This is a genomic window from Companilactobacillus zhongbaensis (assembly GCF_003946515.1).
Lineage (GTDB): Bacteria > Bacillota > Bacilli > Lactobacillales > Lactobacillaceae > Companilactobacillus > Companilactobacillus zhongbaensis.
On record NZ_RHOM01000001.1, the window covers coordinates 115,344 to 172,520 of the forward strand.

At 40.5% G+C, this 57,177-nt stretch carries 61 protein-coding genes, 1 other RNA gene, 1 pseudogene, 1 riboswitch and 1 other annotated feature (2 of these 65 running past the window's edge); of the genes and pseudogenes, 53 read left to right on the forward strand and 10 right to left on the reverse strand.

Going from position 1 to position 57,177, the window contains the following annotated elements; translation table 11 throughout:
• The 5 genes and pseudogenes from EKM69_RS00595 to EKM69_RS00615 all read left to right on the forward strand — a co-directional run.
• A protein-coding gene (locus EKM69_RS00595; protein WP_125707051.1) for an ABC transporter permease subunit crosses the window boundary here: on the forward strand, nt 1-210 show its final stretch. 594 nt of this gene lie to the left of the window's left edge; the window shows 210 of its 804 coding nt (coding positions 595-804); the start codon falls outside the window, past its left edge; its stop codon occupies nt 208-210.
• A complete protein-coding gene (locus tag EKM69_RS00600; RefSeq protein WP_125707052.1) occupies nt 207-1,070 on the forward strand; it encodes a PhnE/PtxC family ABC transporter permease in 864 nt (287 codons plus the stop codon). Before EKM69_RS00595 ends, EKM69_RS00600 begins: the two co-directional genes overlap by 4 nt.
• A gap of 11 nt (nt 1,071-1,081) precedes the next feature.
• Nucleotides 1,082-1,870, forward strand: coding sequence for a phosphonoacetaldehyde hydrolase (gene phnX / locus EKM69_RS00605; RefSeq protein ID WP_125707053.1), 789 nt, complete (start codon nt 1,082-1,084; stop codon nt 1,868-1,870).
• Between the two features lie 4 nt (nt 1,871-1,874).
• A pseudogene (gene phnW / locus EKM69_RS00610) lies at nt 1,875-2,972 on the forward strand (2-aminoethylphosphonate--pyruvate transaminase).
• Nucleotides 2,973-3,290: 318 nt separating this feature from the next.
• Nucleotides 3,291-3,539, forward strand: coding sequence for a hypothetical protein (locus EKM69_RS00615; RefSeq protein WP_125707055.1), 249 nt, complete (start codon nt 3,291-3,293; stop codon nt 3,537-3,539).
• Nucleotides 3,540-3,593: 54 nt separating this feature from the next.
• Here EKM69_RS00615 and EKM69_RS00620 read toward each other — a convergent pair whose 3' ends face one another.
• Complete coding sequence (locus EKM69_RS00620) at nt 3,594-4,469, reverse strand: DegV family protein (RefSeq protein ID WP_125707058.1); 876 nt, start codon at nt 4,467-4,469, stop codon at nt 3,594-3,596.
• 200 nt (nt 4,470-4,669) lie between these two features.
• On the opposite strand from EKM69_RS00620, the gene EKM69_RS00625 reads away from it, so the two are divergent.
• The gene (locus EKM69_RS00625) at nt 4,670-4,912 is read left to right on the forward strand and encodes a hypothetical protein (protein WP_125707060.1); all 243 of its coding nucleotides are present in this window, start codon (nt 4,670-4,672) and stop codon (nt 4,910-4,912) included.
• A gap of 522 nt (nt 4,913-5,434) precedes the next feature.
• Here EKM69_RS00625 and EKM69_RS00630 read toward each other — a convergent pair.
• A complete protein-coding gene (locus EKM69_RS00630) occupies nt 5,435-6,847 on the reverse strand; it encodes an amino acid permease (protein WP_125707062.1) in 1,413 nt (470 codons plus the stop codon).
• 476 nt (nt 6,848-7,323) lie between these two features.
• Here EKM69_RS00630 and EKM69_RS00635 point away from each other — a divergent pair, with 476 nt between their 5' ends.
• The 3 genes from EKM69_RS00635 (at nt 7,324) to EKM69_RS00645 (ending at nt 11,370) form a co-directional block, all read left to right on the forward strand.
• Nucleotides 7,324-7,638, forward strand: a complete 315-nt coding sequence (locus EKM69_RS00635; protein ID WP_125707064.1) for a hypothetical protein — start codon at nt 7,324-7,326, stop codon at nt 7,636-7,638.
• Nucleotides 7,639-8,559: 921 nt separating this feature from the next.
• Nucleotides 8,560-9,024 carry a MarR family winged helix-turn-helix transcriptional regulator gene (locus EKM69_RS00640; RefSeq protein ID WP_125707066.1) on the forward strand — a complete coding sequence of 155 codons (465 nt, stop codon included), beginning with the start codon at nt 8,560-8,562 and terminating at the stop codon, nt 9,022-9,024.
• Nucleotides 9,025-9,147: 123 nt separating this feature from the next.
• On the forward strand, nt 9,148-11,370 hold the full coding sequence (locus tag EKM69_RS00645) for a M13 family metallopeptidase (protein ID WP_164505802.1): 2,223 nt from the start codon (nt 9,148-9,150) through the stop codon (nt 11,368-11,370).
• A gap of 239 nt (nt 11,371-11,609) precedes the next feature.
• On the opposite strand, the gene EKM69_RS00650 is transcribed toward EKM69_RS00645, so the two are convergent.
• Nucleotides 11,610-12,314, reverse strand: a complete 705-nt coding sequence (locus EKM69_RS00650; RefSeq protein ID WP_125707071.1) for a DUF5067 domain-containing protein — start codon at nt 12,312-12,314, stop codon at nt 11,610-11,612.
• A gap of 218 nt (nt 12,315-12,532) precedes the next feature.
• Between EKM69_RS00650 and EKM69_RS00655 the strand changes: the two genes are divergently transcribed.
• From EKM69_RS00655 to EKM69_RS00670, 4 genes are all read left to right on the forward strand, one after another.
• Nucleotides 12,533-12,739: a hypothetical protein gene (locus tag EKM69_RS00655; RefSeq protein ID WP_125707073.1), complete on the forward strand. Its 207-nt coding sequence runs from the start codon at nt 12,533-12,535 to the stop codon at nt 12,737-12,739.
• Between the two features lie 379 nt (nt 12,740-13,118).
• Nucleotides 13,119-13,997, forward strand: coding sequence for a cation diffusion facilitator family transporter (locus EKM69_RS00660; protein ID WP_125707075.1), 879 nt, complete (start codon nt 13,119-13,121; stop codon nt 13,995-13,997).
• A 15-nt stretch (nt 13,998-14,012) separates the two neighbouring features.
• The gene (locus tag EKM69_RS00665) at nt 14,013-14,369 is read left to right on the forward strand and encodes a carboxymuconolactone decarboxylase family protein (protein WP_125707077.1); all 357 of its coding nucleotides are present in this window, start codon (nt 14,013-14,015) and stop codon (nt 14,367-14,369) included.
• 74 nt (nt 14,370-14,443) lie between these two features.
• Nucleotides 14,444-15,112 carry a 2,3-bisphosphoglycerate-dependent phosphoglycerate mutase gene (locus tag EKM69_RS00670; protein WP_125707079.1) on the forward strand — a complete coding sequence of 223 codons (669 nt, stop codon included), beginning with the start codon at nt 14,444-14,446 and terminating at the stop codon, nt 15,110-15,112.
• 37 nt (nt 15,113-15,149) lie between these two features.
• On the opposite strand, the gene EKM69_RS00675 is transcribed toward EKM69_RS00670, so the two are convergent.
• Nucleotides 15,150-15,584, reverse strand: a complete 435-nt coding sequence (locus EKM69_RS00675) for an Lrp/AsnC family transcriptional regulator (RefSeq protein WP_125707081.1) — start codon at nt 15,582-15,584, stop codon at nt 15,150-15,152.
• Between the two features lie 155 nt (nt 15,585-15,739).
• On the opposite strand from EKM69_RS00675, the gene EKM69_RS00680 reads away from it, so the two are divergent.
• Nucleotides 15,740-17,101 carry an aspartate ammonia-lyase gene (locus EKM69_RS00680; RefSeq protein ID WP_125707083.1) on the forward strand — a complete coding sequence of 454 codons (1,362 nt, stop codon included), beginning with the start codon at nt 15,740-15,742 and terminating at the stop codon, nt 17,099-17,101.
• Between the two features lie 299 nt (nt 17,102-17,400).
• Here the strand turns inward: EKM69_RS00680 and EKM69_RS00685 are convergent, their stop codons facing one another.
• The 5 genes from EKM69_RS00685 to EKM69_RS00705 all read right to left on the reverse strand — a co-directional run bounded on the left by EKM69_RS00685 (nt 17,401) and on the right by EKM69_RS00705 (nt 24,555).
• Nucleotides 17,401-19,488, reverse strand: coding sequence for a KUP/HAK/KT family potassium transporter (locus tag EKM69_RS00685; protein WP_125707086.1), 2,088 nt, complete (start codon nt 19,486-19,488; stop codon nt 17,401-17,403).
• Between the two features lie 128 nt (nt 19,489-19,616).
• Nucleotides 19,617-22,052 carry a Xaa-Pro dipeptidyl-peptidase gene (locus EKM69_RS00690; protein WP_125707088.1) on the reverse strand — a complete coding sequence of 812 codons (2,436 nt, stop codon included), beginning with the start codon at nt 22,050-22,052 and terminating at the stop codon, nt 19,617-19,619.
• A 133-nt stretch (nt 22,053-22,185) separates the two neighbouring features.
• On the reverse strand, nt 22,186-23,529 hold the full coding sequence (locus EKM69_RS00695) for a C1 family peptidase (protein WP_125707090.1): 1,344 nt from the start codon (nt 23,527-23,529) through the stop codon (nt 22,186-22,188).
• A gap of 19 nt (nt 23,530-23,548) precedes the next feature.
• Complete coding sequence (gene rpiA / locus EKM69_RS00700; protein ID WP_125707092.1) at nt 23,549-24,238, reverse strand: ribose-5-phosphate isomerase RpiA; 690 nt, start codon at nt 24,236-24,238, stop codon at nt 23,549-23,551.
• Nucleotides 24,238-24,555, reverse strand: a complete 318-nt coding sequence (locus tag EKM69_RS00705) for a GNAT family N-acetyltransferase (protein ID WP_125707094.1) — start codon at nt 24,553-24,555, stop codon at nt 24,238-24,240. The genes rpiA and EKM69_RS00705 overlap by 1 nt, the downstream gene beginning before the upstream one ends.
• 126 nt (nt 24,556-24,681) lie before the next feature.
• On the opposite strand from EKM69_RS00705, the gene EKM69_RS00710 reads away from it, so the two are divergent.
• From EKM69_RS00710 to tsaD, 33 genes are all read left to right on the forward strand, one after another.
• Entirely contained in the window at nt 24,682-25,227 is a 546-nt protein-coding gene (locus EKM69_RS00710; protein WP_125707096.1) for a dCTP deaminase/dUTPase family protein, read from the forward strand.
• A 19-nt stretch (nt 25,228-25,246) separates the two neighbouring features.
• The gene (gene radA / locus EKM69_RS00715) at nt 25,247-26,614 is read left to right on the forward strand and encodes a DNA repair protein RadA (protein WP_125707098.1); all 1,368 of its coding nucleotides are present in this window, start codon (nt 25,247-25,249) and stop codon (nt 26,612-26,614) included.
• Nucleotides 26,615-26,629: 15 nt separating this feature from the next.
• Complete coding sequence (locus EKM69_RS00720) at nt 26,630-27,826, forward strand: PIN/TRAM domain-containing protein (RefSeq protein WP_125707100.1); 1,197 nt, start codon at nt 26,630-26,632, stop codon at nt 27,824-27,826.
• A complete protein-coding gene (gene gltX, locus EKM69_RS00725; protein ID WP_125707102.1) occupies nt 27,807-29,303 on the forward strand; it encodes a glutamate--tRNA ligase in 1,497 nt (498 codons plus the stop codon). Before EKM69_RS00720 ends, gltX begins: the two co-directional genes overlap by 20 nt.
• A gap of 76 nt (nt 29,304-29,379) precedes the next feature.
• On the forward strand, nt 29,380-30,786 hold the full coding sequence (cysS, locus tag EKM69_RS00730; RefSeq protein WP_125707104.1) for a cysteine--tRNA ligase: 1,407 nt from the start codon (nt 29,380-29,382) through the stop codon (nt 30,784-30,786).
• Nucleotides 30,779-31,183 (forward strand): Mini-ribonuclease 3, encoded by a 405-nt coding sequence (locus EKM69_RS00735; RefSeq protein WP_125707106.1) that lies wholly within the window; start codon nt 30,779-30,781, stop codon nt 31,181-31,183. The genes cysS and EKM69_RS00735 overlap by 8 nt, the downstream gene beginning before the upstream one ends.
• A complete protein-coding gene (rlmB, locus tag EKM69_RS00740; RefSeq protein ID WP_125707108.1) occupies nt 31,173-31,943 on the forward strand; it encodes a 23S rRNA (guanosine(2251)-2'-O)-methyltransferase RlmB in 771 nt (256 codons plus the stop codon). The genes EKM69_RS00735 and rlmB overlap by 11 nt, the downstream gene beginning before the upstream one ends.
• Before the next feature lie 123 nt (nt 31,944-32,066).
• Nucleotides 32,067-32,693 (forward strand): sigma-70 family RNA polymerase sigma factor, encoded by a 627-nt coding sequence (locus EKM69_RS00745; protein WP_125707110.1) that lies wholly within the window; start codon nt 32,067-32,069, stop codon nt 32,691-32,693.
• A gap of 91 nt (nt 32,694-32,784) precedes the next feature.
• On the forward strand, nt 32,785-32,934 hold the full coding sequence (rpmG, locus tag EKM69_RS00750) for a 50S ribosomal protein L33 (RefSeq protein WP_076613567.1): 150 nt from the start codon (nt 32,785-32,787) through the stop codon (nt 32,932-32,934).
• A gap of 14 nt (nt 32,935-32,948) precedes the next feature.
• Nucleotides 32,949-33,134: a preprotein translocase subunit SecE gene (secE, locus tag EKM69_RS00755; RefSeq protein ID WP_125707112.1), complete on the forward strand. Its 186-nt coding sequence runs from the start codon at nt 32,949-32,951 to the stop codon at nt 33,132-33,134.
• Between the two features lie 96 nt (nt 33,135-33,230).
• Nucleotides 33,231-33,776 carry a transcription termination/antitermination protein NusG gene (gene nusG, locus EKM69_RS00760; protein WP_125707114.1) on the forward strand — a complete coding sequence of 182 codons (546 nt, stop codon included), beginning with the start codon at nt 33,231-33,233 and terminating at the stop codon, nt 33,774-33,776.
• A gap of 120 nt (nt 33,777-33,896) precedes the next feature.
• Nucleotides 33,897-34,322 (forward strand): 50S ribosomal protein L11, encoded by a 426-nt coding sequence (rplK, locus tag EKM69_RS00765; RefSeq protein WP_125707116.1) that lies wholly within the window; start codon nt 33,897-33,899, stop codon nt 34,320-34,322.
• A gap of 102 nt (nt 34,323-34,424) precedes the next feature.
• Nucleotides 34,425-35,105 (forward strand): 50S ribosomal protein L1, encoded by a 681-nt coding sequence (rplA, locus tag EKM69_RS00770; protein ID WP_125707118.1) that lies wholly within the window; start codon nt 34,425-34,427, stop codon nt 35,103-35,105.
• 33 nt (nt 35,106-35,138) lie between these two features.
• Nucleotides 35,139-35,257: a sequence feature (ribosomal protein L10 leader region), on the forward strand.
• 46 nt (nt 35,258-35,303) lie between these two features.
• On the forward strand, nt 35,304-35,810 hold the full coding sequence (gene rplJ / locus EKM69_RS00775) for a 50S ribosomal protein L10 (protein ID WP_125707120.1): 507 nt from the start codon (nt 35,304-35,306) through the stop codon (nt 35,808-35,810).
• 48 nt (nt 35,811-35,858) lie between these two features.
• On the forward strand, nt 35,859-36,227 hold the full coding sequence (rplL, locus tag EKM69_RS00780; RefSeq protein WP_125707122.1) for a 50S ribosomal protein L7/L12: 369 nt from the start codon (nt 35,859-35,861) through the stop codon (nt 36,225-36,227).
• A gap of 68 nt (nt 36,228-36,295) precedes the next feature.
• Nucleotides 36,296-36,898 (forward strand): class I SAM-dependent methyltransferase, encoded by a 603-nt coding sequence (locus EKM69_RS00785; RefSeq protein WP_125707124.1) that lies wholly within the window; start codon nt 36,296-36,298, stop codon nt 36,896-36,898.
• Between the two features lie 14 nt (nt 36,899-36,912).
• Nucleotides 36,913-37,215, forward strand: a complete 303-nt coding sequence (locus EKM69_RS00790; RefSeq protein ID WP_125707126.1) for a hypothetical protein — start codon at nt 36,913-36,915, stop codon at nt 37,213-37,215.
• A 2-nt stretch (nt 37,216-37,217) separates the two neighbouring features.
• Nucleotides 37,218-37,694 (forward strand): nucleoside deaminase, encoded by a 477-nt coding sequence (locus EKM69_RS00795; protein WP_125707128.1) that lies wholly within the window; start codon nt 37,218-37,220, stop codon nt 37,692-37,694.
• A 43-nt stretch (nt 37,695-37,737) separates the two neighbouring features.
• Nucleotides 37,738-37,820, forward strand: an RNA gene (ffs, locus tag EKM69_RS00800) — signal recognition particle sRNA small type.
• Nucleotides 37,821-37,904: 84 nt separating this feature from the next.
• Nucleotides 37,905-39,614 (forward strand): DNA polymerase III subunit gamma/tau, encoded by a 1,710-nt coding sequence (dnaX, locus tag EKM69_RS00805; protein ID WP_125707130.1) that lies wholly within the window; start codon nt 37,905-37,907, stop codon nt 39,612-39,614.
• 12 nt (nt 39,615-39,626) lie between these two features.
• Complete coding sequence (locus EKM69_RS00810) at nt 39,627-39,971, forward strand: YbaB/EbfC family nucleoid-associated protein (RefSeq protein ID WP_125707132.1); 345 nt, start codon at nt 39,627-39,629, stop codon at nt 39,969-39,971.
• Between the two features lies 1 nt (nt 39,972).
• Complete coding sequence (gene recR, locus EKM69_RS00815; RefSeq protein ID WP_125707134.1) at nt 39,973-40,572, forward strand: recombination mediator RecR; 600 nt, start codon at nt 39,973-39,975, stop codon at nt 40,570-40,572.
• 2 nt (nt 40,573-40,574) lie between these two features.
• Nucleotides 40,575-40,862: a YaaL family protein gene (locus EKM69_RS00820; protein ID WP_125707136.1), complete on the forward strand. Its 288-nt coding sequence runs from the start codon at nt 40,575-40,577 to the stop codon at nt 40,860-40,862.
• 821 nt (nt 40,863-41,683) lie between these two features.
• A complete protein-coding gene (gene tmk, locus EKM69_RS00825; RefSeq protein ID WP_125707138.1) occupies nt 41,684-42,334 on the forward strand; it encodes a dTMP kinase in 651 nt (216 codons plus the stop codon).
• Between the two features lie 2 nt (nt 42,335-42,336).
• A complete protein-coding gene (locus EKM69_RS00830; protein WP_125707140.1) occupies nt 42,337-42,657 on the forward strand; it encodes a cyclic-di-AMP receptor in 321 nt (106 codons plus the stop codon).
• 2 nt (nt 42,658-42,659) lie between these two features.
• Nucleotides 42,660-43,613, forward strand: coding sequence for a DNA polymerase III subunit delta' (locus EKM69_RS00835; RefSeq protein WP_125707142.1), 954 nt, complete (start codon nt 42,660-42,662; stop codon nt 43,611-43,613).
• Nucleotides 43,614-43,624: 11 nt separating this feature from the next.
• Nucleotides 43,625-43,963, forward strand: coding sequence for an initiation-control protein YabA (locus EKM69_RS00840; RefSeq protein ID WP_125707144.1), 339 nt, complete (start codon nt 43,625-43,627; stop codon nt 43,961-43,963).
• Between the two features lie 16 nt (nt 43,964-43,979).
• A complete protein-coding gene (gene rsmI, locus EKM69_RS00845; RefSeq protein ID WP_125707146.1) occupies nt 43,980-44,852 on the forward strand; it encodes a 16S rRNA (cytidine(1402)-2'-O)-methyltransferase in 873 nt (290 codons plus the stop codon).
• 1 nt (nt 44,853) lies between these two features.
• Nucleotides 44,854-45,594: an acyl-[acyl-carrier-protein] thioesterase gene (locus EKM69_RS00850; RefSeq protein ID WP_125707148.1), complete on the forward strand. Its 741-nt coding sequence runs from the start codon at nt 44,854-44,856 to the stop codon at nt 45,592-45,594.
• Nucleotides 45,595-45,657: 63 nt separating this feature from the next.
• A riboswitch (THF riboswitch) is annotated at nt 45,658-45,755 on the forward strand.
• 61 nt (nt 45,756-45,816) lie between these two features.
• Entirely contained in the window at nt 45,817-46,353 is a 537-nt protein-coding gene (locus EKM69_RS00855) for a folate family ECF transporter S component (RefSeq protein WP_125707150.1), read from the forward strand.
• 537 nt (nt 46,354-46,890) lie between these two features.
• Nucleotides 46,891-47,613: a tRNA (adenosine(37)-N6)-threonylcarbamoyltransferase complex dimerization subunit type 1 TsaB gene (gene tsaB, locus EKM69_RS00860; protein ID WP_125707152.1), complete on the forward strand. Its 723-nt coding sequence runs from the start codon at nt 46,891-46,893 to the stop codon at nt 47,611-47,613.
• Nucleotides 47,597-48,133 (forward strand): ribosomal protein S18-alanine N-acetyltransferase, encoded by a 537-nt coding sequence (gene rimI, locus EKM69_RS00865; RefSeq protein WP_125707154.1) that lies wholly within the window; start codon nt 47,597-47,599, stop codon nt 48,131-48,133. Before tsaB ends, rimI begins: the two co-directional genes overlap by 17 nt.
• A 10-nt stretch (nt 48,134-48,143) precedes the next feature.
• Nucleotides 48,144-49,157, forward strand: coding sequence for a tRNA (adenosine(37)-N6)-threonylcarbamoyltransferase complex transferase subunit TsaD (gene tsaD / locus EKM69_RS00870; RefSeq protein ID WP_125707156.1), 1,014 nt, complete (start codon nt 48,144-48,146; stop codon nt 49,155-49,157).
• A gap of 60 nt (nt 49,158-49,217) precedes the next feature.
• Here the strand turns inward: tsaD and EKM69_RS00875 are convergent, their stop codons facing one another.
• Nucleotides 49,218-51,134, reverse strand: a complete 1,917-nt coding sequence (locus EKM69_RS00875) for an ABC-F family ATP-binding cassette domain-containing protein (RefSeq protein ID WP_125707158.1) — start codon at nt 51,132-51,134, stop codon at nt 49,218-49,220.
• Between the two features lie 135 nt (nt 51,135-51,269).
• Between EKM69_RS00875 and EKM69_RS00880 the strand changes: the two genes are divergently transcribed.
• From EKM69_RS00880 to EKM69_RS00905, 6 genes are all read left to right on the forward strand, one after another.
• Nucleotides 51,270-51,917 carry a redox-sensing transcriptional repressor Rex gene (locus tag EKM69_RS00880; protein WP_125707160.1) on the forward strand — a complete coding sequence of 216 codons (648 nt, stop codon included), beginning with the start codon at nt 51,270-51,272 and terminating at the stop codon, nt 51,915-51,917.
• A gap of 23 nt (nt 51,918-51,940) precedes the next feature.
• Complete coding sequence (gene manA, locus EKM69_RS00885) at nt 51,941-52,912, forward strand: mannose-6-phosphate isomerase, class I (RefSeq protein WP_125707163.1); 972 nt, start codon at nt 51,941-51,943, stop codon at nt 52,910-52,912.
• A 1,223-nt stretch (nt 52,913-54,135) separates the two neighbouring features.
• Nucleotides 54,136-55,119 carry a PTS sugar transporter subunit IIB gene (locus EKM69_RS00890; protein ID WP_125707165.1) on the forward strand — a complete coding sequence of 328 codons (984 nt, stop codon included), beginning with the start codon at nt 54,136-54,138 and terminating at the stop codon, nt 55,117-55,119.
• Between the two features lie 98 nt (nt 55,120-55,217).
• Nucleotides 55,218-56,039, forward strand: coding sequence for a PTS mannose/fructose/sorbose transporter subunit IIC (locus EKM69_RS00895; RefSeq protein WP_125707167.1), 822 nt, complete (start codon nt 55,218-55,220; stop codon nt 56,037-56,039).
• A 17-nt stretch (nt 56,040-56,056) separates the two neighbouring features.
• On the forward strand, nt 56,057-56,968 hold the full coding sequence (locus tag EKM69_RS00900; RefSeq protein ID WP_125707169.1) for a PTS system mannose/fructose/sorbose family transporter subunit IID: 912 nt from the start codon (nt 56,057-56,059) through the stop codon (nt 56,966-56,968).
• 92 nt (nt 56,969-57,060) lie between these two features.
• Nucleotides 57,061-57,177 carry the 5' end (the start) of a DUF956 family protein gene (locus EKM69_RS00905; protein WP_125707171.1) on the forward strand. It continues 267 nt past the right edge of the window, so only the first 117 of its 384 coding nucleotides appear in the window; its start codon is at nt 57,061-57,063; the stop codon falls past the right edge of the window.

The following is a 57,177-nucleotide window of genomic DNA, read 5'->3' on the forward strand; positions in this document are numbered from 1 at the left end:
TTGATCAGTTGGATCCTTTACATGATCGAAAACAACGTCCGTGATGCGACCCTGGTCGGAATTTTGACTGGTACCGGAATTGGCTTTATTTTCGACATTTACTATAAGAGTTTCCGTTTCGACGCTGCAGGAATGACTGTTTTATCAATCATCGTTGTAGTTATCGGATTAGAAACACTCTCGAATCAAATTAGAAAGGTGATTTTATGATTTCAAATGAAGGCACTAAGCCGATCGTTTCTAAACCATCATTTCAAAAAGATCCGCAACAAAAGATCAAGCTCCACAAGACTACAGCTTCAACTTGGATGATCCAAGCGGTCACAATCAGTTTGATCTTGATCACGTTTTATACTTTGACTCATTTGAACACTGAAAATGTCAAAATGGCAGATGCATTCAAAGGTCTGATGATGACTTTCAATCAAATGTTTTTACAACCTAATGCCGGTGCTGACGGCTTTTGGGTCTTACTCGAAGCCTTAGGTGTCAGTGTTTTGCTCGGAATTTTAACGACTATTATCGGTGCCGTTCTAGGTTTTTTCTTCGCCGTAATTGCTTCCCGTAATTTAACGAACGCTTATTGGGGCGCCGGTATTCGTGCATTGATGGCCGTTGTTCGAGCTATCCCAACTATCTTGTGGGCTTTGATCTTCTCGATTGCCGTTGGACTTGGTCCGACAGCTGCGATCTTAGGTTTAAGTTTCCACAGTGTTGCTTATTTAACGAAAGCTTATTCAGAAAGTATCGAAGAAATTGATCCTGCGATCATCGATGCTTTGAAAGTAACCGGATGTAAATTTTGGACAATTGTTTTCCAAGCGGTCTGGCCTACGATAATTCCTTCCCTAGTTTCATGGACATTTATTCGTTTGGAGATCAATTTTGCCAATGCCGTTGCCGTTGGCGCGGCCGCTGGTGCCGGTGGTATTGGTTATCAGTTATTCGTTACTAGTGGTTTAAGCTTTGACTTCCATGAAGTAGGCTACATTGTCTACATGGTCATCATCGTTACTTTGATCTTGGAATTCATCGCCGTTAAATTAAGACAACATTACTTAGGTAAATAAAGGAGTTTATTATGATTGAAGCCGTTATTTTCGATTGGGCAGGCACAACAGTTGATTACGGAAGTTTAGCGCCAGTTGATGCCTTCCGTGCTGCCTTTAATACGAAGAAGATCTACCCAACTGATTCAGAGATCAGACAATTCATGGGGATGTCTAAATCAGATCACATTTGGGAAATGCTAGCTTTGCCTAGCATCTCTCAACAATTCGAAGAAGAATATGATCGTACTCCGAATGAAGCAGATCATGACGAATTATACGATTTGTTCGAATCAGCTTTGATGGCTCATTTAGTGAAGAAAACTGAGTTAAAGCCACACTTGTTGGAGACAGTTGATTTCCTTCAACAAGCTAATATCAAAATTGCTACAACTACAGGTTATACTCCAAAGATGATGGATGCCGTTGCAACTGGTGCTGCCTCACTAGGTTATCGACCAGAAATGATCCTAACTTCAGCAGATGTAGACAATAATGGTCGCCCACATCCAGATATGATCAACAAGATCTTGTCAGACTTAGCAATTACTGCGCCGGAAAATGCCATCAAGATCGGCGATACGATCGTTGATATTGAAGAAGGTAAAAATGCCAAAGTTAAGACGATCGGCATTATTGAAGGAAGCAGTTTGATGGGGATGACTGAAGTGGAGTACAACGAACTCACTGAAGAAAATCGCCAAATCGCCTGTGATGCAGTTCGCCAACAATTCACAGACGCTGGAGCTGACTTTGTGATCAACAACTTGTCAGAATTGCCAGAAATCGTTAAGAGTTTAAATCAACTAAAGGAAATGTAGAGTAATGGAAAACGAATACTTATTATTGACACCAGGTCCATTGACCACCAGTAACACAGTGAAAAAAGCTATGGAAAAGGACTATTGTACTTGGGATGACGATTACAAGAATATCACTCAATCTATTCGCCACTCCTTACTAAAAATCGCTCAAGTACATCCTGACGATTACACTGCTGTTCCGATCCAAGGTAGTGGAACTTACGGTGTTGAATCAGTTATTAGTTCGATCATTCCTAATAATGGAACATTATTGATCGCTATGAACGGCGCTTACGGTCAAAGAATTGGCCAAATGGCAGACGTTTATGGAATCAACCACGTTGACTTAGTAGTTGATGAACAACAACCAGTAACGAAAGAATTAGTTCGTGCTGAAATTGAAGCTCATCCTGAGATCACGCATTTTGCTATGATCCACTGCGAAACAACAACTGGTATTTTGAATCCGATCTAAGATATCATTCCTTGGGTCAAAGCTCAAGGAATCATCACGATCGTTGACGCAATGAGCAGTTTTGGTGGTATTCCGATCAGAGTTGCTGATCTTGACATCGACTTCTTGATCAGTAGTACTAACAAATGTATTCAAGGTGTTCCTGGCTTTTCATTTGTCATCGCCAATAAAGTGATGCTCAACGGAAGCCGTGGCAATGCTAGAACACTTTCCTTAGACTTGTATGATCAATATCAAGCCATGGAAAAAGATCACGGTAAGTGGCGTTTTACTTCACCAACTCACGTAGTTCATGCCTTTGCGCAAGCATTGACAGAACTAGAAGTAGAAGGTGGTGTAGAGAAGCGCTACATGCGTTATCGTGACAATCAAGCACAACTATCTGCTGGCATGGATAAATTAGGTTTAAAACAACTGATTGATCCACAATGGCAATCTCCAATCATTACATCTTTCAGATATCCAAGTGATGACTTTGACTTTGCAACATTTTACCAAGAATTGAAACAAGCTGGGTTCGTGATTTATCCTGGTAAGATTTCAATGGTCCCAACTTTTAGAATTGGTAACATCGGTGAAGTTTATCATGAAGACATCGAGAAACTATTAGCAGCGATTGAAAAGATTTCAACTAAGACAGTTTAATTATTTCCTTTCCGAACAAGAAAAGGGCAATGTTTACTTTGTGAACATTGCCTTTTTTTGCGTATTTTTCCTGCAATAGAGATCTAATTATTGACCGATAAACGAAAATTAACTTCTTTAAAAAAATAATAGCGGATGATCAATTCAAATCAAAATATACTAGTAAACTTGTCAGGACTGGATTTAGCTATATAGAAAATATCGAAATTTTTTTACAGCGGTATGAAAGGGTTTTCTCTCACCGTAGTCAGAATGATAGTGATACTGATTCACAAATATGCTAAAATGTTCACAATTGGGTTAAAAGTGGAGGATTTCATGGCTAATAATAATCAATCAACAAGTAAACTTACAAAGACAAAATTTTTAACGGTGTATCCAGAATTTTTACATCGTTTTTCACACATGAGTTTGGATCAACAAGACTACATCATAGCCGATCCGACATTGATCAAGCTCTACAGTGATCGCGAGGAAAAGGGCGAACTGGATCAAGATTTCAATCGTCAAAACGATGAAGCAGTGGAAGACCAAGTGAATGAATTGATCGAAAAATTTAACAACTAAAAAAATCGGGCCTAACTCAGGCTCGATTTTTTGATATGTGTGACAAGATGTCTTTTATTTGTTTTCTAAAACTTCTTCTGACCAACCGAGGACAAAAGCATTAGTCCCAAGGTGAGCGCCAATAACGGGACCGATTTGACCGGTTTCCACAACTAAGTCGGGGTATTTTTCACTCATGTGTTCTTGCCATTTTTCCATGGCATCTAAGTTATTAGTTCCCGTTAGGAAAATACGTAGAGGATAGTCGGTTTTTTGACGGACGGTTTCGAACTCATCTTCAATAAAGTGTAAAGCACGTTTCATCGTCCGAATCTTGTCGGTAGCAACGATCTCATGTTCTTCGTTCATCATCGTCAATACAGGCTTGATCCGCAATAAGCCACCAGTAAAAGCAGCAGCATTAGTCAAACGACCACCGTGAACTAAATTCTTCAAGTCATCAACTACGAAATACTCACCGATCGTCCGTTTTTGACTGTCGACTTTGTCCAAGATCTCATCAGCAGAAGCACCATCGTTAGCCAACTTAGAAGCGTATTTAGTCAAATAAGCCATCGGTTGGATCGACAAGAAGGAGTCGACCACGTGGACATTGGCGTTTTTATATTCTGGCAAAGCGGCTACTAAGTTGTTGCAAAAACCAGTGATACCACTAGTGATATGAATACTAATGATTTCGTCATAACCCTTAGCCACAACCGAGTCGTAAAAATCAAACATCTCTTGGATGGAAGGTGGAGCCGTAGTAGGAAAGTCTTTGGAAGTAGCTAATTCCCGATAAAATTGTTCATCAGAAATGTCGATACCTTCATGATAAAACTTCCCATTCAATTGAACCTCAAAGTGAACCATAAAAGCGTTCCCCATCGCTTTCAGTTCGTCAGCACTCAAACTAGAAGTACTGTCAGTAACAATAGCAATCTTACTCATTGTGTTTCTCCCTAAAATAAATAATCCCAATAAAATTATCAAGCATCAAAAACAATGCTAATTCAATTTGCATAAGTCATAAAAAAATTACCATTGAACACCCAGCATGTCAAATAGGGCAGTAAAATATACATCAAATAGTTCACAAAAAATTAAAATTTCAATGCTATACTTCAATCAAAAAGGAGGGAACAAAACAAATGACATTATTAGCCGCCAGCACCACCAGCAGCCTACCACTATTAATAGGAATACTAGTAGCAGTATTCGTCATCCTGTGGCTACTATTCAAAACAGTAGGCTTCATATTCCGCCACCCCTTCATAGGAATCCTACTAATACTATTCGGAATCCTAGGCCTATGGAACTACGCCATAATAGGAATCGGAGCCCTAGTAGGAGGAATAGTCTTCCTAATAATCTCGTATTTTTTCAATCAATAATAACGCATATTAAATAGCAATGGTGCATTGAGTAACGGACAAATGGTTTAAGGTGGATGAGCGAAGCGGAATCCTGAGGTCCTATTAGCTTGGGAACCAAGCTAATCCGCAAAAAAGCAGGAATACATCAAAAAAAATCCAGAACCTCTAGCCCCTACCCACAAAAGGGGGTGATTGAACTATTTAGACGGAGGGGTCCGGGAATCCAGCCCTCAGTAGCCAAATTCTTGTTAGCGATTTATCGCTTACAAGAAGACTCGTATTTGAAATGCCCGGTGGTTTTCCGGGTAGTTCAAATCGAGTCGGCTACGTTCCAGCGGCTGGATTCCCGGACCCCGGAGTCGGCATTGAACGTACACCCAAACTACTACCTCAACCAAAAATTAACTCCCAACCAAAAGACACCAAAAATCACAAACAACAACAAAGCAAAACGCCTCTAGTCTGCTTTTTTTCCTCTCACATCAAAACAAGTAAACAAAAAACAGCTGGAAAATCATCCAGCTGTTTTAATTTTTAAAACTATTCATCATTCATCTTAGAATGCTTCCGAGCATAACCAAAATAAATGCACAAACCTATTGCCAGCCAAATAACAAATCTCAACCAAGTTTCCCAGTTAAGTCCTGCAATCAGCAACATACAAAACGCAATAGCAATTAAAGGAGTAACAGGAACGCCAGGTGCCTTAAATCCACGATGGATTTCTGGATGACTCCGTCTCATCCACATGACACCAGCTGAAACTAAAATAAAAGCTGTCAAAGTACCGATATTAACTAGTTCTGATAAAATATTCAAGTTAATAAAACCGGCAGCGATGGAAGTAATGATACCGAAGAACCAAGTTCCCTTATAAGGTGTTTGACGACGGAGACTTACGTGTCCGAAAAATTCAGGTAGTAAGCCGTCACGAGACATTGAATAAGTAATTCTTGATTGTCCATAAATTTGAACTAAGATAACGGTCGTCATGCCTAAGATAGCACCAAGACTGACGATCATAGATAACCAACCTTGGCCAGTTGCGTGTAAAACTGCCAAGATAGGAGCATCAAGATATTTTGCAAAGATGGTGTACTTAACAACACCAGTCATGGTCAGAGACATCAGAATATAAAGTACTGTGGCGATACATAGTGAATACATGATCCCTTTTGGTAAAGTCTTACTTGGATTGATAGTTTCCTCAGCACTAGAAGATACGGAATCAAATCCAATGAAGGAGAAGAAACAAATCGAGGCAGCGGGGATAACACCTGCAGCGGTACCGTTATGGAATGAGTACCAACCATAAGGAGTAAATGGACGCCAGTTGCCGACCTTGATGTACCAAACGGTAAAGGCTAAAAATAGCACGATTACAGCTAATTTAATAATAATCATCGTATCGTTAACATGTTTTGTTTGATTAATACCCATGGCAACGACAGTTGTGATCAATAAAATAATTAAAAATCCTGGTAAGTTAAAGTAAGTAGTTACGCCGGCTGTCGTACCAGGAGCAGCAGACAAAACAGTAGGAATGTGGATCCCAAATCCGGATAAAAAGTTAACAAAGTATCCGGACCACCCAGCAGCAACGGTAGCAGCACCGAGTGCGTATTCCAAAATTAGATCCCATCCAATAATAAAAGCAACAATTTCACCAAATGATATATATGAATAAGTATAAGCGGAGCCGGAAACCGGAGCCATTGATGCGAACTCAGCGTAACAAAGACCGGCGAAACCACAACAGACCGCAGCAATGAAGAATGATAATGAAAGTGACGGTCCAGTAGTCAAGGCACCTTTACCAGTTAAAACGAAAATACCAGTACCAATAATGTCCCCAATACCTAAGAAAATTAAGTCCCAAGTGTGGAGAGTTCGTTTAAGAGGAGATTGATGCGCCAACAAAACGCTGATTTCCTTCTTTCGAAACAGATCCATATATAACACCACCTTTCTTTTAAATTGCCTTATTCTAGGCTCATAAAATAAACGAATACCAATATTTTGTTTTTTCTAATGAAGGGTATTAAAAAGGCGGTGTAATAACATTTATAAAAGTGAAAACGTATTTTTTAAAAAATTATTATTGAAAAAAGGAACGAAAGTTAAGTGAGCCTAAAATCAGCTCTTCAGCGTTTTACTAAGAAAACTTGTCGGTTGTCAATTGTCAATTAACATTAATTCGTTCTAATTAAATTAGAAGATTTTAACTATATTTCAAACTAAAGCTAAAAACCGAAAAAACCTTTAAAGTATGCGTTTTCATGGAAGCTATTTATATTGTCTAGTCCAACTAACTATCTTATAATTTAAGTGTAAACAACGAATTATTAAAAAAGTTCTTTACAATTATTGAACAGGTTTACACAAATTTTTATGTGATAATATATAAAAATTGATTAGGAGTGTCTGCTATGATTAATTTACAAGTTAGTGATGAGCGTACATTGCATCAAGCAATTTCCGCCAAAGTGAATAATTTACAAGTTACTGATCAAGCTTTTGATATTTGCAAAGAAGCCATTGACAAGACCAATAGCGCACAACAACGCCCTGGCGATAGTAGACAACGAGCCTTCAACGACCTATACCGGCGCATGAAGTTCGCCATGTCGAGCAAGAACATGAAAAAGCGCAACAAGCTACAAGATCAAATAACGAGTCAGTATACGATCAAGGAAGTACCAAACAATAAGGCTTATGAGCTGATACGAGATACATTAGTTTAAATAAAGAAAAGGGTCGCGGTCAGCGATCCTTTTTTGTGTTTGATGTTTTTTTCGGAAGTATGTTGGGTGGAGGTTTGTTCCCGGTCCTGTGGGGGTTCCGGGAATTGCGCCGTGGAACGCTGCGGGCCAACTTTCGACCTTAGTTGTTCGGTGGCGTAGCCACCACCAAAACCGGTCGCGCAAGTGCGTCAGCACTTACGTTCCATTGGACATCTCAAAGCTTGACCTTTTCGTAAGCACGGCCCATGCCGTGCAAACGAAAATTTCGCGGCTGACGGCGAATTCCCTCCACCCCCACAGGACCTAATTGGGTACAAAATCACTTGTTGGTGGGGGATACGGTACTTAGGTTTATAGTGGTATGTTGTTTGGATTTAACAGAGGGTCCTAATGTTTGAATGTTTCCTAAGATTCTTTGCCTTTTCCTTATCTTGTTGATTTTGTGTCAGAAAATCATCGCTAATATAACAAGAGATCATTAGTGATTAAGGTTTTGCCCTTGATCTTGCTATAAAAATGGTATTTGAGATAAACCAAAATGAATTAGGAGCACAGTTGTAGCCGACTTATGTAGAAAGCAGTGGAGATCAAGAAAAAACAAACAAGATATTGATTATATCAATCTAGGTGGAGGGGCGGGGCGCTATATGGGTTCAGCTGTGAAATTATTCTTAGCGACGAAGGAGCTTTGAATAAGACTCGTATTGGAGATGTCCGGGTGAACTTCCCGGATAGCTTCAATCGACGTCCACAGCGTTCCAACCCTATATAGCGCCCCGCCCCGGAACCGGCAATCAGCGCACACACAAACTACTACCACCATCCAATACAAATAATAAAAAATAACCGCCCTAAAATATAACGACAATATAATTAATATCCGCCACCAAATATGGGAAAATACAGATAGGTGAATACATTATGATGAATGAAATTTTGAATTTGTTAAACTTATATGTTTCAGATAATCAAAGAAATGTTCAACAGATCGGTCAAGTGGCTGATGCTATCGATGACCCAAAACTAAAATCGATCATATCTGAAATGCAGCCTAAGGAATTGCAAGTAATCGGTTTATTTGAGATCAATACGGAAGTGTCTTTGAAAGAGCTCCCTAAACTCCTCGGTGTCTCACAGGCTTCGACCTCACGGATCACAGCTAAGCTGGAAGAAAATGATTTGATCAGTCGGCATAAGACGGAATTGAACAATAAAGAGTGGCTCTTAGATTTAACTAAAACTGGTCAAGAAATTTTGGTTATCAAACAAGAAATCGATCAAAAGCGTCAAGCTCGATTGAATGAGTTGACTAAGAATTATTCACAAGCAGATTTGGAAAAAATAGTCGGCTTTTTGCGTGAATTGGTCAAGGTTGACGGTGAGTAGTTATACCTAGAGATAACTCGAATTTTTAGTCAAAATAAAAAGTAAATTTATTATTATTTTTATTACTGATATATTGCTAATTTGTGAGATAAGGTTGAAAATATGAGTAATGGGGGAAATGCTATGAAAATCCAAAACCAATTACTCAAAGTTACGATGTTTACTGCCGTGTTATTAGGAGCTTCCATCACCAGTCAAACCGTCAAAGCGGACGAGACGACAGATGCTAATGCTACTAAAGATGCCACAGCAAAGTCAGAAAAGACGGCTGTGCCTCTTTATAATGGCTTCAAGTCAACTGACAATGACGTTGCAACTACTGAGCCTGCAGCTTCGCAAACGAATGCTCGTGAAACTACAGAAGACAACGTTTCCTCGAGTGAAGACCAAACTACTTGGATCAATACTAACCAATTTAAGCCACAAAATGATTACTACGATTATCTTAATCACAAGTGGATCAATAAGACTGACGTCCAATCGGATAAAATGGATGCCGGAGCCTCGCTTGATGCCCAAAGAAATATTAATCAACGAGTCCAAAATAAATTTTATGATTATCTCAATGGGACTGAAAATACTAAAAGTCAGAATATGCAAAAAGCAATGGACTTTTACAATCTTTATTTGAGCAAAAATTATTCTAGTACCGAAGATATTTCAAAGGATGCTGCCCAAGGAATCATGAAGGTAGTCAATCAGATCGATAGTTTAGAAGATCTAAGTGATTTTTCAAAAAACATGAATGATCTGCTCAAAGAAGGCGTGACTATGCCGATCGGGGTCAAAGTCGATATCGATCAACGTAATCCTGATTTGCGTGCCTTGTATTTTTACGGTGGAGCACCTGTGTTGCTCAAAGATAATGGAGAGACTAACGAAGATCAAACAAATCAGAATACTATCGGGGGATTTTTAAGTAGCTCTGGATTGTCCCTTTCATCTATCCAAGGTATTGTTGTCAACGCGTCTAAATTTGATAAGATTTTGGTCGACAATCAGTCTGCTGAAGATATTATTACCGATCACTATCAAAACAATTATGGTGCAGAAGGTATCAATCGTCTTGGCGATTACTTAGGTGTGAACTACGTCAACTTTACTAATATGCCAGTATTTATCGACATGGATCATTTTGTTAATGGCGTTACCGGAATGACACCAGGTTACGTCTACGAGATGACACCTAGTTTTTATAACAACATCAATGAGATCATGACGGACGAGAACTTTGCTGAAATGAAAGCCTGGATGATCTGTAATTATGTCTTAAATAGTTCAAATTATATTCATAATTTAATAGCCAACTTTCCTGAAGTAGAAGGAGAAACCAAAGCTGAATTCAATCAACGGATGGCTTATTACTTGACGACGGATGCTTTTGGCGATGCATTCAGCAAATATTTCGGCGAAATTTTCCTAACGAAAGAAGCTAAGGAAACCGTAACTGATATGGCGGAAAATTTAGTTTCTGCATACAAAGATACGATTTCCAATAGTTGGCTCGAAGCATCGAGTAAAAAAGCTGCTTTGGAAAAATTAGACGATATGAAACTAAACATCGGCTACCCAACAGATTCTTATTCGTACTACAACAAAATCGATATTAAAGATGACAGTGATTTTTATCAGACGTATCGTGACATCGTTGATGCCAGAAATTACAACCAATACGCCAAGTATCAAAAACCTGCCGACAGAACCGAATGGGCCGGACTATCAAGCTTAAACGACAACGCCCAATACGTTCCAAGTAAAAACGCCATCTTCATCAACACCGGCTTTTTGCAAGCACCATTTTTTGACGTCAAGGCATCTGACTCCACAAACTACGGAGGAATCGGAACAGTCATCGGACACGAACTAAGCCACGGATTCGATCAAATAGGCTCTCTCTACGACAAAGACGGTCTCTTCAAGAACATGTGGACAGCCAACGATTTGGAGAAGTACAGCGAAAAAACGGCCCAATTGTCAAAAATTTATGATAAAACTAATTTCCAAGGTGCAACAATCAGCGGAGATACAACAGTGAACGAAAACTTAGCCGACAATGCCGGACTAAAAGTAGCCGAAAAGGCCCTAGAAAAAACCAACGCAGCAAACTGGGACCAATTCTACCGCTCATACGCAAAAGCCAACCGCTACAAATACTTCATAGACCCAGATAATGCATCAGTAGCAGCAAAGAGAAGAGAGCAATTAGAAAAAGATGCCCACTCCCCATTCCCAATAAGAGTAAACAAAACCCTCCAAAACAGCGACCAGTTCGACAAAACATACGGAGTAAAACCAGGGGACGGCATGTGGGTAGATCCGGACAAGAGATTTAACTTGTGGTCGTAAAACATTTGAAATGGGAATCATAAAGAATTAAGAACGAACGACTTACTCAATAATTTTGAGAAAAAAGTCTTTGACGTAGTTCACCGTAAATCGGTCAAAAGAGATTTCCCAGCAAGATGTAATCAAATAAACAATAAAAATCAAAACGACTATAAAAACCAAAGCAGTATAAGCAAGAAGGAATAAAACCACAAAAAAACTCCTGACAAAAAACATGTCAGGAGTTTTTAATTTTAAAATTAAGAAAGCTTAAACGGCTGCATAGTATTAAGATCTTGCTTAGTCTCAATATTCTTAAAGTACATATTAACATCAGCATTAGGATCATTAACCTTAACCAACAAAGCACCCTCAAACGACTCACCAGGCTTAACCTCATTCAAGTTCGACTTATTAACAGTCTCAGAGTAATCACCATCGCCACCAGTAGGGGCAAGAACTTGATCACCTTGTTTCAAGATCATATTTTCAGCTTGAACTTTTTGAGGGACTTGGTTGGAATCAGTCTTGTTAGTGTAAGTATATTTAACTAACAATGCAGAATCACCATTAGCATCTTTAACGAGCCGCACATCGTTAGAGATTTTGAACTCAAAGTCGTCAGACTTGTAATCTAGATGGTTGTACGATCCAGGATTATCATAAGTCCGTTTCTTTTCGGTTTTTTGACCGTCAGACTTGTTGTCGTCTTTAGTAACATTTTGACTTTCAGCAGGATCAGTAGAATTATTTTCAGCAGATTTATTTGACTGAACATTTTCTACGTTATCGGAACTTTGCTTTGGCTCATCTTTGTGAGAATTGCTAACACTCCAGAACACGATACCTGCGATAACAGCTAAAATGATGACGATCAGTGTGACGATGAACGGTGTTTTTTTGTAAAACGGTTGATGGGTTTTACGGTACTGACTACGCGTCATATTAGGCTTTTGATTATCCATGATATTCCCCCAATTGGCTATGTGTATATACCCCTTTATGATAACTCTATATTTACAATATTATCATATTTCTTTCTTCAAATTTATTATCTAAAAGTTGACTAATCTTTTTTGTCGAAAAGCCGTCAAAAGTATTGAACAGTTATTTTAAAAGTGGTATAAATATCTGGTTGAAACATCAGGGGTGTTTTTAATCAATTTACGAGGGGGTAACAAAGATGTTGTTTTTTGGTAATCATGGCGACTACGAAGTCACATGTCAATTTTTAGATAAGAAAGGCCAGCGCATTGCTAAGAAGCGCATTTGCCATAACGTGTCCAAGAAAGAAGCACGTGATGGCATGATGAACTATATCACAAATCAATTCTCAGAATCGATTGATATCGCCCATCCAATCAAAGTCGTCGCAAAGCCCACTAAATAAGAGCGTGGAAGGGCACGGTCAGCTGCTGACAGTTTCTAAACCGGAGGCCGCTGTGCCCTGGAACGCGTTTCCACTATAAAGCGGGCAACGTTTGGTTAATAATCAAGGAACGCTTGGTAACAAACCAATCGAAGTTTGGCAATAATCAAGGAACGTTTGGTCACAAACCAATCAAAGTTTGGCAACAAACTAAAAACGTTTGGAAACAAAGATATCAAAACCAAACCAACGACGAACCAAGTCCAAAGGCGAAAACCAGGACAAAGATAAAAAAACAACAAAACCACAGCAGACCAACGCAAGGTCTGCTTTTTTAATACAAAAAAATAACGTACCCGATTCCATCTTTGTTAAGATAGAACCAAAGAGGGCTACCACAATGAAAGAAAAAAACATCTCAGGCAAAAGATTTTTTGCTGTCACAGTTTTAAACATAGTTATTACGATTGCCGAATTCATCGGGGGCGTTATTTCCGGAAGTTTAGGACTTCTCTCCGATGCCGTGCACAATTTAGAAGATTCACTTTCGATTTTTATTTCATACATTTGTAATTTGATCGGTCGAAGAAGAAACGACGTTTCCAAGACTTTTGGCTATAAGCGAGCCGAAATTTTGGCGGCGTTCGTTAATTCTAGTATTTTGATCGTTATTACCATCTTCATGGTGATCGAGTCACTGCGTCGTTTCCATACGCCACAGCACATCGATGGGATGTTGATGATGATCGTGTCCTTGATCGGGTTAGCGGCTAACTTGATCTCGATGGTTGCTTTGTGGTCAGGCTCAAAAGACAATCTCAATATCAAGGCAACTTTTTTGCACATGATGTCTGATACTTTGAGTTCAGTCGGCGTATTTGCTGCATCTATCTTTATTACGCTTTTTCAGTGGTATTGGGTCGATCCTTTGATTACAATTATTATTGCGGTCTGGTTATCTAAAGAAGCTTATAACGTTGTTAAAGAGACGATCAACATCTTGATGGAGGCTAGTCCTGATATTGACCTCAATGAGGTGAAAAAAGCCGTCTTAACGGTCCCAGATGTTGTTGGAATCCATCACATTCATGACTGGATGATCGATGAGAATTACATCATTTTCGATGCCCACATCAACGTCAACAAGGATTGTACGATGGATGAGTTGGAGACCATTTATCGGCAAGTCGAAAAGATCCTCAAGGAGCAATTTCACGTCTCGCACGTTACGCTTCAGGCCGAATGCACTCGCGGTTTGAAAGAACCACTAATTTATTAGGAATGAGGGAGAAACATGGCAGAAACAGATTATAAGGAATTTTTAGCACACGCAAAGGAAAATACTGCACGTCTGCAAAAACAAACTAAGAACGTTGGAATGGACTATTTTAAGATGCATTCCGATGCGATGGAACCTGGTGCCATTTCGAAAAAGCATAAAGAATTGATCTCATTAGCTATCGCCATCTCCAAACAGTGTGACGGCTGCATTACTAGCCATTTAGCTTCAGCAAAAGAAGATGGAGCAACTATTGAAGAAGTCGTTGAAGTTGTTAACGTTGCCATCATGATGAATGGTGGCCCAGCCATAGTTTATGGTGGAAAAGCTTTGGAAGCTGCCGAGCAATATTACGGTGTTGACTTAAAGTAAGCCCCTTAAACTGATACTAAATTAGTGATAACATGGATATCATTAATTTATTTACGAAGAGTAGGAATTATTTGATGGTTAAATTGATTTTAGTTAGACACGGTGAGAGTGTCGCTAATGCAGAAAATGAATATACTGGTTGGAACGATGTCCCTTTGACAGAGAAGGGGATCGAGCAGACCCACCAAACAGCAGATAAGATCAAAGGCATCTCATTAGACCATGTCTGGACATCAGTGTTGAAACGAGCAATTAGTTCAGCGTACATAATTCAAGATGACTTGCATTTAAACTACTTGCCTATCACCAAGGCCTGGCAACTAAATGAACGTCACTACGGAGCTCTCAGGGGGCAAAATAAAGATGTCACTCGTCAAGAGTACGGAGCTAAGCAAGTACAGATCTGGCGGAGAAGTTTTTACGCTTTTCCCCCCAAGCTAGAAGAACCAGACAAACGGGTCGGACCTTATCGTTTAGTCGATCCTAAAGCAATGCCTTACTCAGAAAGCCTATTCAAAGCTTACCAACGGATCATTCCTTACTACGTTGACCATATCGTCCCAGAATTACTCGATGGTAAAAATCAACTAGTTGTAGCTCACGGCAGTACGATCCGAGCTATGATCAAGTATTTAGAAAACATCGGTGATAAAGAGATCGATGGCGTTGAAGTTGCTAATGGGGAACCGTTGATTTATGATTTTGATGATAAATTGAATTTGATTAAAACTAATCGCAAATAAAAAGAACCGGAAAACATTTTGTTTTCTGGTTCTTTTTTTACTTGAGATAAAACCCACGGTTCTCAACCGGAGTAGAAAAGACGATCTGAGTACTAGTCCGGCCAAATTTGTGTAGTTCATTGATCAAGTCATCGAGGTCTTCAGTCGATTTAAAAACTGCCTGCAAGATCATCGAGTATGGGCCGGTGATACAATCACATTCGATCACATTAGGAATGGAATCGACGTACTTATAAAATTCCGGCTTTTGATCGGGACTAACTTCTAGTTGAATAAAAGCTTTGATCTTCAATCCTAATTTTTCAAAGTTTAAATGAGCATTGTAAGACTTGATATATCCGTTTTCTTCCAGTTTCTTCAGTTGTTGCGAAACAGCAGGAGCAGTAATGAAAAGTGCCTCGCTCAATTTTTTAATGGACAATCTGCCGTTCGATTGTAAGTAGTTTAATATCTTTTGGTCTATATCATTCATGGCTTTCCTCTCGGTAGCAAAAATAGTTAAAAGCTTTGTATTATTAAGCAATCCAAAAAACAATTTTTGTTTTACAAAGTATAACAGCAAAGCTATTTATTTGTTAAACAACAGGTGCTATCTTTGTCGTCATAAAGAAAGCAAGGTCGTTTTTTATGACATTAAGGGTTGAAGAAGATTCCATTGGTCTACTTAAAATTGATGATAAGAAGTATTACGGAGTGAATACTAAACGAGCTGAAGAAAACTTCGAGTTAAAAACATCCAAAACCGACTTGGACTTGATTAAACAAATTGCCATGATTAAATTAGCAGCAGCTATTGCCAACGAGAAAGTGGGGCGTTTATCGGCTAAAAAAGCGAAGTACATCATTCAAGCAATTAACGAGTTCTTGGCAGGAAAGTTTGCCGATCAGTTTGTAACGACGGACATTCAAGGAGGTGCAGGAACATCGACTAATATGAACGTCAACGAAGTCATTGCTAACCGTGCTTTGGAATTGATGGGGCATCGTAAAGGCGAATACGAGTACTTGAGCCCCCAAGATGATGTCAATGCCGGTCAATCAACGAACGATGTCTATCCCAGTGCCGGCAAGCTGACGATTTTAAAGAAGTCCCAAAAATTGCATGATGCCTTAACTTTGTTGATCCAAGCCTTCAAGCAAAAAGCCGATGAGTTCCAAGATGTGAAAAAAATCGGTCGAACGCAATTACAGGAAGCAGTCCCAACGACATTAGGAAATAGTTTCCAAGCTTTTGCGGACGGTTTATTACGTTGTCAACGTCAGCTACAAAAAGGCATGAAGTCTTTACTAGAATTAAACTTATCCGGTACCGCTATTGGCACGGAAGTTAATACAAGCCCTGGCTACAAAAAAGAATTGTACCGTCAGTTACAAAAACAGTATCAAATGAACATTCACCCAGCTAACGATTTGATCGATGCCACGCAAAACCTCGACTCATACGTGCAATTTTTAGGCACTTTCAAAGCTTTAGCAGTGACCATGTCTAAGATATCTCACGACCTAAGATTGATGTCTAGTGGACCTAAGAGTGGCTTTCATGAGATCAACTTACCAGCTCGACAGCCAGGTTCATCGCTCATGCCTGGAAAAATCAATCCAGTAATACCCGAAGCCGTTTCCCAAATCGCCTTTGAGGTCATTGGAAATGATACGACCGTGACGATCGCGGCTGAATCTGGTGAGTTTGAGCTGAATGCTTTTGAACCGGTAATTTTTAAGGATCTATTTGAATCGACTGACTTGTTGGAGAATAGGGCAGTGATGCTGACTACTAAGTGTGTTGATGGTATTACTGCTAATAAAAAGCATTGTTTGGATGATCTGGATAATAGTGCTGAAACTGTTACTAAACTTACTCCTATTATTGGTTATGCTACTGCTTCTAAATTTGTTAAGGAGGCTTTGAAGAGTGGGCGTAATGTTTATGATTTGCTTAGGGATGCTGGAGTTTATGATGGTGGTTTGGCGGATGAGATGGTTGATTGATTAATTTAATGGGTATAAAAAACGCAGTCACTTTCGCACCTGATTTTTTGGCAGTGACTGCGTTGTTTTTTTGTTATTTTCTTTTGGTTTTGTTTGGTTGTTGCCAAACATTTATTTGATTGTTGCCAAAGCTCCATTGCTTTGTTACCAAACGTTGCCCGTTTTATAGCGGAAACGAGCTCCGAGGCACAGCGGCCTCCGGTTAACACAGGTGGTCGCGGCGCTGCTTCGCAGCACCTTTGTGCGACCACCCGCGTTAATCCTCAGCAGCTGACCGTGCCTCTCCGCTCTCTTTTTTTCTATTCTTCATCCTCATCATCATCAACAGGATTATCAACGGGGATATCCTTCAAGGCTGATCTGTCTTTTCTGACGAGTCTGATTCGGTTTAGTGATACTTTTCCGAGTACTAGTGGAACTCGTTCTTCAACTACATCACTGTAGGAAAGTCCGAACCAGTTGGCTGGTGAGATGAATTTTTGTAGTAGTAGTCTTAGGTGAATGATTCCTTTTTTGACTCCGCTGATCTTGGTGTCTGGTGAGAGTACTTCTTTGATCAGTACGAATGAGAAGTCACCAACCTGACGGTCAGGGATCGTTGTGTATTTCTGTGGCTGTGTCTTGATTTCACCGTTAGACATCAAGTCGTTAACAATCTGACGCAAGTAGACGTTAACCTTTTGATCGACTCTGAACCCTAAGTAAAGTTGAACGCTGACCATGTAGTCGGTGTCGAAGGTTTCGGCACTGTAAGCTGCAGTGTATGGTTCGTCGGTTACGTTGACGGTTACGAACCAGTAGACTTCGGCTCGTTTTGGTCTTTTATCTAGGATCGAGTACAAGATGTTTTTCTTAATGCGGTATCCGTCGTGGACCTTTGTTAAATAGACTAAATTAGTCGTTGTGAGTGGATAACTTGGATCCTTGCGTAAATCATTTAATTGATGTTTAAAAGCTAGCAGAGAAGCGAAATGGCTTCTGAAGGTGTTGTCATCCATTAGACGGTCGCCGTATCTCCAGATGAACATGATGGCAACTAAGGCACCAGCGATGATCATAGTGATGTAGGCACCTTGGATGAACTTGCTACTGTTAGTGATCAAGAAAATACTCTCGATCACGAAGAAAAAGCCGATGATAACAGTTGTGAAGAAGCGATTCAAGCGTTTCATCAACATCCATTGGTGCAAGAGGATAGTAGTCATCAACATGGTGATAGTAATTTCTAGACCGTAAGCATTTGACATGTTTTCGGAATTTTGGAAGAAAATTACTAAGAAAATACAAATGATCCAAATAATTGAGTTAACAGTTGGGATGTATAGTTGTCCCTTAAAGTTCGTTGGATAAAAAGTCTTCAATCTTGGGAAAATTCTTAACTTAGTAGCTTCAGATACTAAAGTATAAGAACCTGAGATCAAAGCTTGCGAAGCAATGATAGCAGCTAAAGCAGCTAGGAAGATTCCAAAAAGCCGTAATGATGCTGGCATCGATTCGTAAAATGGGTTGAAATTAGCAGGTAAACTGGCAGCAATGTCAGTACCTTTGACACGTAAGATCCAAGCTGCTTGACCTAAATAACTTAGGAGCAAGCAAACTTTAACGAAAGGCCAACTAGTATAAATATTAGGACGGCCCACGTGACCCATGTCAGAGTAAAGTGCTTCAGCACCAGTTGTTGCTAGGAAGATACTACCTAGAATAAAGATCCCCCGGATATTGTAAGGACTTCTTAAAAGCTCGATAGCGTAGTAAGGATTGAAAGCTCTCAAAACAGACCAGTCGAATGACAAGTTGTAAATACCGAGCAATCCTAAAAAGGCGAACCAAACCATCATGATCGGACCGAATGCTTTACCGATCAATTGCGTACCGAATCTTTGGATGAAGAATAGGGTCGACAAAATAATGATGGTGATCACAATAACTTGCGTTTGCGAGTGAATGAAGATGTGGTTATTGATGGCGATGCCTTTCAAACCTTCAATGGCCGCGGTAACAGTAACAGCAGGTGTCATCATACCGTCGGCTAGGAAAGTTGCCCCACCGATCATCGCTGGGATGATCAGCCATTTGGCACGCTTTCTAACCAAAGTGTAAAGGGCAAAGATCCCACCTTCACCACGGTTATCTGCCCGCAATGCGATCAAAACGTATTTAGTCGTTGTAACGATCGTCAAGGTCCAGAAAATAAGTGAGACGGACCCTAAGATGAAATTAGTCGACATCTTATCGAGTCCACCATTTCCGACCATCAAAGAGTGCATAACGTACAGAGGAGACGTACCAATATCTCCATAAACAATACCTAATGCAATTAGAAATCCCGCAAAAGACATTTTAGCGTGGGGATTTTTCCGTAGCATTGCTAAATCTTTTTTATCCATAAATATACTCTCCAAATCGAACAGTTCGAATGCGATTATAACACGGAAAAAAGTCGCTTCAAACTATTTAACTTTTACTATAAACATACATAACTATCCACTAAATCCCTAAATATTACTAGTGCTAATTATTGATGAAAAGGAACTAAAAGTGAAGAATAATCAGTATCGATCCGATACTTGATATCTTGGTTTCCCCGAATGGTCATTCCAAAATCAGTCGCATACACAACCAGCCCTAGTTGGTGACCCTCAGGCAACTTATAAAAAGTAGGCTGGAGGTCGACCGTGATGTCGTAAAATTCATTCTTTTTCAATTCATCGACGCGATAAGGATGATGACGATTTTGCAAGTTAAGGTGACCTTTAGTGATCATCTTATAAGAAGTAGGGGCTGTCGCAGTGGTAAATTCGCGTAAGTCATCTTCACGCCAGTCGAAAGTTTCGGCTAGACCTTTAGCTTTCAAAATTGAAGGTGAAACATTGAAACGTTTGCGTTGACCAAAATCGATCAATTGGAAACTAAGTAGACCGATATTTTGATCACTAGCAACACGTAATTTTACGTGTGGAACACCATCGAGGATCAGCTCATTTTCAAGTTTTTGCGTACTAAAAATAAGTCGGTGATTTTGCATGGTTGTTGAATTAGTTGCAACCAAATCATTTTGCCACTCATCTATATTTTTGCAATAGTTTTGGAAAATATTTTCCGGTAATTTATCAGAAAATTCCAAGGTTTGCGAGTTTGGCAATTTATCCGAACTCAATGAATTTTCTGACAAATAGTAATTCTTTTGATGGTTTTGTGGATCGCTCCAATTGTCGTAAGTATTCCAAGTTTCTGGAGTCAAATTATCTTGGATGATGACATTAGGGATGATTTTTTCGGCACCGTTATCGACATCGAGCAATTCGTGGGTCAACCAGAGGTTAGCGATGTCGGTGAAGTCGATCGAGCGAAAGGCATTGATGTAAATATGTTGCCCTTGATGCAAGATTATTTTTTTATTGATGTGGTTATTTTGAATGCCATTCCACAACTTCTCAACATTTCTAGGCTTAACGTTCCAGTCATTCAGTCCATGAACCAGCAATAAGTCCGCCTTGATGTTATGCATGTCTTTACGATAGTTACGAGCATCCCAAAAAGTATTGTAGTCACCGGTAGTCCGATCTTGATCAGTTGCGATTTTATCGAGCTGTTTTTTCCAAGTCGATGTAACTTGATGGAAGTCACCAGCTTGCAGGCGCCGACTAAAAGTTTCTTCCGCCAAAACGTCGCAGTCTTCACCTGGGAATCCACCAGGAGCGATGACTAGTCCGTTGTCACGGTAATAATCGTACCAACTAGAAATGGCAGCTTCGCTAATGATCGTCTTCAATCCTTTGACACCAGTAGTTGCGGCTGCAGTAGCCAAAGTTCCTAAATAAGAACGTCCCGTCATGCCAACTTGATGATTGCACCAGTCAGCCGTGATCTCGATGTTGTCAGTTTTATTAGTGAAAGCTCGGCGGTTTCCAGCTAACCATTCGATGATGGCAATCGTTGAAGTCGTTTCTTCAGGATCACCCGTTGTCCGAACGCCGTCAGAATCTTTCGTCCCGATTCCAGCAGCATAAACCACGGCAAATCCACGTGCTAAAAAGTAGTCATTGAGGGTATAAGATTGTTCACGCGAAAACGTTTCTTCAGCTTCGGTGGTGGATCCTTTTACCTGGCGAGGTTCTGGCAGTTTTTCTGCTGGAGCATGGTATTCGATGGAAGCATAAGTGTTCTCATTGGGCTCTTTAGGAGTCAAGGGAACGTTAACGTCGTGCATCAACTTATCGCCAAACTCATCGTTAGTCCCTTGATTGTATGGACTAGCAGTGTACAAAGCTGGCACAGGATAATTAGTACCAGACATCTTGGGTCGAATGATCTCCGCTTTCAACAAGTCGAGTTTCCCATCGTGATCAGTGTCTTGTGAAGACTCAACATAGACGACTTCACGAACGAGCTGGTGTGGATCGAAGATCGGCATCGACTTTCCATTAAAAATCAGTGGTCGACTAACTTCTTCATCATCGTAAAAAGGCGTGAAGTATTGCTGAGTGGCCAAGTAGTCGAGATAAGTTTGGCCGTCCTTATTGTGAGTAGCGAGCAACCAGTACCAAGCAGATTTGAGCTCGTCAAGCGTCAAGACCTCATTTTGATGATCGACCACTGTCAGTTGGATCTTCTTCATAGCCTCAATTGGCTGGTCGAGTTCAAAATCTAATTGCGGTTGAAAATCTAAAAGCTGCAAAGCCACGTTATAAAAAGCCGTCACTTCGACTTGATCGTGAGTTTGTAAATATTCAGCTAAGGTTTGGTTTTTAGTAGCCATGAGAGTGGCCAATTTTTGTTCAAATGTCGATTCAGAAACAGCGTCTGTAAAAGCTTTTTTCAAGAAAGATCTCCACAGTAACGCTGCATTATTTTCTTCTTTGTTAGTATCGTCTAAAAAATGGATCGCCGCTAATTCAGTCAGTTGTTGCTCCTGAGTAGTCGGCTTGATGGCGAATTGATTATTACGCATTTTATGCACCCCTTATTTTGTAGTCGATATTTCCATTATAGCGTTGATTGCTATCGTTTTGGCAGGTTAGGACGTTTTTGCTCGTTCAAAAATTGGGCACAAAAAAAGCCGGTAAATTTACCGACTTTTTTAATTATGCTAAAGCACCCATTGGATCCCATGGTGCAAGTACTTTAGGATCTTTTGTTTCCTTATCGAAGGTAGCCTTTAAATCGTCGCTCAATAAGTTTTTGTTAATAACTAGTTGATAAACGAATTCATCGAACCAGTCGTCACTCATGACGAAGTAACCCTTAGTTCCGACTTTTTCACCCCAAGAATTTTCGACCTTCCACTTAGTTGGCTTGCCGTTTTCATCGAGGTCAACACCGGTGATGACCATGGCGTGGTCCATCATACTTTCAACGTAGTCAAGACGTTGTGCCTTAGTCATGCTGAAGTCAGTGTTGAATAGTCCGGCTAGATCGTAGATCTTAGTGTCCATGATCCCGAGTTTTCTATCGGAACTTTGAACGACATCACTACCGAACCAAACTACCTCACCTGATTGAAGTTGTTTGACAGCTAAGTCCTTGAAGTTTTGAAGCTCAAGGTTCAAGTGACGAACTTGGCGTCCACCAACGACGTTTCCGAGAAGTTCTACGGTATAAACGTGATTGTATGGCTTGTCGTCTGTTGGTGCATTGATAGTTGAAATATAGTTGTCGATATCCCAACCAACGTACTTGTTGAAAAATTCGACTGGTGTGATGCCCGTTTCTTTGTGATACTTCTTGTCGTCATCACGATAAGCCCAGTCAAACTTAGCAGGTGGTTCACCGATCGTGTAGACCAAGATCTTATAGATCTCAGCTAGCATTTCGTCTTTTTGTCTTTGAACGTCGGCTTCTGATTCGCCGTCGTTAACTAACTTACGTAAAGTTACGGCATTTTTGCGTAATTTAGTATTAAGAACTGCATTGAGTTCTCTTGAGTTAGTTCTACTTGCTGTATCGGGCATAACGCTCTTTGGCACGACACCATACTTTTGAACTAGTGCCATGACCATGTCCCATTGACCACCATCTTGTTGAGGTGTCGTCATCAAGAAGTCAACTTTTCTGTCGCCGATAGGTAGGGCAGCTGTGTTGATAACATTTTCGTAGAAGAAATTGGACTTTTCTAACTTGTCCCAAAATTCCATGTATCCCTCAGAAAGTTCGAAGCCCTTGATCTTGAAGTCATTTTGGATCGGATGTCTCATCGTGTTCAAGGCAGCGAAGACCCAGCAAAGTCCTGATTGTTTTTGGTCAGCAACTGAGCCAGTGTCGATCTCAACTGAAAAAGTAGGATCCATTGCGATCTTTGAAGCAAGTGTTTCACTAGATTTATAAATACCATTATTTGCTACTGCATTTTTAATGGCAGATGAACCTGGAGTGTCTTCAAATGCTTTTTGAAAATCTGTTAGTTCTTTAGATGTGATTTCCTTAGTCATGTATTACTCTCCCTTTAAATTATCTAATGTTGTCGATGACCTTTGGTCCGTCATCGTAGCCAACGATTACAGTATTCACTATATCAAGAAATAGTCCATGTGCAACAATTCCAACTTGATGATCTAGCCAGTCAGCTAGTAGGTGAGGGTGTGGAATGTGACCATTTTTGAGATCGATGATGTAGTTTTTATTATGTGTTAAGACGCGGTCACCGTTTTCGTCGAGACGAAATTCTGGTGCTAGGTTTTCTTTAGCTAAGTCGTCGAAAGTCTTTTGGCAACCAAAGGGGATAACTTCAATCGGTAAGGGAAAGCTACCTAATTCGTCAGCCATCTTCGATTGGTCAACGATCCACAAGTTACGATGTGAATTAGTTGCGACCATCTTTTCGAGCAAGTGAGCTGCACCGCCACCTTTGATACCTTGGAAGTTCTTGTCGATCTGGTCAGCACCATCGATCGTTAAGTCGATATGGTCGACTTCATTCAAGTCTTTCATCGGGATGCCGAGTCCTTCGGCTTGTTTTTGTGAACGTGAAGAAGTAGAAACACCCACGATATTAGTGATCTCACCAGCTTGGTATCTGCGACCAAGTTCTTCGATCATGTAATAAACAGTCGAACCTGTTCCTAATCCTACGATCGAGTTACTTTCAATAAAATCTACTGATTTAACACCTACGGCTTTTTTAAGTTCGTCTTGATTCACTATTTTTCCTCCTCTAAATCTTTCAATAGTTGTTGGTAGTTGTCGGCTAATAAAAATCTGATCTCGGGTTTGTTCTTGAATGCAGCCTTGGCATATTCGCAAACGGGTACCACCTTGAGATCTTTCAAGTCGGCGTAATCTAGCAAAGCGTTCAATAGCTTGCCTGCTAAACCGTGGCCACGATAAGAGTCATCAACTCTCGTGTGGTCGATAGCGATGACGCCTTCTTTGACGGTCGAGTAGGTAATTTCACCAATTTCTTTGCCAGTATCTGGCTCATAAAGGTAAAAACGATCCTCATTATGTCTTATTTCCATAAAAAGCCCCCTTCGAATTGAACATTTACTTTAATCTTACCGTAATAAGTCGGGAAAGTCAGTGTATTGACCATGTTTAAATGATATCATTTTAAGTAACTGAGACTTAAAAAGGAGAATTAAATTTTGGCAAAACAACGTGGGTTTGAAATTGTAGAAAAATATCGTGGACAAGGCATCAACTTACCAGTCCGTCAAACGAAAAAAGCAGCAGGCTACGACATTGAAAGTGCTGTCGATTTTGTCGTTCCATCAATGTGGAAATTTGGAGTAGTTAATGCTATCAAATTCCTTCTCAATAAGGGTAAAATGGATGACACAAAACTTGATGAGATCCAAGGTGCCATCAAGCCAGTTTTAGTACCAACTGGAGTCAAAGCTTACATGCAAGACGATGAAGTTTTGATCGTTGCCAGCCGTTCCAGCAATCCTTTAAAGCGTGGACTATCAGTCCCTAACGGAATTGGTGTCGTTGATGCTGATTACTACAACAATAGTGGTAACGAAGGAGAATTGTTCATCCAATTGATCAACTTTTTCCCAAGAGATTATCACATTAAAAAGGGTGATCGTCTGGCCCAAGGTATTTTCACGAAATATCTCACGACCGACACTGACCAAGGTGGTTTGAAGGAACGTGAGGGTGGCTTTGGATCATCAGGTATTAAATAAGAAAGAAGGAAACATTTGATTGGCAAAATCTAAAAGCAAATTCGTCTGCCAAAGATGTGGCTACGTTTCACCGAAATATTTAGGACGCTGCCCTAATTGTGGTTCTTGGAATCAAATGGTCGAAGAATTAGAACACAATGAAGCTGTTAAATCGACTCCGAGTCGCCGGACTAGTGACTTGGAGATCAAACCACAAAAGATCAACAGTGTTTCTTTTGCTAAGGAACCACGGATCAAAACTGACTTGTCGGAATTGAACCGCGTCCTTGGTGGCGGGATCGTTCCGGGCTCACTGATCTTGATCGGCGGTGATCCCGGGATCGGTAAGTCAACGCTCTTGCTACAAGTTTCCGGACAACTACAAAAGAACGCCGGCAAAGTGTTGTACGTCTCTGGTGAAGAGAGTGCCTCCCAGATCAAGATGCGGGCCGATCGACTAGGGATCAACGGGGATGACTTGTACGTTTATCCACAGACTGATATGAGTTACATCCGACAAACGATCGATGAGTTGAAGCCTGACTACTTGATCATCGATTCCGTCCAGACCATGGATGAACCAGAGATCGGCTCTGCTGTCGGTAGTGTTTCACAGATCCGCGAAGTTACCGCTGAATTGATGAATATCGCCAAACAACAAAATATTACCGTCTTCGTCGTTGGTCACGTGACTAAGGGTGGTGCCATTGCTGGTCCAAAGATACTGGAACACATGGTAGATACAGTGCTATATTTTGAGGGGGACACTCATCACAGTTATCGGATCTTACGTTCAGTCAAGAACCGTTTCGGTTCGACGAATGAGATCGGTATTTTTGAAATGCAGACGCAAGGACTTTCCGAAGTGGAAAATCCTTCCGAGATCTTCTTAGAAGAACGTCTCAAAGATACCAATGGCTCGGCCGTCGTTGTTTCGATGGAAGGAACTCGGCCGATCCTCGTCGAGATCCAATCGTTGATCACCCCAACGATCTTTGGAAACGCCAAGCGGACTGCGACCGGATTAGATCACAACCGAGTTTCCGTCATCATGGCTGTGCTTGAAAAACGAGGCAATTTGATGCTCCAAAATCAAGATGCCTACTTGAAGTCGACTGGTGGCGTTAAGCTGGACGAACCAGCGATCGATCTCGCATTAGCAATGTCGATCGCCTCTAGCTACAAGAATCTCGGGATATCAGCCACCGACTGTTTTGTCGGCGAAGTCGGATTGACTGGCGAGATCAGACGGGTCAATCGGATCGACCAACGGGTCAACGAGGCTGAGAAGCTTGGCTTTAAGCGCATATTTATTCCAAAGAATAATCTCGGCGACTGGGTCAAAGATCAAAAGATCCAAGTAATCGGTGTCAGCACCGTTGCTGAAGCGATGGGTAAGACTTTTTAATATAGGAGGTTATAGATGCGAAAAATTATTGTAAATGTCATCTTTGCCTTGATCGGTATTGCAGTTGGTGTAACTGTTTTGCCGTCATTGTGGAGAGTGACTGGCGTATATGACGTACGTTGGGTCAATAATGGGTATGTCGACGGACTTACTGGCGGTATTATTTTTTATTTTTTCTCATTTCCTTTCGTCGAACCCATTACTCGCTTAAACGAACGAATCGAAAAAGAACTGAGTTCTCAATCAACTAGTTGGATCATTTATGGAGCAGTCTTTTTGATCGGTGGCTTGATCTTAGCTAACATCATTTCGATCCCATTTTATATGATGCGTTCATCGATCTTTAATACCATCATTCCGTTGATCTTAATGATCATCTTCGGATTCTTAGGCTTTCGCCTAGGAACGACGCGACGGAATGATTTAAAGGGCTTTGCTAGTGCAAAAAGAAAATCCAACGATAAATTAGCTAGTGATGGTGATATCATTGAAAGAGCGACCGAAAAAGATTTTTATCCGTATAAGATTTTGGATACCTCAGTCATCATTGATGGACGTGTTCATCAGCTAGCACAGACCGGTTTTTTGGAAGGGAAGTTAATGATCCCGGATTTTGTTGTCCACGAATTGCAGTTGATCTCCGATTCTAGCGACAATCAAAAGCGGGAGCGTGGTCGCCGTGGCTTGGACATTTTGAATCAGATCAAGATGGACCAGACGGTCAATTATGAGACGACGACACGTGATTATGACAACATTCCTGAAGTCGATAATAAATTGTTGAAACTTGCCAAAGAAATAGGTGGTGCTGTTTTAACAAACGACTATAATTTAAATAAGGTCAGCGAATTTCAAAACGTTAAAGTTCTAAATATTAATGAACTGGCTAAAGTTTTGAAACCAATGGTTTTGCCAGGAGAAACAATGACTGTTAAAGTTATAAAAGAAGGTACTGAGCGCAAACAAGGTGTTGCTTACCTTGAAGACGGTACGATGGTTGTTGTTGAAGAAGGAAAATACTTCATCAATAAATCATTGGAGGTCGTTGTAACTAGTGCATTACAAACTGATGCCGGCAAGATGATCTTCACGAAGCCAAAACACTCATTCAATGGTATTTCGGCCAAGAATCCAAAGAATTCTGCGGATAACAAACCAAGTAAGTCAACAAGAAAAAGGGGAGAACGTAAAAGTGGCAAACAAGGCAAATAACGATATTCGAGTAAGATATGCTCCAAGTCCTACAGGACATCTACATATTGGTAATGCGAGAACAGCAATTTTTAATTACTTATTCGCACGTCATAACAAAGGAAAATTCATCATCAGAATCGAAGATACTGATACGAAGAGAAACGTTGCTGGTGGCGAAAAGAGTCAACTTGAAAACCTTAAATGGTTAGGCGTTGACTGGGATGAAGGTCCTGATGTTGGTGGAGACTTCGGTCCTTATCGTCAATCAGAACGTAAAGACATTTATCAAAAATACATTCAAGAACTTCTCGACAAAGGCTTAGCTTATGAATCATATCTTTCTGAAGATGAATTAACTAAGATGCGTGAAGATCAAGAAGCACGTGGTGAAATGCCACATTACGAATATGAATTTGCTGGAATGAGCGAAGAAGAAAAGGCTCAAAAGATCCAAGCTGCTAAAGACGCCGGAGTTACTCCTGTTGTCCGTATCCACGTACCAGTTGGTAAGGACTACGTTTGGGACGACATCGTTAAAGGTGAAGTTTCGATCGAATCTGACACACTAGGTGGCGACTGGGTCATCCAAAAACGTGACGGTATGCCAACTTACAACTTTGCCGTTGTAGTCGACGACCACTTGATGAAGATCAGTCACGTCCTACGTGGTGATGATCACGTTGCAAACACACCTAAACAGATCATGATCTATGATGCCTTAGGTTGGGAAGCACCAAAATTCGGTCACATGACATTGATCATCAATACTGAAACTGGTAAAAAGTTGAGTAAACGTGATGAATCAGTGCTCCAATTCATCGAACAATATCGTGAATTAGGTTACCTACCAGAAGCAATGTTCAACTTCATTACTTTATTAGGTTGGTCACCAGTTGGTGAAGATGAATTATTCAACCGCAAGCAATTCATTAAGATCTTCGATGAAAATCGTTTGAGTAAATCACCTGCCAAATTTGACCAAAAGAAACTCGAATGGGTCAACAACCAATACGTTAAAAATGCTGACGTCAGCGAGATCTCTGACTTAGTTATCGAAAACTTGATCGTTGCTAAGAAGCTCCCTGAAAACCCAGATACAAACACAATTCAATGGGTCAGACATTTAACAGAACTTTACATGCCACAAATGAGTTATACTCAACAAATCGTTGATCTTGCTGACATCTTCTTTGATCAACCAGAAGTATTGACTGATGAAGAACAAGAAGAATTAGCAAACGATGATGCTAGAACAGCTATCGAAGATCTTCGTGGCAAGCTTGAAAAGCTTGATCGTTTCACAGCTACACAAATCATGGCTGCTATCCAAGGAGTTCGTGCCGATACTGGTGTTAAAGGTAGAAAACTTTACATGCCAGCTAGAATCGCTACGACACGTACTATGCATGGTCCAGCTATTGCCGAAGCCATCGAATTATTCGGTCGCGATGCAGCACTTAAGAATATTGATAAGACATTAGATCAAATGAAATAAGTACCGGAAGGTACAAAACAAGAGGTTGAAGGAAAACATTGTTTTGCCCCAACCTCTTTTTATATAGGTGATATAGATGCTGAAAATATTTAATACGTACACACGACAAAAAGAAGAATTTAAGCCGATCAACGCAGGTCACGTGAATATGTATGTCTGTGGACCAACAGTTTATAACTATATTCACATCGGAAATGGTCGTTCGATCGTAGCTTTTGACACCGTTAGACGCTACTTGGAATACAGTGGATACGACGTTAAATTCGTTTCCAACTTTACTGACGTTGACGACAAGATGATCAAAGAAGCTGCTCGTGAAAACGTCACTGTCCCCGAAGTAGCCGACAAGTTCATCAAAGCTTTTTTCGAAGATGTTGGTCAGTTAAACGTTCAAAAAGCAACAGTCAATCCACGCGCTACCGAAAATATCCCTGAGATCATCGACTTTATTAAGAATTTGATCGAAAAAGACTACGCTTATGAATCACAAGGGGATGTCTTTTACCGTGCTCGCAAGTTCAAGAAATACGGTCAACTTTCGAAGATGGATATAGATCAATTAGTTGAAGGCGCTAGTGAACACATTGGTGAAGAAGAATTCGATAAGAAGCAAGATCCAATCGACTTTGCCCTCTGGAAAAAGGCTAAACCAGGTGAGATCAAATGGGATTCCCCTTGGGGAGAAGGCCGTCCGGGCTGGCATATCGAATGTTCCGTCATGTCAACCAAGTATTTAGGCAACAACTTCGACATTCACGGTGGTGGCCAAGACCTCGAATTCCCACATCACGAAAACGAGATCGCTCAATCAGAAGCAGAAACTGGCGAAAAATTCGTCAACTACTGGATGCACAACGGTTTTGTTACTGTGGAAAACAACGAAAAGATGAGTAAGTCACTCGGAAACTTCGTCACTGTCCATGACTTAGTCAAGACGACCGATCCGCAAGTGATCCGTTTCTTCTTGTCATCAACACATTACCGTCGTCCACTAGAATACTCAAAGTCTAACCTCCAAAAAGCTGCCGACAACTTAGACAAGATCAAGACAGCCTACAATAACTTGGAATTTAGAACTGAAAACGCTGATGGTGCGCAAGATCCAGCTGTTAAGACCGAAATTGACAAGATCATCGCTGACTATAAGACTGCCATGGATGACGACTTCAACGTCCAAAATGCTTTGACATCGATCTTTGAATTAGTTAGTCTAGCTAACAACTACAATAGTCAAGAACAAGTCAACGCTGATGATGTGAAGTTGATCTTGGATACTCTCGCACAACTTGCTGGGATCCTCGGTGTGAAGTTCGACCAAAAAGGCGAATTATCAGACGATATTCAAACACTCGTCGATCAACGTGACGAATCTCGAGCTAACAAAGATTTCGCAACTAGTGATAAATTGCGTGATCAATTAAAGGAAATGGGTGTGATCCTCGAGGACACACCGCAAGGAACACGGTGGCATTTAGATGATTAAACTAGAACAATTAAATGGCGTGACACTGGCATACTTAGGCGATGCCGTCTATGAAGTATACATTCGTGAACACGTCTTAGATACCGGAACGACTAAGGTCAATGAACTACAAAAGATGTCAAAGCAATACGTCTCGGCGAAAGCTCAGGCGGCTTTGATCAATCTCATGATCGAAGAAGACATCTTATCCGATGAAGAGCTCCGGATCTACAAAAATGGTCGAAATGCCAAGAAATACACTAAGGCAAAGAACACCGACGTGGTAACTTATCACATGTCGACTGGATTTGAAGCCTTAATGGGTTATTTAGACCTCACAAAGAATAAAGAACGCCTAGCCGAACTGATTGACTGGTGCATCAAAAAAGTCGAAGCAGGTGAAACGAATGCAAAATAATTCTCACAACAAAGTCGATGATAGTGAACTAGTCTTTGGCACGCACGCTGTCGTAGAATTACTCAAATCACCTACTGCAAACGAACGCGTCAACAAAGTCTTGATTCAAAAAGACTTAAAGAGTGAACACATCGGTGAAGCTATCAAACTAGCTAAACGTGACCGCTTGATCGTTCAAGAAGTACCCAAGAATAAACTCGATCAGATCACCGACAACGGGACTCACCAAGGGATGGCTGCTTACATTGCTCCTTATCAATACGCCCAATTAGACGATATTTTTAAGAGTGCTGAAAAGAAGGGGACTGATCCTTTCATCTTGATCCTCGATAAGATCGAAGACCCCCACAACTTAGGCTCGATCATGCGGACAGCTGATGCTGTCGGTGTCGATGGCATCATCATTCCTAAGCACCGTTCAACTGGTTTAACTTCGACTGTTGCCAAAACTTCAACTGGTGCGATCGAACACGTGCCAGTAGTGCGGGTGACTAACTTAGTCAACACGATCAAAGACCTCAAGAAGAAAAACGTCTGGGTCTTTGGAACAGCCATGGAAGGTCACAACTATCGTCAATGGAATGCTAAGGGTGCTATCGCCTTAGTCATTGGTAATGAAGGAAAGGGTGTCTCACCACTAGTGCAAAAGCAAGTGGATGAAACACTAAGTATCCCAATGGTTGGACACGTTCAAAGTTTGAACGCCTCAGTTGCTACAGGTGTTTTACTTTACCAAGCTTATGCTTCGAGAAATGAATAATTTATAGTAAAAAATTAACAGTTAGTTGAAAAGACTAACTGTTTTTTTGTAAACTTATGTTCGCTTTTTTTCACTATTTTACTCATGTACATTATAAATACGAACACAACAAGCATTTATATTATGAGTAACGCAGCTAATGAAGATGAATTAATTGTTCTAGTTAAGCAACAAAATGATTCGCATGCACTTTATCAACTGATCACCAAATATCGGCCCATGATTGATAATATGTATAAGATGTACTGGCTGAATGGTTATGATCAAAACGACTGGTATCAAGAGTCGTATATAGTGTGTTACGAAACTTGTTGTAATTATAATGGTGACTTGGGATCACGATTTGCTAATTTCTTTAAGATGCGTTTTAGCAATCACATCATTTCCTTGATCAGATCCCAACAGACTGCTAAACGACAAATCAATGCGGAAGCTAGTTTTTTTGAAGAGCTTCTTTCTAATGGGGATGTCATCATAGACTATTTGCACGAGCCTGCACCTAGATCAATGGATCTACTTTTTGAGATCGAATCAATGATCGAAGGTTTGAGTAATTTAGAATTAGCAGCATTTCTAGTGATCTTGGGTGATCGAACGATGGAAGAAGCATGTAAAATGCACAAAATTTCTGAGAAACAACTCATTCGAGCCGCAAGTAGATGTAAGGCAAAGATCATGAAGAATCTCCACCATAAAGATGACGACGATGAAGACGAAAAATCAAAAGTTGAAACATTACCTAAAAATTAAATAGATTTCGTAATGGACTTTTCAAGTTAACAACGGTACAATGATAACTGCTGAATTGTGCGAAGTTCGCACGAAGGTTATGGTGAAACATATGGGACTAAGAAAAGTAGCTTTAGCATGCAGCGTTTGCGGTTCACGTAATTACACGATCAGTGAGAACCCAAATCGCACAGAGCGTCTTGAAGTTAAGAAGTTTTGTAAGCATTGCGGCAAACACACATTACATAAAGAAACACGTTAATTTTGGAGGGTCACATGAGATTTTTTAGATTTTTAGGCAGTGTTAAAAAAGAAATGAAATTGGTCGTTTGGCCAACATTTAAAGAAAACAGGAGAGATACTTGGACTGTTATCATGACATCTCTAATGTACGCTGTCTTCTTTGCAATCGTTGACTGGGTCCTTATCTTGATCTTACAAAAGTTCATTATGGGATCATAATTGAAAATTAACACGAAATCTGGTATTCTATTACCAATCAGAAAATCTCGGACATTGTTCGAGGTTTTTTATTTTTGAAATTTTTTGGAGGAAATTATGGCTGAAGCTGGCGAAAAACAATGGTACGTATTGCACACTTATTCTGGATATGAAAACAAAGTTAAAGAAAATCTAGAATCTCGTGCACAATCAATGGGTATGGAAGACTACATCTTCCGTGCCGTGGTTCCTGAAGACGAAGAAACAGAAACAAAGAACGGTAAGCAAAAGACGGAAATGAAGAAGACTTTCCCTGGTTACGTTTTAGTAGAAATGGTTATGTCTGATGAATCTTGGTTCGTGGTACGTAATACACCAGGTGTTACTGGATTCGTTGGAAGCCACGGTTCAGGTTCAAAGCCTGCACCATTGCTACCAGAAGAAATCGATCACATCTTGCATGACATGGGTGTTTCTGCTCGTGATCATGATACTGACTTTGAAGTTGGCGAAACAGTTACTATCGTTGACGGTGCCTTTGCCCAAATGAGCGGTAAGGTCACAGAAGTTGATCCAGAACACATGAAGTTGAAAGTCCAAGTTAACATGTTCGGTCGTGACACTAACGCCGAAGTCAATTTTGACGATGTTGACAAACAATAATATTTCTTATTGATATCGTAGTTTTAGCATGCTACACTATTACGGTATGTTTCACATACTGTGGGAGAGAAAATATACATTCTCATCAAGACCACATCACGGAAGAGGAGGTAATTTTTCGTGGCTAAAAAAGTTGCAAATATCGTTAAATTACAAATACCTGCTGGTCAAGCTACTCCAGCTCCACCAGTTGGTCCAGCTTTAGGTCAAGCTGGTATCAATATCGTTGCATTTACTAAAGATTTTAATGCACGTACACAAGACCAACATGGAATGATCATTCCTGTTGTTATCTCAGTTTATGAAGATCGTTCATTCGATTTCGTTACTAAGACACCACCTGCTGCCGTTCTTTTGAAGAAGGCTGCTGGTGTTGATAGTGGCTCTGGCGAACCTAACACAAACAAGGTTGCTACAGTTACATCAGATCAAGTTCGCGAAATTGCTGAAACCAAGATGAAAGACCTAAACGCTGCTAGTGTTGAATCTGCAATGCGTATGGTTGCTGGTACTGCAAGAAGTATGGGCTTCGAAGTTAAAGACTAGTCTTAACTTTTTAACAGTTTACAGGGATGTGAAAGCATTCTTAACAAGTGGGAGGAGAAAATCTAAATCTCCAATGGACCACAAAGCAAGGAGGAACTTAGCATGGCTAAGCATGGAAAAAAATATATGGACGCAGTCAAAGGCTTAGATAAGTCAAAGACTTACTCTGCTGAAGAAGCTGCTGAATTACTTAAGAAAATTGATTACGCAAAATTCGATTCAACTATCGAAGTTGCTATTAACTTGGATGTAGATCCTAAACAAGCTGACCAACAAATTCGTGGCGCAATTGTGCTACCAAACGGTACAGGTAAGACTTCAAAGGTTATCGTCTTCGCTGAAGGTGACCAAGCTAAGGCTGCTGAAGCTGCTGGTGCTGACGTTGTTGGTTCTGACGATCTTGTTGAAAAGATTCAAGATGGTTGGTTAGACTTTGACGTTGCTGTTGCTACACCACCAATGATGGCTAAGGTTGGACGTTTAGGTCGTGTACTTGGACCTAAAGGTTTAATGCCTAACCCTAAGACTGGTACAGTTACAATGGACGTTGAAAAAGCTGTTAACGACATTAAAGCTGGACAAGTTGCATACCGTGTAGATCCTAACGGATTGATCCACGCACCAATTGGTAAAGCTTCATTTGACGCAGCTAAGATTGCTGAAAACTTTGATGCATTGTACGAAGCTATTTTGAAGGCTCGTCCTGCATCATTGAAGGGTGCATATGTTACAAGTGTTAACATGACTTCAACATTTGGCCCTGGTCTAAAGATTAACGCTTAATCTTATTGACTAATTACCAAAATGATGATAAATTACAATAGTTGATTTCTACCGAAGACTCAGGTGATGAAAGTCTTAATATCCTGCCGAGGCCAGAAGATTGTTAAATAATCTCTGCGCTCATTCGGGTGCAGAGATTTTATTTTTAAGCCGATCATGTAGAGATGACTAAAATAATTATGGAGGTGAAACGTAAAGATGAAACAAGAAGTTTTAGACAAGAAACAAGCAGAAGTTGATGTCGTTGCTAAGAACTTAAAAGAAGCTAAATCAGTTGTCGTTGTTGACTACTTAGGTTTAACTGTTGAAGAAGTTACTAACATGCGTGCCGAATTACGTGAACAAGGTGCATCAATGAAAGTTGTCAAGAATACAATCTTGAGACGTGCTGCTGAAGCTGCTGGTGTTGAAGGAATCGAAGACTTGTTCGTAGGTCCTACAGCAATTGCCTTCTCTGAAGAAGACCCAGTTGCACCAGCTAAAGTTGCTGCTAAATATGCTAAAGATGTTGAAGCCGTTGAAATCAAGGGTGGAATGATCGAAGGCAAAGTTGCAACACTTGAAGAAATTCAAAACCTTGCAACATTACCATCAAGAGACGGTTTACTCTCAATGTTGGTATCTGTATTACAAGCTCCAGTTCGCGATTTCGCATTGACTGTAAAAGCTATTGCAGACAAGAAAGACGACGAACCAGCCGCTTAATTTACAAAACTACATTAAATAAAACAATTAAATATGGAGGATTTTAAAATGGCTTTAGATACACAAGCAATTATTGACCAATTAAAAGATGCATCAATCCTTGAACTAAACGACTTAGTTAAGGCTATCGAAGAAGAATTTGACGTTACAGCTGCTGCTCCAGTTGCTGCTGCAGGTGCTGCTGGTGGCGACGCCGGTGCCGAAAAAGACTCATTCGACGTTGAATTGACAGAAGCAGGACAAGAAAAAGTTAAGGTTATCAAGGAAGTTCGTGGTATCACAGGACTTGGCTTGAAAGACTCAAAAGACTTAGTTGATGGCGCACCTAAGGTTATCAAAGAAGGCGTTGCTAAGGCTGACGCTGACGAAATGAAAGAAAAACTTGAAGCTGTTGGCGCAACAGTTACATTGAAGTAATTCATTTATGTTAAAATTAATCCTCGAAAGAGGATTTTTTTTTACCCAAAATTACTTAGGAGAAACTAATGGCTAATCAATATTTTGAAAATTCCAGCGATCTTGAACACGAATTAAAGACTTTCGACTTTACCTTGCGCGGTCACAATTTAAAATTCACCTCTGACAGTGGTGTGTTTTCTCGTCAAACGATTGATTTTGGTTCTCGTGTTTTGATCGAAGCAATTGATTTTTCGAACGTTCCTAATGGTGATATTTTAGACGTTGGTTGTGGCTATGGTCCGATCGGACTATCTTTAGCTAAGGACCAAACTACTCGTAAAGTTACGATGACAGATGTTAACTTGCGAGCTCTCGACTTAGCCAAGAAAAACGCTAAGACGAATAAGATCGACAACGTTGATATTTTTGAATCCAACATGTACGAAAATGTTTCTGACCAATACGCTTTAGTCGTTTCTAATCCACCAATCAGGGCAGGTAAAGAAGTCGTGTCCGGGATCATTCATGATGCGAGTGAACATTTGTTGCCAAGCGGTGAAGTATGGATCGTGATCCAAAAGAAACAAGGTGCACCTTCAGCCAAGAAATTGATGAAGGAAACATACGGTAATGTTGAAGTAGTTACTCGAGAAAAGGGTTATTATATACTTAAAAGTAAATTGCTCTAATTGGAGGGACTCTCATGGATAAGAAATTATTGATCGGTATCAGCTTGGCCGTAGTTACTGGTGGAGCAGCTTTTATCGCCTTGCTCGCTTTTAAAACTGTCCGCAAGGTCAAAGTCAACAAGCGACGCAAGAAACTTCGTAAATACGTTAAGCAATATTTAGGCAACAACAAGAAGGCCTTGGAGATCGTCGATAACTTGTCGAATTTTCAAGTACGGATTTTGTTTAAAATAATTGAAAAAACAGCCGAAAAAGTTTCCGAAGTAAAATTACCTGGAAAACTCAGCGATAAGTTAGCTGAAATAGCGGAAGGATAATTATGCATTATTCAGATTCAATGAACCAAAGCTTCATGCAAATGGCTCTCGATCAAGCACAGCTCGCACAAATGCACGGGGAAGTGCCGATTGGCTGCATCATCGTCGATAATACGACTTCAGAGATCTTGTCAGTCGGTTACAATGAACGGGAACAAACCCAAAATGCTATCAAGCATGCTGAGATCATCGCCATCGAAGAGGCTTGTGCAAAGGTTGGTAGTTGGCGTCTTGAACATAGTAGCTTGTTCGTCACTTTGGAACCTTGTCCCATGTGTGCTGGTGCCATCATCAACAGCCGGATCGAGGAAGTAGTTTTCGGGGCCTTTGATCCCAAAGCTGGCTCAGTCGGCTCGATCAACAACTTATTTGAGGAAAAAAGATACAACCACCATCCCGACTTTTTAGGTGGGGTCTTGGCGGATGAATCAGCCAGCATGTTACAAAATTTCTTTCGAGAAATTCGCCGTAAAAAGTAGCATAAACGATGAATTTATAGTAATATAGTTATTGCCGAAAGGCCTTAGGGCAATGGTGCTCTTACGAATCGTGTCAGGTTCGGAAGAAAGCAGCACTAAGTAAGTTGCAACATGTGCCTTTTGTTATGAATATTAACCTCCTAATCTAATCGGTTAGGAGTTTTTTTATGTTAAAATTTACCTATTACTATTAAACAGTTAGGAGACAGTATGGCATATCAAGCATTATATCGGGTATGGCGCCCTCAGACATTTGCTGATGTAGTGGGTCAAGACGTGATCACACAGACATTGAGAAACGCTGTGGCAAGTAATATGACCAGCCATGCCTATTTATTTAGTGGACCACGAGGAACAGGTAAGACGTCTTGTGCCAAGATCTTAGCTAAGGCAGTTAACTGTTTAAATCCTCAAGAAGGTGAACCTTGCAATGAATGTGAGATTTGTCAGGCAGCTAACGAGAATCGTTTGAACGATGTTATCGAGATCGATGCCGCTTCAAACAACGGTGTTGAAGAGATCCGTGACATTCGTGACAAGGTTAAATACGCTCCAACTGAAGCTAAATTTAAAGTTTATATTATTGATGAAGTTCATATGCTTTCTCAAGGTGCTTTCAATGCTTTATTGAAGACTTTGGAAGAGCCACCAGCTAATGTGATGTTCATCTTAGCAACGACGGAACCGCAGAAGATCCCAGCTACGATCATTTCACGGACGCAAAGTTTTACTTTCAGACGGATCTCTCGTCAAGACATTTTAGATCGAATGGAATTGATCTTAAATGACAAGCAGATCGAGTTTGATGAAGAAGCTTTGAACATCATTGCGGCTTCTGCTGAAGGTGGAATGCGTGATGCTTTAAGTATTTTGGATCAAGCTTTATCCTTCGGTAATGACAAGCTGACCTTAAATAACGCCCAAGAAGTTACCGGAGCACTCAGCAACGAGCAAATCGTGTCATACATGACAGCAGTTGCAGAGAACAATCCGGCAGACGCTTTGACTAGCTTGTACAATATCTTAGCTAGTGGACGTTCAGCGGTCAGATTTACCGAGATGATCATCCGCGTTTGTCGGAACATGATCTTGTACAATTCCAACAGTGATCTTTCTGACAACATGGATTCGACTATCATGACTCAAGAAATGTTGGCGATAGCTAACAAGTTTGATAACGATCGGCTTTTTTACATCGTTGACCAAGTTAGCAGCGCTCAAAAGAATTTAAAGAATTCTAACCAGACTGACGTTTACATGGAAATTTTGACGGTGAAGATCAGTGAGCCACGGATCCAGTCAGAAACACCAACGGCTAGTTCTGAAGCAGCTCCAGTTGACAATGTGCAAGTCGACCGCTTGAGTGACGAAGTAGCCAAGCTGAAGTCGGAATTGAAGAATATTTCGGCTAATGGTGTGGCAGCTCGACCAGCTGAAAAAGCTAAACCAAAGCATAAAGCTCAAAAAGTCCACTTGAACAAGACGGCGATTTATAATGTGTTAGGCAACGCAACGAAAGCCGATTTGAGCAGTGCTCGCGATATTTGGCCAGACGTGATGAACATGCTATCAGTCACTCAAAGAGCGATGATGAAAGTTTCTGAGCCGGTGGCAGCTAGTCCAGACGGCATGGTGATGGCCTTTGACTATCCGATGTGGTTTGAACAAGCACAGGAAGATCAAGACTTATTAGATTCATTGACGGCTGATGTCAGCAAGCTTTTGAAGAAAGATTATCAGATCGTTATGGTACCAAAAGAGCAGTGGCCGGTAATAAGAAAAGAATATATTGCCAATAACATTGATTTAGATAAGAATAACGATGTAAAATCTAAACCAGAGGCAACAAAATCGGACAAAGCAGTTGATGAAGCAGTGAACTTGTTTGGCGAAGATAATGTTGATATCAAAAACGACTAGGAGGAACTAATTATGAGTAAGGGACCAAGCTTTGGAAATATGGGCGGAGACATGGCAAATTTGATGCGCCAAGCTCAAAAGATGCAACAACAAGTACAAGAAGCACAAAACGAAATTAAAAACGCTGAATACGTCGGCAAGGCAGCTGGAGATCTAGTAACTGTTAAGATGAACGGTGAAAGAAAGATCACTGATTTGAAGATTGCTGAAAAGTTGATCGATCCAGATGATCCAGATACATTGCAAGATATGGTCATCATGGCAATGAACGATGCAAATGACAAGATGCTTGAAGACCAAAAGAACAAACTCGGCCAATATGCCGGCGGTTTAAGTGGCATGAATGGAATGATGTAAGATGAATTACCCTGAACCAATTACGAAATTGATCGACAGTTATATGTTATTGCCAGGAATCGGTCGCAAGACTGCTACCAGAATGGCTTTTTATACTTTGAGCATGGACAAAGAAGACGTCAAAGAATTTTCTGACAATTTAATGTCGGCTAAAGAAGACATCCATTCTTGCAAGATCTGTGGCAATATTACAACTGATGAGGTTTGTTCGATCTGTCGCGATAAGAATCGTGATCAATCGACTATCTTAGTAGTTGAACAACCAAAAGACATTTTGTCGATCGACGATATGAATGCTTATAATGGTCTTTATCACGTCTTAGGAGGCGTTTTGTCTCCCGTCGATGGAGTAGGTCCCGAGAACCTCAATATTAAGTTACTGTTGAATCGTTTACGAGAAAATAAAGACGTTAAAGAATTGATCATCGCCACCAACGCAACACCCGATGGTGAAGCAACTGCTCAATATTTAGCTAAATTAGTTAAACCAGCTGGGATCAAAGTTACACGTCCCGCACGTGGTTTGGCTGTTGGATCTGATATCGAGTATGCTGATGAAATGACACTAAAGAGTGCAGTTTTAGGACGCAGGGAGATTTGATCATGTTTTTTAGAAAAAAAGTTAACGTGAAGAAAATCGAAGATAATCGCTTGCTTGATGATATTAGTGAGATTCAAGATCGTGCTAATAATATGCAGAAGCTGGTTGATAATTCATTGGAGGTTTCTGATGAGACTCGGATCAAGCTTAAGCTTGAGATGGTGAAGTATCAGTTTTTGTATTTGGAGGCTCGGCGTCGGAACGCTAAGGCTCGCGAGACTACTAATATTATTTTTGGCGAGGAAGATACATTTTTGAGCCAACCTAATGATGCTGAGAAGCATTGGTAGGATGTTTTGGGACTGATTCTTAGGAATTGGTTCTTTTTTTGTTGGTGGGGAAGCCTTGAGGTGAGAGAGTTTTTGGCAGACGAGAAGCGTTTTGCTTGGTTGGATGTTGGTGATTTTTGGTGTGTTTGGTCTGGTGATAGTAGTTTGGTGTGGGGGTTCACTGCCGACTCCGGGGCCCGGGGATACAGCCGCTGGAACGTGGTGGGCACATTTTGAACCAATCGAGCAAAGTGCGCTCGTTTGTTTCAAAACTGCACCTTTCTCTAGGCTCCTTCGTCACCAAGAGAAATTTCACCACTGAGGGCTGTATCCCCGGGCCCCTCCGTCTAGATGGTGCAACAATCCCCCTTTTTGTGGGTGGGGACCGAATTTTTTTGAGCAAGTTGGCATTTTTTGTGCGTCCTAGTTTTTGCGGTCTATCTCAATTTCTATTTTTTCTGGTAAGATCAAAGGCCAGTTCAAAGACAAGTTCAAAAACAAATTCAAAAGACTGTTTTGACACATTTTTATGGGCTCGCGTGCTGTTGGAGCGCACTCTCGCGGTGGATTTTGTTTTGTCTTGATTTTTAATGGAATTTTTTTATTTTTCCAAATTTTGCTTATTTTGTTGCCAAACGTTGCCCGTTTTATAGTGGAAACGAGCTCCGAGGCACAGCGGCCTCCGGTTAACACATGTAGTCGCGGCACGGCTTCGCCGCACCTTGTGCGACTACATGCGTTAATCCTCAGCAGCTGACCGTGCCTCTGCGCTCTCTATATTTCCATTTCCTCTCTTTTTCAAGTAAAATATAAATATTAACTAGTTATTAGGAGAATGGTATATGTCAGGTATTTTTATTTCTTTTGAAGGGCCGGATGGAGCTGGTAAGACTACGGCTTTGAATCGTATTGCTCCTGCTTTGGATGCTTTGACTTCTTCGGAGGTTGTGGTTTCTCGGGAGCCTGGGGGTAGTCCTATTGCTGAGGAGATCCGGAAGATTATTTTGGATATTCATGGTACTGAGATGGATGATCGGACTGAGGCTTTGCTTTATGCTGCTGCTCGTCGTCAACATTTGGTCGATGTTATTTTGCCTACTTTGGAGGCTAATAAGATTTTGCTTTCTGATCGATTTGTTGATAGTTCGATTGCTTATCAAGGCGGTGGACGTGAGATCGGTACTCGTGAGGTCAAGGATATTAATGATTTTGCTATTGATGGCCACTTGCCCGATTTGACGATCTACTTTGACATTACTCCAGAAGTTGGTTTGGCTCGGATCAGGTCTGATCATCAAGAGGCAATGGATCGCTTGGAAAAAGCTTCCCTTGATTTTCATAAGCGAGTCCACGATACTTACTTACAGCTAGTTAAGGATAATCCTCAACGTATCGTTTCGATCAATGCTGATCAAGCACCGGAATTGGTGGTCAAAGATGCTGTTGATGCAATTATTAAACGTTTCCCAGATGTTTTTAACGGAGGTAAATAACGATGAAATTAATTTTAGCAATCGTCCAAGATAAAGATAGTGGACAACTTCAAAGTAAATTGGTTAAGGATGGTTTTCGATTCACTCGCTTGCCATCAACTGGTGGTTTTTTAAAGTCAGGTAACTCGACTTTTATTATGGGTGTTGAAGAAGAACAGATCGATGCTGCTTTGGAAGTTATTAAAAAAGCTTGTCACACTCGTACGCAATACGTAACTTCATCATTCGTCTTGCCAGAAAGTGGTATTGGTGATCCCGTTGAAGTTCAAGTCGGTGGAGCAACTTGCTTTATCTTGCCTGTTGATAAATTCGTGAGATTTTAATAATGGAAAATATTACACAAGAACAGCCGAAAGTTATTTCGGAGTTTCAAAAGATCATCAATGCTAAGATGCTCAGTCATGCTTATTTGATCGATGATTCATCGTCACAAGTCCGCAATCAAATGGCTCTCTGGATCGCTCAGAGTCAGTTTTGCGAGAACTTAGTCGATGGTTTGCCTGATCAAACGTGCCAAGCTTGTAAAAATATTTCTATGGGCGATAACCCGGATGTTTTACAAGTTACGACTGATAAGCAGAGTATTGGTGTTGATGATATTAAATTTTTTAAAAAAGAAGCTAATATGACTGCTACGCAAGGTTCCCGTCGGATCTTGATCATCAATGATGCTCAAAAGATGACTAGTGCTGCTAGTAATAATTTGTTGAAGACGATCGAAGAGCCGGAAGGTAACTTGATGATTATTTTGCTCTGCAATTCATCGAAACAAATGTTGCCAACGATTCAATCTCGAGTTCAAATTTTTCATCTTTCAAATACTAGCAACACCGATGAGATCCAAACTTTAGCTGCTGAAGGCTACAAAGAAAATACTGCCAAATTAGCCTTGAGTATTTCCGATATTAAAGATCTAAAGACGATGTCTGGCGACGATTATCAAGCGATGTATCATGCCATTGTTTCGTGGTTGAAGCGTTGTGATCAAAAACAATACGACAGTTTCATCGACGTTCAGACAGACATTATGCCTCGGATCGAAAATAAAAATCATCAACAATTGTTTTTTGACATGATGAATCAAATTTTTAGTGATATATTATCAGTTAGGTATCATATCAAAAATGCAAAATTGATAAATGAGGATTTACTTCCTAATCGGGATATCAAGACGATCGTACGCTTCTCTGAAGAGCTTTTTCATGCTGAAGGAATGTGGAAAAGCAACGTGGCATTTCAGGCCATCCTTGAAGATTTATCATTAAAATATGTGAATTAGTAGGTATTAATATGGCAGAAAATGATTTATACAGTGAATTTGAAGACATTGCGAACAAATTAAGCGATTTAAGTACTGAACTATCATCATTAAAGGAACAACTTTCTAAAAGTTTAGAAGAAAACGAAGAATTAAAGATCGAGAATAAGAATTTGCGTAAACATCTAGAAAAGGTCAACGATGGTCAAAAAGATTTTGATCCCAACGACTTGCCTAGTTCGCGACTTAATCTCGAGAAATTATATGAAAAAGGATTTCACGTTTGCCAACAATTTTATGGCTCGCATCATGATGAACCGTGTATGTTTTGTCTTGATGTGATCTATGGCAAGCGTTCGAAAAATCACTAGTAAGGGAGCAATTTGAATGAAGGAACAAAAGAGTTTTGTTGACAATTCGAAGGGCTGCCTTTTTTTAGTGCCAACACCGATCGGAAACTTAGACGACATGACTTTTCGTGCCGTGAAAGTTTTAAAAGAGGTTGATCTTGTTGCGGCGGAGGATACTCGAAATACTAAGAATTTGTTGAATCACTTTGAGATCACCACTGACCTGATCAGCTTTCATGAACACAATACGGCTTCGCGAATACCAGAATTGATTGAAAAGATGGAGCAAGGAACCAATATCGCACAAGTTAGTGATGCGGGAACGCCATCGATCAGTGACCCTGGTAAGGAGCTCGTTAAAGCAGCTATCAAAGCTGATATTGCAGTCGTTCCACTACCGGGAGCAACTGCCTCTACGACCGCTCTGATCGCATCAGGAATCGCACCACAACCGTTTTACTTTTACGGTTTTTTGCCTCGAAAGGGTAAAGAACGTACAGAGGCTTTGGTCGATCTTGCCAATCGAATGGAGACGACGATCATTTATGAATCGCCTTATCGTGTTTTGAAAACTTTGGACGATCTAGCAGCGGACTTTGGTGAGCAACGACAGATAACTTTGGCCCGTGAATTGACGAAACTGCATGAAGCTTTTTTCAGAGGCAGTATTCAAGAGGCAATCGACTATTACACTGAGAACGACCCCAAAGGCGAGTTTGTGTTAGTGATTGCTGGTAAGCCTCAGGAACAAGTTGAAGCGATGACGGATGAACAGATCATCGCCGCTGTAAATGCGCTGATCGAGGCCGGAAATAAGCCAAATAAGGCTATTAAAGAAATCGCCAGTCAAAACGATCTTAAGAAGCAAGTAGTTTATAACTTATACCACAATATTGAAGGGAAGAACTAACATGGACGAGACACAAGCTGAAATTTATACGGAAGATGCGGTATTTCCGTTTTACTTGTCGAATTTTACGGGGGACATTAAGATCTCCGCGCTCTTAGACGTAATGTTGTTAGCTTCAGAAAATCAATTGAAACAAAAAAATGCCGACAGTGTCTCCATGGTCGAGCGAGGACTCGGTTGGGTCGTAACTCAATACCACTTAGATATTAAAAAAATGCCAGCTGTGGGTGAAAAAGTAAAAGTTAGCACCCGAGCAACTAGCTATAATAAATTTTTCTTCTATCGTGATTTTTGGATCGATGACGAAGCTGGTAATCGCATGGTAACTTTGGAAAGTGCTTTTGTCATCATTGATATTAAAGAGCGCAAGATCGTTAGTGCCGCTGATAATTTGAAAGACTTGTTTGGTTCGCAGGAAACTAACAAGATAAAACGCTTCGCTCGTTTACGTGAACCAAAGGAATTTGACACGAAAGATCCACAACACATTGGTTATTACAACATCGACGTCAATCGTCACGTTAATAATACTTATTATTTTGACTGGATGATCGATTCACTCGATATTGAATTCATTGCCTCACATCGGATTAAATCGATGGATATTAAGTATGAAAAAGAACTTAATATGCACAGTCATCCTGAAGTATTTTCTAAGCTTGATGGCTTGAATAGTACTCACTGGATCAAGAACGGCGATGAGTTGAACGTTATTGCAAAATTTGAATGGGAACATAAATAATTCGATAGTCAAATCGGTAGGTAATAGAGATTCGTTGTGCTACTATTGATTGGTACTAAAAAATTTGGAGTAGGATTCAAAGCGTTAAGTGCTGGTGGAACGGAATGTGAACACCGGACAAAGGGGAGTGACCCCGCGGTTTTGTTTCCGCATTCGCCACATATATAGTTAATCGCCATATTCTAGTTATATTTTGTGGCAGCTCCGCTGGGAGATGTCAAAATGAACAGAAGTAAGCAAAGTAGCACCGCAATAAGCATCCATGAATTGACTTGGATGGCCTTGTTGATCGCACTAGAAAGTGTCTTGATCAAACTGACTTTCGGAAGCGCCATGCTCAAAGTTGGATTTGCCTTTATTGCTGTAGGACTAATGGGTTATTACTTTGGTCCTTACAAAGCAGCGTTAGCTAACGGGATCGCCGATTTGATCTCAAATGTTATTTTAGGATCAAACGGTAGTTATTTCTTCTGGGGCTTCACCGTCTCAGCCGTTGTTTCCGGCTTGATCGCAGGATTTGTCTTGCATCGCCGCAAAGTTACGCTGTTGAATGTCTTTATCACGATATTATTAATTACCGTGGTGGTTAACACGTTAATGAATACCCTTTGGGTAAGTATTATGACTAATAACCCGTATCTCGTTATGTTAGTGGCAAGATTGCCTAAACAAGCGATTGCGCTGGTTTACCAAACAGGACTGTTGTTCATTATGTTGAAATGGATCGATGGTTCACGATTTTCTAAAATAGGCCGGTAGGGTCTATTTTTTTTGCGTGTTTTTTTTGTTATTTTTTTTTGAGTTGTTTTGGTGGACAGGGTTTGGGTTGTTTGAGAGAATTTGGGTTTTGGGTGTGGAGTTGTTGGTAAGTTTTTTTTGCTTTGTTGGTGAGCCTCTGTTTGATTGTTTCCAAACTTTGAATTGATTGTTACCAAATTTCCGTTTGTTTGTTGCCAAACTTCTATTGGTATTTAACCAAACGTTGCCCGATTTATAGTGGAAACGCGCTCCGAGGCACAGCGGCCTACGGTTTAGAAACTGTCAGCAGGCACGGCTTCGCCACACCTTGGGTGCTGACAGTCCCTAAATCCTCAGCAGCTAACCGTGCCTCTCCGCGCTCTTTTTTGGTGGAAACGAGTTCCGGCTCACAGCGGCCTCCGGTTTAGAAACTGTCGGCAGGCACGGCTTCGCCGCACCTTTAGTGCCGACAGTCCCTAAATCCTCAGCAGCTGACCGTGAGCCTCCACTCTCTTTGTGATAAAATACCTATATTAAGGAATGAGTGTGTTATTTATTATGAAAATTTTAGCTTTTGATACATCTAATAAACCCCTAACTGTTGCTGTTGTTGAGGATGGCAAGTGTTTGGCTCGTATGGATTCTTCTGAGTTGAAGACTCATAGTGTTTCTCTTTTGCCTGATATTCAGGAGTCACTTGAGACGGCTGGTTTGAGTGTTAATGATATTGATCGGATTGCGGTTGCTGATGGTCCTGGTTCTTATACTGGGGTCCGGATCGCTGTTACGGTTGCTAAGACTTTGGCTTTTACTTTGGATAAGCCTTTGGTCGGTATTTCTAGTTTGCGTTTGTTAGCTGCTGATGGCACCGATGACAAATTAGTCGTTGCTTTGGAAGATGCTCGTAACGACAATGCTTTTGCTGGAGCTTATATTAAAAAATCCGGCGAAGTGGTCAATGTTATTGAGGATCAACATATTTCAATGAGTCGGCTTTTTGAAAAGTTGAGCAATTATCCGGCTGAACAAATTCAATTCGTTAACGCTTCTGAGCATTTGGCAGAATTGATCAATGAAGCAATGCCAAAAGCTTCAGTAGTTTTGACTAAGGATAGTTTGCCTGATGCCGTGAAATTGGCACAAATTGCTGAAAATGCTGAACCAGTTAAAGATATCAATGCATTCGTACCAACATACTTGCGTTTGACACAAGCAGAACACGATTGGATCGAAAAGGGACACAAGGAAGACGGTAATATTTCTTATGTGGAAGAAATTTAAGCAAGCCGTATGGCCGCAAGAAGACGAGGAAAAATATCCATTCACGGATAAAAATGTGAATATCAATGACTCAGAATTGCTCTTGAGAAAGGCCAAGTCAGTCGATGTTGACGACTTCATGACCATCCAAGAACAAATTTATGGGACGCCGGTTCCCTGGTCCCAAGACATCGTTGCCAATGAGATCAGAAATCGCAATGCCCTTTATTTAGTGCTGGTCAAAGATGAAAAAGTCGTCGCCTTCATTGGCTTAGCTATGAATATGGGTAAAGAATCTCACATCACGAATTTAGCCATCTTGCCCAAATATCAAAAATTCGGCCTTGGTCATTTATTACTGAATCAAGTGATCGACTACAGTAAAAAATATGATTACAACCGGATGTCTTTAGAAGTCGATATTACTAATGAATCGGCCATTAATTTGTATGAAGCATTCGGATTTGAAACACGTTTAGTCCACAAAAAATATTATTATAGAAATCACCACGATGCATTAGAAATGGTGGTTGAGTTGTGAGGGAATTATTTTGAAAAAAGATACATTGATCTTGTCTTTTGAAAGCAGCTGTGATGAAACGAGTGTAGCTGTCATCAAAAATGGCAAGCAAATTTTATCGAATATTATTGCAACACAAATAAAAAGTCATCAACGTTTCGGTGGGGTAGTTCCAGAAGTAGCCAGTCGCCACCACGTTGAAGAAATCACTGTCTGCATCCAAATGGCAATGGACGAAGCAGAAGTCGACTACGACGACTTAGATGCCGTTGCTGTAACTTATGGACCCGGACTAGTAGGATCGCTCTTGATCGGTATCATGGCAGCCAAGACAGTAGCCTTTGCCCATGACTTACCACTGATCAAGTCAAATCACTTAGCAGGCCACATTTATTCAGCTAACTTCGTAACTGACCTAGAATATCCATTCATGGCCTTACTAGTTTCAGGTGGTCACACCGAATTAGTTTACGTCAAAGCACCAGGGGAGTTCGAAACACTAGGCGACACTAGAGATGATGCAGTAGGAGAAGCCTACGACAAAATCGGTCGTGTACTGGGGATCAATTATCCAGCCGGAAAAGAAGTTGATCGACTAGCCGGTATCGGTAAAGACACCTTCGATTTTCCAAGAGCCATGGTCCAAGAAGACAACCTGGACTTCAGTTTCAGTGGACTAAAGAGTGCCTTCATCAACACCGTCCACCACGCTGATCAAGTCCACGAAGAATTGAGCAAAGAAGACCTAGCAGCCAGCTTCCAAGGTGCGGTTTTGGATATCTTAGCCAACAAGACCTTCAGAGCAATTAAGACACACCCAGTAAAGCAATTAGTAGTAGCTGGTGGAGTGGCTGCCAATCAAGGGTTGAGAAGCCGCTTGGCCTCAGAAGTTGCCAAAAGAAACGACGACATCGAATTAGTATTTCCACCACTAAGATTATGTGGTGACAATGCCGCCATGATCGGTGCCATCGCCCAAATTCAATACGATAAAAAAGACTTCGCAGACTTAACTGTCAATGCGGATCCTAGTTTAGATTTTTAATATCAAAAAAGAGCAGACTTTCACAAAAGTTTGCTCTTTTTTATTTTCTAAATATTAGATTTATTCGAACTCCTCAAGCTCCATAGACTTCTCAGTCCAAGCATCTTCCAATTCGCTTTGAGAAGCGTTATTCTCATCAATTTCCTTCTGCAGATCAGCTAATTTGGAATAAGCCGATAAATTCTCAGGCTTGGTCATTTCAGCTTGCAAAGCTGCTGTTTTTTCTTCCAACTCGGAAATTTGCTTTTCGAGTTCTTCGACTTGACGTCTGATCTTTCGTTCAGCTTTTTGCTGGTCCTTTGATTTCTGGTATTCGACTTTTTTCTCACTGACAACGTGCTTTTTGGCGGTTTCTTCGGCCTCATCGCTATGGTCAGTGGTTTTTTCTAGATAGTAGTCATAATCACCCAGATAGATCTTGCTGCCTTCAGGCGTGATCTCAACGATCCGATTGGCTAAGGTGTTCAATAAGTATCGGTCGTGGGAAACGAAGAGGACGGTCCCTGCGAAGCGGCTGAGGGCGTCTTCTAAGACTTCCTTGCTATCGATGTCCAAATGGTTCGTCGGTTCGTCCATGATCAAAAAGTTGTCATGCTCCATCGATAGTTTTGTCAGTGTCAGACGAGCTTTTTCACCACCGGATAGTCCAGCTACTGGTTTCAAGACATCGTCGCCACTGAACAAGAATGAACCTAAAATATTGCGGATGACTTGTTCATCGAGTAGGGGATGTCGATCCCAAATTTCGTGGAGAATGTCTTTTTGTGGATCTAGACTGTTCAGGTTTTGGTCGTAGTAGCCAATTTGCACATTTGCGCCAAATTGGTAAGTTCCGGCTAGCAAGGGGATTTGGTCGAGGATCGACTTCAAGAGGGTCGATTTCCCGATACCGTTCGGTCCAATGACACCAACTCGTTCGCCTTTTTTGATGTCGAGATTGATCGGCGAGGACATGACTTGATCCTTTTCGTAGCCGATGGCGGCGTCGCTGATCAAGAGAACGTCGTTACCACTTTCGCGGTCGATCTCAAATGAGAAGTGAGCCGAACCTTGATCAGATCCTGGCTTGTCCATGACATCCATCTTTTCCAATTTCTTGCGTCGACTTTGTGCCATCTTCGTCGTTGAAGCCCGGACGATATTTTTCTGGATGTATTCTTCAGTCTTCTTGATCTCTGCTTGTTGTTCTTCGTAGTGTTTCCAAGCAACTTCTTGATTCTTTTTCTTTTCTTGCAAGTAAAAAGTATAGTTTCCGGAATAATGAGTTGCTGAATGTTGATTGATCTCGACGATCTCTGTAGCCACTTTGTCTAAAAAGTATTGGTCGTGGGAGACGATGACGAGTGCTCCTCGATAGTTTTTGAGGTAACCTTCAAGCCATTCGACGGTCGTAATATCTAAGTGGTTCGTGGGCTCATCTAGTAACAAGATGTCATGATGTTCGAGCAACATTTTTGCCATCGCCAAACGGGAACGTTCGCCACCAGATAGGGTGGAGACTTTTTCTTCCCAGACGTCTTCGTCGAAACCGAAACCTTTGAGAACGCTGCGGATCTCGGATTGATAGCCGTAGCCATTTTCCTGGCGGAATTTAGTTTGAACTTGGTCGTATTGCTTGAGCAATTGATCGTAGTCGCTGACCGTATTATCAGCTAATTTTTCTTCGAGGGCATGCATTTGCTTTTCTTGGACCTTTAAATAGTCGAAGACAGCTTCCATCTCTTTAAAAATTTGATTGTCACTATTCAGCCCTGAATCCTGGGCTAAATAGCCGATGTTAGTGTCTTTTTTTAAAGCAATATTGCCCGAATTATAGCTTTCTTGATTGGATAAAATTTTTAAAAGTGTTGATTTGCCTACACCGTTTCTTCCTACTAAACCAATCCTACTATTGTCTTGTACTTCAAATGTGACGTTCGAAAAAAGTTTTTTTGTGCCGAAGTTCTTGGTGAGACTTTGTGCTTGTAATAATATCAATGATATACTCCTTTATATTCACAAATTATACTATGAATTTTGTTATTTTCATGGCTTTTTGAACTAAGATATTGCTTTTTTCACAAGTTTTATTTATAGTAGTTGTTAGTGAAAACACGCACATGGTGGTGGATTATGACAAAAACAACAGTTCCAAACGCAACAATTAAAAGATTGCCTATTTATTATAGATATTTCCAATTCTTAAAAGACGAAGGCACACAAAAGATTTCATCAGGTGAATTGTCTGACGGTATCAAGATCGATAGCGCTACAATTCGTCGTGACTTTTCTTATTTAGGTGCATTGGGTAAACGTGGTTACGGATACGACGTTGATGAGTTGGTAGCATTTTTCAAGAAGCTACTTAACCAAGACAAGCGTACTAACGTAGCGTTAGTTGGTGTCGGTAATTTAGGTAATGCTTTATTGAATTACAATTTCTCAAGAACTAACAACGTTCGTATCGCGGCTGCTTTTGATATCGACAAGTCAATTGTCGGTACTGTTAAGAGTGGCGTTCCGGTCTACGATATTAGTGAGATCAAAGAGCAACTTAGTTTGCAACAGATCGATGTAGTTATTTTAACAGTTTCTTCTAATGCAGCACAAACTACCGCAGACGAATTAGCTAAGGCTGGTGTTCGAGGTATCTTGAACTTTACTCCAGTTATCATTAATGTTCCTAGCTCGATCCGCGTTCACTACGTTGATCTAGCTAACGAATTGCAAACGTTGATCTTTTTCTTGGATCGCGATAAAGATGCAAGTGAAGAGGAATAATTTTTTTGATTGAGGGGTAAATCATGAGTGAACCATTATTTCTAAAGCCTGTTTTTCATCAGAAACTTTGGGGTGGCCGCAAGCTGGAATCGGCTTTTGGCTATGACCTTCCTGATGGAAATATTGGGGAATGCTGGGCAATTTCTGGACACCCACACGGACGTTCAATGGTCGAAAACGGCGAATTAGCTGGACAATACGTTGACGATCTTTGGAAAGATCATAAAGAACTCTTTGGTGATCCCAAGGGGGAAGTCTTTCCATTGTTGACGAAGATCCTTGATGCTGAAGCTAGTTTATCGGTCCAAGTACATCCGGATAATGAATATGCAGAAAAACACGAGCACGAACTCGGTAAGACTGAGTGCTGGTACGTGATCGATGCTGAACCAGGATCATATTTGATCTATGGTCATCACGCAAAGACTAAGGAACAACTAGACTCAATGATCGAAAGTGGTGATTGGGATCATTTGTTGAGAAAAGTACCAGTTAAGACTGGCGACTTTTTCTACGTACCTAGTGGGACCGTCCATGCCTTGAATAAGGGAATCATGGTTTTGGAAACTCAACAAAGTAGTGATACGACTTATCGTTTGTATGACTATGATCGAGTTGAAAAAAGCACTGGTAAGAAACGTGAGCTTCATATTAAACAATCTGAAGACACGATCATGGTGCCTCACGAAGATCCAAAATTGAATATCGTTAAACGTTCTGAAGGGAAGAACGAATTTACTACTTTCGTTCAACCTCCAGTTTCACCTTACTTTGCTGTTTACCGTTGGCAGATCAAGGAGCCTGCTGTGTTTAACCATGAGATCGGTAAGTATACTTTGGTTTCGGTTATTGATGGTACTGGGCTTTTGACTATTGATGGTAATGATTATAAGTTGGCTAAGGGGCAACATTTTATTATACCCGCTACTGTTTCTCAGTGGACTTTAGATGGGGTTGATTTGGATGTTATTGCTTCTGAGTCGGGTGAAGAATAGGTTTGTTTTGAGGAGATCACAGTGTTGTTGCTGTGGTTTTTTTTTTGTGTTTTTTGGTGGTTGTTGGTTGGGGGAGGTTCACTGCCGGTTCTGCGGGGGATTCCGGAAATTTCGCTGTGGAACGGTGTGGGCACGATTTTGAGCTATCCGGGAAGTTCGCCCGGACATCTCAAAACTCGGCCTTTTACTAGGCAATAAATTGCCAAGTAAAATTTCACACCCTAGATTTGGCAATAACTTCCTTTTTTGGTGGGATACGGTACTTAGCTTTTTTGTGCTTACTTGCTGTGGTTTGGGTTGATTTGTTTATGTTTATTCGGTCTTACGATTTTTTCGTCTTGTACTTATCTTTTTGATTTTTTGTTTCTTTTTTCATCGGTTGGTATTTTGGTTTCTTCTTTTTCTTGCTCCTTTTTCGCTCCTTCGTCGCTTAAAGGTCGCAGTTTTTCGTTTTGGTCGGGATGGTTTTAAAATTTTTTTCGGTGGATGTGATTTTTTGGGAATTTTTTTGCTTCCATTTTTACTTTACTTTTTTCTTATGGTTTGTATAAAATAGTACTTGTAATATATCTAGACCTTTTTTATTTCAAGTTCGCTCTTTTGGGTTTGTTTACCCGTTTATATGTCTATACCAATTCGGATTTTCTGAATACTTGAGTGTATTTTCATTGTATTTATTTTTTGATTAATGACTTTTTTTGTCCTCAATTTTTTACGAGTTTATTGTGAAATTGTTAAAAATCGGTTTAAAATTGGGAGAAAGGGCTGTCATTTTTGCTAAAAAATGATATTATGAAAAGGTTCACAAGAAGGGTGAGCTTGGGTGAGACGATTTGCTTTTGGAATTTTGATTGTTTGATCTATTTTATTTTTTTTGGTTGAAGAAAACGCTTTTATTTTATGAAAAGGCGTTGGTGAAAATTGGATTTGGTTTTGTTTGATTTTCGCTTGTTTTCAGACAGTTGTCTTTTTTTAAGCAATCGGCTTGTCATTTTTTCTTTGTTAACTTTGTTGGATTTCTTGATGTTGTCGTAGTGTCGGGGATTTTTCGGAGTTACTTGTATTTTGTTTTGGTCAGTGGCTTTGAGTTTTGAACAATAAGTAAGGGCTTTCATTCTGGGAAAGAGTTACTTTTTTAAGTTGGGACCGCATTTGCTACTGATTGTGTTATTTTCAGATATGGTGGACTTTTTGCTATATCAAAATTTATAGGAGGTAAAAGAATGGTAAGTATTGTCATTGCTAGTCACGGTGAATTCGCTGACGGCATTAAGCAATCTGGATCGATGATATTTGGTGAACAAGAAGATGTTCAATCTGTTACTTTGATGCCTGATATGGGTCCAGATGATCTGAAGAAGAAATTGCAAGATGCTATTGCTACTTTTTCAAATCAAGACGAAGTATTGTTCCTTGTTGATCTTTGGGGTGGAACTCCATTCAACCAAGTTAATGGCTTGTTTGAAGAACATAAGGATAAATGGGCTATCGTCGCTGGTTTGAACTTGCCAATGCTGATTGAAGCTTATGCTTCAAGAATGTCAATGGATAGTGCTCACGAGATCGCAGCACATATCATTGAAACTGCTAAAGATGGGGTAAAGGTTCGTCCTGAAGAACTTCAACCTAAAGAAGAAAAAGCTGCAGCTCCTAAAGAGGCTGCTCCTAAGGCTTCTACTGGTGGTCAACCTGGTTCATTGTCATACGTATTGGCACGGATCGATTCTCGTTTGCTTCACGGACAAGTTGCTACTGGTTGGACTAAGACAACTAATCCTACTCGTATCATCGTTGTTTCTGATGCTGTTGCTAAAGATGATCTTCGTAAACAATTGATCCAACAAGCTGCACCAGTTGGTGTGCACGCTCACGTTGTGCCAATTAAACAAATGATCAAGTTAGCAAAAGATGATCAGCATTTTGGTGGCGAAAGAGCACTCTTGCTTTTTGAATCACCAGAAGATGCTTTGAGAGCTATCGAAGGTGGCGTTCCATTGAAGACTCTAAACGTTGGTTCAATGGCTCACTCAGAAGGAAAGGTTCAGCCTAACAAGGTGCTTGCCTTTAGCCAGGAGGATATTGATACATTCAATAAACTCAAGGATATGGGCATTGACTTTGATGTTCGGAAAGTTCCTGCAGACAATAAAGATAATATGCAAGCTATTTTGGACAAAGCTCAAGCTGAATTAAATAAAAAGAAATAATTTTTTAAGTTGTGTTTGATTTATGATCTAGTTGCATTCAACTAGATGACTCTCATTTCTAGGGTAAGTAGAGTTTAAATAATGGAGGATTAATACTAATGGAATTGAATGTTATTCAAATTATATTAGTCGTTCTTGTATCTTTCCTTGCTGGTATGGAAGGTATTCTTGATGAATTCCATTTCCACCAACCAGTAATCGCTTGTACATTGATCGGCTTAGTTACCGGCCAACTTATGCCTTGCCTAATTTTAGGTGGTACACTTCAAATGGTCGCTTTAGGTTGGGCCAATATCGGTGCTGCTGTTGCGCCCGATGTTGCTTTAGCCTCAGTAGCTTCAGCTATTATCTTGGTCTTAGGTGGCCAAGGTACTAAGGGTGTTTCTTCAGCTTATGCTATTGCTATCCCTCTAGCTGTTGCTGGATTGTTACTAACAATCTTAGTTCGTACTATTAGTACTGGTATTGTTCATATCATGGATGCTGCCGCTAAGGAAGGTAACTTCAGAAAGATCGAAATGTGGCAATACATCGCTATTTGTTTACAAGGTCTACGTATTGCTATTCCTGCAGCTATGATCTTAGCTCTTGGTGCAGGTCCCGTTAAAGCAATGCTTACGGCTATCCCACAAGTAGTTCAAGATGGACTATCAATCGGTGGTGGTATGGTTGTTGCCGTAGGTTACGCTATGGTTATTAACATGATGGCTTCTCGTGAAGTTTGGCCATTCTTCGCAATTGGTTTCGTTTTGGCAACTATCAAATCGTTAACACTTATCGGTTTAGGTGCTATCGGTCTTGCCCTTGCTTTGATCTACTTGACACTTTCAAAGAGTGGCGGTTCAGGTAAAGGCGACGGCGGTAATACTGGCAATACAAATACCGGTGATCCCGTTGGAGATATCATAGATAATTACTAAAATGGAGGAAGAATAACATGGCAGATCAAGTTAAAATTTCTAAAAGAGATCGTATAGCCGTTTGGTGGCGTTCAACCTTCATTCAAGGTTCATGGAACTATGAACGTATGCAAAACGGTGGCTGGGCATATTCACTTATCCCAGTTTTGAAAAAATTATATAAGACAAAAGAAGATCGTGCCGCAGCTTTGAAGCGTCACTTGGAATTCTTCAATTGTCATCCTTACTTAGCTTCACCTATTCTAGGTGTAACTATGGCCTTGGAAGAAGAACGTGCTAACGGTGCTCCCGTTGATGACGTTGCCATCCAAGGTGTTAAAGTTGGTATGATGGGACCACTTGCTGGTATCGGTGACCCTGTGTTCTGGTTCACAGTTAAGCCTATCATCGGTGCTATCGCTGCTTCACTTGCAATGGGTGGAAGTATCGTTGGACCTATCCTTTATTTCGTAGCATGGAACGCTATCAGAATGGCTTTCATGTGGTACTCACAAGAATTAGGTTACAAAGCTGGTTCAAAGATCACCGAAGATATGTCCGGTGGTTTGTTACAAGATGTTACAAAGGGTGCATCTATTTTAGGTATGTTCATCCTAGGATCCTTGATCAACCGGTGGGTTGTTGTTAAATTCACGCCGGTCGTTTCATCGATCAAGCAACAAAAAGGTTCATATATTGATTGGGGCAACTTACCCAACAATATGAACGGTGTTAAAGAAGCTCTGATCCAACAAGCAGACGGACGGGCGTTGTCCATGGTCAAAGTCACGACCTTGCAAGATAACTTAGATCAATTGATTCCTGGACTTGCAGGACTACTATTAACATTCCTTTGCATGTACTTACTAAGAAAGAAAGTTTCACCAATCTGGCAAATCCTTGGATTATTCGCAATTGGTGTCTTCTTCCACTGGATCGGATTAATGTAAGATATTCAAAAATATAGAATGAACTCATTGGGGTTCATTCTTTTTTTGATTATAATGTAGGTATATATCGAGAATTAGAATGGAGTTTATTGATGGTTGAATCATTGAATACTAAATCAGAACTAGTTATCAACGGGACCTCGCACATGGGTTTGGCCGATTACGGCAAGATCATGGTCGGTGATAAGGCCTTTGAATTTTACGATGAT

What these genes read in the sequence shown, in the direction of transcription:
- EKM69_RS00880 (WP_125707160.1), top strand. Translation starts at nt 51,270, where the DNA reads ATGACAAAAACAACAGTTCCAAACGCAACAATTAAAAGATTGCCTATT.
- rlmB (WP_125707108.1), top strand. Translation starts at nt 31,173, where the DNA reads ATGCAAAATAATTCTCACAACAAAGTCGATGATAGTGAACTAGTCTTT.
- rplL (WP_125707122.1), top strand. Translation starts at nt 35,859, where the DNA reads ATGGCTTTAGATACACAAGCAATTATTGACCAATTAAAAGATGCATCA.
- tsaB (WP_125707152.1), top strand. Translation starts at nt 46,891, where the DNA reads ATGAAAATTTTAGCTTTTGATACATCTAATAAACCCCTAACTGTTGCT.
- EKM69_RS00850 (WP_125707148.1), top strand. Translation starts at nt 44,854, where the DNA reads ATGGACGAGACACAAGCTGAAATTTATACGGAAGATGCGGTATTTCCG.
- EKM69_RS00655 (WP_125707073.1), top strand. Translation starts at nt 12,533, where the DNA reads ATGTTGTTTTTTGGTAATCATGGCGACTACGAAGTCACATGTCAATTT.
- cysS (WP_125707104.1), top strand. Translation starts at nt 29,380, where the DNA reads ATGCTGAAAATATTTAATACGTACACACGACAAAAAGAAGAATTTAAG.
- EKM69_RS00645 (WP_164505802.1), top strand. Translation starts at nt 9,148, where the DNA reads ATGAAAATCCAAAACCAATTACTCAAAGTTACGATGTTTACTGCCGTG.
- EKM69_RS00615 (WP_125707055.1), top strand. Translation starts at nt 3,291, where the DNA reads ATGGCTAATAATAATCAATCAACAAGTAAACTTACAAAGACAAAATTT.
- EKM69_RS00640 (WP_125707066.1), top strand. Translation starts at nt 8,560, where the DNA reads ATGATGAATGAAATTTTGAATTTGTTAAACTTATATGTTTCAGATAAT.
- tmk (WP_125707138.1), top strand. Translation starts at nt 41,684, where the DNA reads ATGTCAGGTATTTTTATTTCTTTTGAAGGGCCGGATGGAGCTGGTAAG.
- EKM69_RS00735 (WP_125707106.1), top strand. Translation starts at nt 30,779, where the DNA reads ATGATTAAACTAGAACAATTAAATGGCGTGACACTGGCATACTTAGGC.
- EKM69_RS00745 (WP_125707110.1), top strand. Translation starts at nt 32,067, where the DNA reads ATGAGTAACGCAGCTAATGAAGATGAATTAATTGTTCTAGTTAAGCAA.
- manA (WP_125707163.1), top strand. Translation starts at nt 51,941, where the DNA reads ATGAGTGAACCATTATTTCTAAAGCCTGTTTTTCATCAGAAACTTTGG.
- rimI (WP_125707154.1), top strand. Translation starts at nt 47,597, where the DNA reads ATGTGGAAGAAATTTAAGCAAGCCGTATGGCCGCAAGAAGACGAGGAA.
- EKM69_RS00795 (WP_125707128.1), top strand. Translation starts at nt 37,218, where the DNA reads ATGCATTATTCAGATTCAATGAACCAAAGCTTCATGCAAATGGCTCTC.
- EKM69_RS00705 (WP_125707094.1), bottom strand. Translation starts at nt 24,555, where the DNA reads ATGGAAATAAGACATAATGAGGATCGTTTTTACCTTTATGAGCCAGAT.
- rplA (WP_125707118.1), top strand. Translation starts at nt 34,425, where the DNA reads ATGGCTAAGCATGGAAAAAAATATATGGACGCAGTCAAAGGCTTAGAT.
- rsmI (WP_125707146.1), top strand. Translation starts at nt 43,980, where the DNA reads ATGAAGGAACAAAAGAGTTTTGTTGACAATTCGAAGGGCTGCCTTTTT.
- rplJ (WP_125707120.1), top strand. Translation starts at nt 35,304, where the DNA reads ATGAAACAAGAAGTTTTAGACAAGAAACAAGCAGAAGTTGATGTCGTT.
- EKM69_RS00625 (WP_125707060.1), top strand. Translation starts at nt 4,670, where the DNA reads ATGACATTATTAGCCGCCAGCACCACCAGCAGCCTACCACTATTAATA.
- EKM69_RS00630 (WP_125707062.1), bottom strand. Translation starts at nt 6,847, where the DNA reads ATGGATCTGTTTCGAAAGAAGGAAATCAGCGTTTTGTTGGCGCATCAA.
- EKM69_RS00680 (WP_125707083.1), top strand. Translation starts at nt 15,740, where the DNA reads ATGACATTAAGGGTTGAAGAAGATTCCATTGGTCTACTTAAAATTGAT.
- EKM69_RS00635 (WP_125707064.1), top strand. Translation starts at nt 7,324, where the DNA reads ATGATTAATTTACAAGTTAGTGATGAGCGTACATTGCATCAAGCAATT.
- EKM69_RS00600 (WP_125707052.1), top strand. Translation starts at nt 207, where the DNA reads ATGATTTCAAATGAAGGCACTAAGCCGATCGTTTCTAAACCATCATTT.
- EKM69_RS00830 (WP_125707140.1), top strand. Translation starts at nt 42,337, where the DNA reads ATGAAATTAATTTTAGCAATCGTCCAAGATAAAGATAGTGGACAACTT.
- EKM69_RS00810 (WP_125707132.1), top strand. Translation starts at nt 39,627, where the DNA reads ATGAGTAAGGGACCAAGCTTTGGAAATATGGGCGGAGACATGGCAAAT.
- EKM69_RS00720 (WP_125707100.1), top strand. Translation starts at nt 26,630, where the DNA reads ATGCGAAAAATTATTGTAAATGTCATCTTTGCCTTGATCGGTATTGCA.
- EKM69_RS00690 (WP_125707088.1), bottom strand. Translation starts at nt 22,052, where the DNA reads ATGCGTAATAATCAATTCGCCATCAAGCCGACTACTCAGGAGCAACAA.
- EKM69_RS00855 (WP_125707150.1), top strand. Translation starts at nt 45,817, where the DNA reads ATGAACAGAAGTAAGCAAAGTAGCACCGCAATAAGCATCCATGAATTG.
- nusG (WP_125707114.1), top strand. Translation starts at nt 33,231, where the DNA reads ATGGCTGAAGCTGGCGAAAAACAATGGTACGTATTGCACACTTATTCT.
- EKM69_RS00900 (WP_125707169.1), top strand. Translation starts at nt 56,057, where the DNA reads ATGGCAGATCAAGTTAAAATTTCTAAAAGAGATCGTATAGCCGTTTGG.
- EKM69_RS00650 (WP_125707071.1), bottom strand. Translation starts at nt 12,314, where the DNA reads ATGGATAATCAAAAGCCTAATATGACGCGTAGTCAGTACCGTAAAACC.
- EKM69_RS00695 (WP_125707090.1), bottom strand. Translation starts at nt 23,529, where the DNA reads ATGACTAAGGAAATCACATCTAAAGAACTAACAGATTTTCAAAAAGCA.
- rpmG (WP_076613567.1), top strand. Translation starts at nt 32,785, where the DNA reads ATGGGACTAAGAAAAGTAGCTTTAGCATGCAGCGTTTGCGGTTCACGT.
- EKM69_RS00620 (WP_125707058.1), bottom strand. Translation starts at nt 4,469, where the DNA reads ATGAGTAAGATTGCTATTGTTACTGACAGTACTTCTAGTTTGAGTGCT.
- secE (WP_125707112.1), top strand. Translation starts at nt 32,949, where the DNA reads ATGAGATTTTTTAGATTTTTAGGCAGTGTTAAAAAAGAAATGAAATTG.
- EKM69_RS00675 (WP_125707081.1), bottom strand. Translation starts at nt 15,584, where the DNA reads ATGAATGATATAGACCAAAAGATATTAAACTACTTACAATCGAACGGC.
- EKM69_RS00895 (WP_125707167.1), top strand. Translation starts at nt 55,218, where the DNA reads ATGGAATTGAATGTTATTCAAATTATATTAGTCGTTCTTGTATCTTTC.
- EKM69_RS00665 (WP_125707077.1), top strand. Translation starts at nt 14,013, where the DNA reads ATGGCAGAAACAGATTATAAGGAATTTTTAGCACACGCAAAGGAAAAT.
- EKM69_RS00660 (WP_125707075.1), top strand. Translation starts at nt 13,119, where the DNA reads ATGAAAGAAAAAAACATCTCAGGCAAAAGATTTTTTGCTGTCACAGTT.
- EKM69_RS00890 (WP_125707165.1), top strand. Translation starts at nt 54,136, where the DNA reads ATGGTAAGTATTGTCATTGCTAGTCACGGTGAATTCGCTGACGGCATT.
- phnX (WP_125707053.1), top strand. Translation starts at nt 1,082, where the DNA reads ATGATTGAAGCCGTTATTTTCGATTGGGCAGGCACAACAGTTGATTAC.
- EKM69_RS00835 (WP_125707142.1), top strand. Translation starts at nt 42,660, where the DNA reads ATGGAAAATATTACACAAGAACAGCCGAAAGTTATTTCGGAGTTTCAA.
- EKM69_RS00685 (WP_125707086.1), bottom strand. Translation starts at nt 19,488, where the DNA reads ATGGATAAAAAAGATTTAGCAATGCTACGGAAAAATCCCCACGCTAAA.
- EKM69_RS00840 (WP_125707144.1), top strand. Translation starts at nt 43,625, where the DNA reads ATGGCAGAAAATGATTTATACAGTGAATTTGAAGACATTGCGAACAAA.
- dnaX (WP_125707130.1), top strand. Translation starts at nt 37,905, where the DNA reads ATGGCATATCAAGCATTATATCGGGTATGGCGCCCTCAGACATTTGCT.
- EKM69_RS00670 (WP_125707079.1), top strand. Translation starts at nt 14,444, where the DNA reads ATGGTTAAATTGATTTTAGTTAGACACGGTGAGAGTGTCGCTAATGCA.
- EKM69_RS00790 (WP_125707126.1), top strand. Translation starts at nt 36,913, where the DNA reads ATGGATAAGAAATTATTGATCGGTATCAGCTTGGCCGTAGTTACTGGT.
- EKM69_RS00785 (WP_125707124.1), top strand. Translation starts at nt 36,296, where the DNA reads ATGGCTAATCAATATTTTGAAAATTCCAGCGATCTTGAACACGAATTA.
- recR (WP_125707134.1), top strand. Translation starts at nt 39,973, where the DNA reads ATGAATTACCCTGAACCAATTACGAAATTGATCGACAGTTATATGTTA.
- EKM69_RS00820 (WP_125707136.1), top strand. Translation starts at nt 40,575, where the DNA reads ATGTTTTTTAGAAAAAAAGTTAACGTGAAGAAAATCGAAGATAATCGC.